Annotated in this window: 49 protein-coding genes and 1 pseudogene (1 of these 50 cut by a window edge); 27 read left to right on the top strand and 23 right to left on the bottom strand. The window is 69.5% G+C overall.

Annotated features, from left to right (window positions below; genetic code table 11):
* The 3 genes from BW41_RS02325 to BW41_RS02315 form a co-directional block, all read left to right on the top strand.
* Window positions 1-2,918 carry the 3' portion of an error-prone DNA polymerase gene (locus BW41_RS02325; protein ID WP_037531033.1) on the top strand. The gene continues 352 nt to the left of window position 1, outside the view, so 2,918 of the gene's 3,270 nt are visible here — the last part of the coding sequence; the start codon falls outside the window, past its left edge; the stop codon is at window positions 2,916-2,918.
* 48 nt (window positions 2,919-2,966) lie between these two features.
* Entirely contained in the window at window positions 2,967-3,383 is a 417-nt protein-coding gene (locus BW41_RS02320; protein WP_037531032.1) for a secondary thiamine-phosphate synthase enzyme YjbQ, read from the top strand.
* A gap of 123 nt (window positions 3,384-3,506) precedes the next feature.
* Window positions 3,507-4,103 carry a CC0125/CC1285 family lipoprotein gene (locus tag BW41_RS02315; protein WP_037531030.1) on the top strand — a complete coding sequence of 199 codons (597 nt, stop codon included), beginning with the start codon at window positions 3,507-3,509 and terminating at the stop codon, window positions 4,101-4,103.
* A 302-nt stretch (window positions 4,104-4,405) separates the two neighbouring features.
* On the opposite strand, the gene secA is transcribed toward BW41_RS02315, so the two are convergent.
* From secA to BW41_RS20775, 3 genes are all read right to left on the bottom strand, one after another.
* Window positions 4,406-7,153 (bottom strand): preprotein translocase subunit SecA, encoded by a 2,748-nt coding sequence (gene secA, locus BW41_RS02310; RefSeq protein ID WP_037531028.1) that lies wholly within the window; start codon window positions 7,151-7,153, stop codon window positions 4,406-4,408.
* A gap of 94 nt (window positions 7,154-7,247) precedes the next feature.
* Window positions 7,248-7,829 (bottom strand): hypothetical protein, encoded by a 582-nt coding sequence (locus tag BW41_RS21700; protein WP_235199466.1) that lies wholly within the window; start codon window positions 7,827-7,829, stop codon window positions 7,248-7,250.
* 83 nt (window positions 7,830-7,912) lie between these two features.
* Window positions 7,913-8,257: a type II toxin-antitoxin system Phd/YefM family antitoxin gene (locus BW41_RS20775; RefSeq protein ID WP_152542067.1), complete on the bottom strand. Its 345-nt coding sequence runs from the start codon at window positions 8,255-8,257 to the stop codon at window positions 7,913-7,915.
* 48 nt (window positions 8,258-8,305) lie between these two features.
* Here BW41_RS20775 and argJ point away from each other — a divergent pair, with 48 nt between their 5' ends.
* Entirely contained in the window at window positions 8,306-9,532 is a 1,227-nt protein-coding gene (gene argJ, locus BW41_RS02295; RefSeq protein ID WP_037531134.1) for a bifunctional glutamate N-acetyltransferase/amino-acid acetyltransferase ArgJ, read from the top strand.
* 1 nt (window position 9,533) lies between these two features.
* On the top strand, window positions 9,534-10,331 hold the full coding sequence (locus tag BW41_RS02290) for an inositol monophosphatase family protein (RefSeq protein ID WP_037531019.1): 798 nt from the start codon (window positions 9,534-9,536) through the stop codon (window positions 10,329-10,331).
* Between the two features lie 38 nt (window positions 10,332-10,369).
* Here the strand turns inward: BW41_RS02290 and trxA are convergent, their stop codons facing one another.
* The 9 genes from trxA to BW41_RS02245 all read right to left on the bottom strand — a co-directional run bounded on the left by trxA (window position 10,370) and on the right by BW41_RS02245 (window position 24,443).
* Window positions 10,370-10,693 carry a thioredoxin TrxA gene (gene trxA, locus BW41_RS02285; RefSeq protein WP_037531017.1) on the bottom strand — a complete coding sequence of 108 codons (324 nt, stop codon included), beginning with the start codon at window positions 10,691-10,693 and terminating at the stop codon, window positions 10,370-10,372.
* 60 nt (window positions 10,694-10,753) lie between these two features.
* Complete coding sequence (gene addA, locus BW41_RS02280) at window positions 10,754-14,176, bottom strand: double-strand break repair helicase AddA (RefSeq protein WP_037531015.1); 3,423 nt, start codon at window positions 14,174-14,176, stop codon at window positions 10,754-10,756.
* A complete protein-coding gene (gene addB, locus BW41_RS02275) occupies window positions 14,163-17,129 on the bottom strand; it encodes a double-strand break repair protein AddB (RefSeq protein ID WP_037531013.1) in 2,967 nt (988 codons plus the stop codon). Before addB ends, addA begins: the two co-directional genes overlap by 14 nt.
* A complete protein-coding gene (locus tag BW41_RS02270) occupies window positions 17,122-17,877 on the bottom strand; it encodes a nucleotidyltransferase family protein (RefSeq protein ID WP_037531010.1) in 756 nt (251 codons plus the stop codon). Before BW41_RS02270 ends, addB begins: the two co-directional genes overlap by 8 nt.
* Window positions 17,874-18,839, bottom strand: a complete 966-nt coding sequence (locus tag BW41_RS02265) for an aminoglycoside phosphotransferase family protein (protein WP_200870326.1) — start codon at window positions 18,837-18,839, stop codon at window positions 17,874-17,876. The genes BW41_RS02270 and BW41_RS02265 overlap by 4 nt, the downstream gene beginning before the upstream one ends.
* Entirely contained in the window at window positions 18,836-19,282 is a 447-nt protein-coding gene (tsaE, locus tag BW41_RS02260) for a tRNA (adenosine(37)-N6)-threonylcarbamoyltransferase complex ATPase subunit type 1 TsaE (RefSeq protein ID WP_037531006.1), read from the bottom strand. The genes BW41_RS02265 and tsaE overlap by 4 nt, the downstream gene beginning before the upstream one ends.
* A gap of 552 nt (window positions 19,283-19,834) precedes the next feature.
* Window positions 19,835-22,186 carry a PAS domain-containing sensor histidine kinase gene (locus BW41_RS02255; protein ID WP_037531004.1) on the bottom strand — a complete coding sequence of 784 codons (2,352 nt, stop codon included), beginning with the start codon at window positions 22,184-22,186 and terminating at the stop codon, window positions 19,835-19,837.
* 162 nt (window positions 22,187-22,348) lie between these two features.
* On the bottom strand, window positions 22,349-23,785 hold the full coding sequence (gene ahcY / locus BW41_RS02250) for an adenosylhomocysteinase (protein ID WP_037531002.1): 1,437 nt from the start codon (window positions 23,783-23,785) through the stop codon (window positions 22,349-22,351).
* A gap of 97 nt (window positions 23,786-23,882) precedes the next feature.
* Complete coding sequence (locus BW41_RS02245) at window positions 23,883-24,443, bottom strand: YqgE/AlgH family protein (protein WP_037531000.1); 561 nt, start codon at window positions 24,441-24,443, stop codon at window positions 23,883-23,885.
* A 122-nt stretch (window positions 24,444-24,565) separates the two neighbouring features.
* Between BW41_RS02245 and BW41_RS02240 the strand changes: the two genes are divergently transcribed.
* The 3 genes from BW41_RS02240 (at window position 24,566) to BW41_RS02230 (ending at window position 27,340) form a co-directional block, all read left to right on the top strand.
* Entirely contained in the window at window positions 24,566-25,045 is a 480-nt protein-coding gene (locus tag BW41_RS02240; protein WP_037530998.1) for a peroxiredoxin, read from the top strand.
* A gap of 247 nt (window positions 25,046-25,292) precedes the next feature.
* Complete coding sequence (locus BW41_RS02235; RefSeq protein ID WP_037530997.1) at window positions 25,293-26,729, top strand: AMP nucleosidase; 1,437 nt, start codon at window positions 25,293-25,295, stop codon at window positions 26,727-26,729.
* A 71-nt stretch (window positions 26,730-26,800) separates the two neighbouring features.
* Window positions 26,801-27,340, top strand: coding sequence for a hypothetical protein (locus tag BW41_RS02230; RefSeq protein WP_037530995.1), 540 nt, complete (start codon window positions 26,801-26,803; stop codon window positions 27,338-27,340).
* Between the two features lie 169 nt (window positions 27,341-27,509).
* Here BW41_RS02230 and BW41_RS02225 read toward each other — a convergent pair whose 3' ends face one another.
* Complete coding sequence (locus BW41_RS02225; RefSeq protein ID WP_037530992.1) at window positions 27,510-28,286, bottom strand: alpha/beta fold hydrolase; 777 nt, start codon at window positions 28,284-28,286, stop codon at window positions 27,510-27,512.
* A gap of 183 nt (window positions 28,287-28,469) precedes the next feature.
* On the opposite strand from BW41_RS02225, the gene BW41_RS02220 reads away from it, so the two are divergent.
* Both BW41_RS02220 and BW41_RS02215 read left to right on the top strand, forming a co-directional pair.
* Window positions 28,470-28,742 carry a hypothetical protein gene (locus BW41_RS02220; RefSeq protein ID WP_235199465.1) on the top strand — a complete coding sequence of 91 codons (273 nt, stop codon included), beginning with the start codon at window positions 28,470-28,472 and terminating at the stop codon, window positions 28,740-28,742.
* Window positions 28,743-28,843: 101 nt separating this feature from the next.
* Window positions 28,844-29,470, top strand: coding sequence for a YitT family protein (locus BW41_RS02215; RefSeq protein ID WP_037530989.1), 627 nt, complete (start codon window positions 28,844-28,846; stop codon window positions 29,468-29,470).
* Between the two features lie 100 nt (window positions 29,471-29,570).
* Here the strand turns inward: BW41_RS02215 and BW41_RS02210 are convergent, their stop codons facing one another.
* The 5 genes from BW41_RS02210 to BW41_RS02190 all read right to left on the bottom strand — a co-directional run bounded on the left by BW41_RS02210 (window position 29,571) and on the right by BW41_RS02190 (window position 34,285).
* The gene (locus BW41_RS02210) at window positions 29,571-29,885 is read right to left on the bottom strand and encodes a type II toxin-antitoxin system VapC family toxin (RefSeq protein WP_051583190.1); all 315 of its coding nucleotides are present in this window, start codon (window positions 29,883-29,885) and stop codon (window positions 29,571-29,573) included.
* A complete protein-coding gene (locus tag BW41_RS20290; protein WP_081792847.1) occupies window positions 29,882-30,133 on the bottom strand; it encodes a FitA-like ribbon-helix-helix domain-containing protein in 252 nt (83 codons plus the stop codon). Before BW41_RS20290 ends, BW41_RS02210 begins: the two co-directional genes overlap by 4 nt.
* Before the next feature lie 31 nt (window positions 30,134-30,164).
* Window positions 30,165-31,193, bottom strand: a complete 1,029-nt coding sequence (locus BW41_RS02200; RefSeq protein WP_037530985.1) for an aspartate-semialdehyde dehydrogenase — start codon at window positions 31,191-31,193, stop codon at window positions 30,165-30,167.
* Window positions 31,194-31,255: 62 nt separating this feature from the next.
* Window positions 31,256-31,972: an MgtC/SapB family protein gene (locus tag BW41_RS02195; RefSeq protein WP_037530982.1), complete on the bottom strand. Its 717-nt coding sequence runs from the start codon at window positions 31,970-31,972 to the stop codon at window positions 31,256-31,258.
* Between the two features lie 57 nt (window positions 31,973-32,029).
* Window positions 32,030-34,285 (bottom strand): S9 family peptidase, encoded by a 2,256-nt coding sequence (locus BW41_RS02190; protein ID WP_081792846.1) that lies wholly within the window; start codon window positions 34,283-34,285, stop codon window positions 32,030-32,032.
* A 181-nt stretch (window positions 34,286-34,466) separates the two neighbouring features.
* Between BW41_RS02190 and BW41_RS02185 the strand changes: the two genes are divergently transcribed.
* The 6 genes from BW41_RS02185 (at window position 34,467) to BW41_RS02160 (ending at window position 38,552) form a co-directional block, all read left to right on the top strand.
* On the top strand, window positions 34,467-35,123 hold the full coding sequence (locus BW41_RS02185) for a DUF6975 family protein (protein WP_037530978.1): 657 nt from the start codon (window positions 34,467-34,469) through the stop codon (window positions 35,121-35,123).
* A gap of 71 nt (window positions 35,124-35,194) precedes the next feature.
* Window positions 35,195-36,040: an AAA family ATPase gene (locus tag BW41_RS02180; RefSeq protein ID WP_037530976.1), complete on the top strand. Its 846-nt coding sequence runs from the start codon at window positions 35,195-35,197 to the stop codon at window positions 36,038-36,040.
* A 102-nt stretch (window positions 36,041-36,142) separates the two neighbouring features.
* Window positions 36,143-36,694, top strand: coding sequence for a CHAP domain-containing protein (locus BW41_RS02175; protein ID WP_037530975.1), 552 nt, complete (start codon window positions 36,143-36,145; stop codon window positions 36,692-36,694).
* A gap of 44 nt (window positions 36,695-36,738) precedes the next feature.
* Window positions 36,739-37,917 (top strand): vWA domain-containing protein, encoded by a 1,179-nt coding sequence (locus BW41_RS02170; protein WP_037530973.1) that lies wholly within the window; start codon window positions 36,739-36,741, stop codon window positions 37,915-37,917.
* A gap of 50 nt (window positions 37,918-37,967) precedes the next feature.
* Window positions 37,968-38,252 (top strand): hypothetical protein, encoded by a 285-nt coding sequence (locus tag BW41_RS02165; protein WP_152542066.1) that lies wholly within the window; start codon window positions 37,968-37,970, stop codon window positions 38,250-38,252.
* Between the two features lie 54 nt (window positions 38,253-38,306).
* Window positions 38,307-38,552, top strand: coding sequence for a hypothetical protein (locus BW41_RS02160; RefSeq protein WP_037530964.1), 246 nt, complete (start codon window positions 38,307-38,309; stop codon window positions 38,550-38,552).
* Between the two features lie 3 nt (window positions 38,553-38,555).
* On the opposite strand, the gene BW41_RS02155 is transcribed toward BW41_RS02160, so the two are convergent.
* Window positions 38,556-39,641, bottom strand: a complete 1,086-nt coding sequence (locus tag BW41_RS02155) for an anhydro-N-acetylmuramic acid kinase (RefSeq protein WP_081792845.1) — start codon at window positions 39,639-39,641, stop codon at window positions 38,556-38,558.
* A 136-nt stretch (window positions 39,642-39,777) separates the two neighbouring features.
* On the opposite strand from BW41_RS02155, the gene rimO reads away from it, so the two are divergent.
* From rimO to BW41_RS02140, 3 genes are all read left to right on the top strand, one after another.
* Window positions 39,778-41,103 carry a 30S ribosomal protein S12 methylthiotransferase RimO gene (rimO, locus tag BW41_RS02150; protein ID WP_037530958.1) on the top strand — a complete coding sequence of 442 codons (1,326 nt, stop codon included), beginning with the start codon at window positions 39,778-39,780 and terminating at the stop codon, window positions 41,101-41,103.
* 367 nt (window positions 41,104-41,470) lie between these two features.
* On the top strand, window positions 41,471-42,862 hold the full coding sequence (locus BW41_RS02145; RefSeq protein WP_200870324.1) for a serine hydrolase domain-containing protein: 1,392 nt from the start codon (window positions 41,471-41,473) through the stop codon (window positions 42,860-42,862).
* A 2-nt stretch (window positions 42,863-42,864) separates the two neighbouring features.
* Entirely contained in the window at window positions 42,865-44,229 is a 1,365-nt protein-coding gene (locus BW41_RS02140) for a leucyl aminopeptidase family protein (RefSeq protein WP_037530956.1), read from the top strand.
* A gap of 251 nt (window positions 44,230-44,480) precedes the next feature.
* Here BW41_RS02140 and BW41_RS02135 read toward each other — a convergent pair whose 3' ends face one another.
* Window positions 44,481-45,224 carry an energy transducer TonB gene (locus tag BW41_RS02135; RefSeq protein ID WP_037530954.1) on the bottom strand — a complete coding sequence of 248 codons (744 nt, stop codon included), beginning with the start codon at window positions 45,222-45,224 and terminating at the stop codon, window positions 44,481-44,483.
* Between the two features lie 65 nt (window positions 45,225-45,289).
* Entirely contained in the window at window positions 45,290-46,036 is a 747-nt protein-coding gene (gene tpiA, locus BW41_RS02130; RefSeq protein WP_037530952.1) for a triose-phosphate isomerase, read from the bottom strand.
* Window positions 46,037-46,145: 109 nt separating this feature from the next.
* Between tpiA and BW41_RS02125 the strand changes: the two genes are divergently transcribed.
* Complete coding sequence (locus BW41_RS02125; RefSeq protein WP_037530950.1) at window positions 46,146-48,116, top strand: peptidylprolyl isomerase; 1,971 nt, start codon at window positions 46,146-46,148, stop codon at window positions 48,114-48,116.
* Window positions 48,091-49,617, top strand: coding sequence for an anthranilate synthase component I (trpE, locus tag BW41_RS02120; protein WP_051583189.1), 1,527 nt, complete (start codon window positions 48,091-48,093; stop codon window positions 49,615-49,617). The genes BW41_RS02125 and trpE overlap by 26 nt, the downstream gene beginning before the upstream one ends.
* A 354-nt stretch (window positions 49,618-49,971) precedes the next feature.
* On the opposite strand, the gene BW41_RS02115 is transcribed toward trpE, so the two are convergent.
* Window positions 49,972-50,394 carry a hypothetical protein gene (locus tag BW41_RS02115; protein WP_037530947.1) on the bottom strand — a complete coding sequence of 141 codons (423 nt, stop codon included), beginning with the start codon at window positions 50,392-50,394 and terminating at the stop codon, window positions 49,972-49,974.
* Window positions 50,395-50,545: 151 nt separating this feature from the next.
* On the opposite strand from BW41_RS02115, the gene BW41_RS02110 reads away from it, so the two are divergent.
* From BW41_RS02110 to lexA, 6 genes are read left to right on the top strand one after another with little or no spacing between them, the layout of a single operon-like run.
* A complete protein-coding gene (locus BW41_RS02110; RefSeq protein WP_037531125.1) occupies window positions 50,546-51,130 on the top strand; it encodes an anthranilate synthase component II in 585 nt (194 codons plus the stop codon).
* Entirely contained in the window at window positions 51,127-52,122 is a 996-nt protein-coding gene (gene trpD / locus BW41_RS02105; protein ID WP_037530945.1) for an anthranilate phosphoribosyltransferase, read from the top strand. The genes BW41_RS02110 and trpD overlap by 4 nt, the downstream gene beginning before the upstream one ends.
* Complete coding sequence (gene trpC / locus BW41_RS02100; RefSeq protein ID WP_037530942.1) at window positions 52,119-52,907, top strand: indole-3-glycerol phosphate synthase TrpC; 789 nt, start codon at window positions 52,119-52,121, stop codon at window positions 52,905-52,907. Before trpD ends, trpC begins: the two co-directional genes overlap by 4 nt.
* Entirely contained in the window at window positions 52,904-53,371 is a 468-nt protein-coding gene (gene moaC, locus BW41_RS02095) for a cyclic pyranopterin monophosphate synthase MoaC (RefSeq protein WP_037530940.1), read from the top strand. Before trpC ends, moaC begins: the two co-directional genes overlap by 4 nt.
* A 4-nt stretch (window positions 53,372-53,375) precedes the next feature.
* On the top strand, window positions 53,376-54,557 hold the full coding sequence (locus BW41_RS02090) for a molybdopterin molybdotransferase MoeA (protein ID WP_037530939.1): 1,182 nt from the start codon (window positions 53,376-53,378) through the stop codon (window positions 54,555-54,557).
* Between the two features lie 58 nt (window positions 54,558-54,615).
* Window positions 54,616-55,302, top strand: coding sequence for a transcriptional repressor LexA (gene lexA, locus BW41_RS20285; protein ID WP_081792843.1), 687 nt, complete (start codon window positions 54,616-54,618; stop codon window positions 55,300-55,302).
* A gap of 529 nt (window positions 55,303-55,831) precedes the next feature.
* Here the strand turns inward: lexA and BW41_RS22025 are convergent.
* A pseudogene (locus tag BW41_RS22025) lies at window positions 55,832-56,869 on the bottom strand (ComEC/Rec2 family competence protein); the annotation flags it as partial.
* Between the last annotated feature and the right edge of the window lie 249 nt (window positions 56,870-57,118).

Below are 57,118 nucleotides of genomic sequence, written 5' to 3'. Positions count from 1 at the left end.
GCGAGGGGCTGGTCGCGATCCTGCTGCCCGATGGGGCCGATGCCATCGCCGCCGCGCATCTCGCCGACCTCGGCGCGGTCTTCGCCGACCGCGGCTATTGCGGCCTCGCCTTCCGCCGCCGCCCCGACGATGCGCTGCGGCTGCACGATCTCGCCGCGCTCGCCGCCGCCGCGCGCGTCGCCCCCGTCGCGCTCGGCGACATCCTCTATCATGCGCCCGAGGCGCGGCTGCTGCAGGACGTGGTCACCGCGATCCGCGAGAAATGCACCGTCGATACATTGGGCTACCGGCGCGAGCGCCACGCCGACCGGCACCTCAAGTCGCCGGCGGAGATGGAACGCCGCTTCGCCGCCTTCCCGCAAGCGATCGCCGCCACCGCCGACATCGCCCGCCGCTGCACCTTCGATCTCGGCGAGCTCAGCTACCAATATCCGCACGAACGCGTCGTCGCCGGGCTGACCGCGCAGGGCGCACTCGAACAGCTGACCGAGGCGGCCGCGGCGCGGATGTTCCCCGACGGCCTGCCGCAGGCCTATCGCGCGCAGATCGACCATGAGCTGCGACTGATCGCCGAGCTCGGCTACGCGCCCTATTTCCTCACCGTCAACAGCATCGTCGCCGAGAGCCGGCGGCGCGGCATCCTGTGCCAGGGGCGCGGATCGGCGGCGAACAGCTGCGTCTGCTTCGTGCTCGGCATCACCAGCATCGACCCGATCCGCCACGAGCTGCTGTTCGAACGTTTCATCTCCGGCGAGCGGCGCGAACCGCCCGATATCGACGTCGATTTCGAGCATGAGCGGCGCGAGGAGATCATCCAGTGGATCTATGAGACCTATGGCCGCAACCATGCGGCACTGACCGCGGTGGTCACCCGCTATCGCGCGCGCGGCGCGATGCGCGAGGTCGGCAAGGCGCTCGGCCTGCCGGAGGACCTGACCAAGGCGCTCGCCGGGCTGATCTGGGGCTGGAGCCAGGAAGGCGTCGGCGAGAAGCAGGTCGCGCAGCTCAACCTCAACATGAACGACCGGCGGCTGCGCCTCGCGCTCGACCTCGCGCGCCAGCTGATCGGCGTGCCGCGCCATCTGTCGCAGCATCCCGGCGGCTTCGTGCTGACCCATGACCGGCTCGACGATCTCGTGCCGATCGAGCCCGCCGCGATGGTCGACCGGCAGGTGATCGAATGGGACAAGGACGATATCGACGCGCTCAAGTTCATGAAGGTCGACGTGCTCGGCCTCGGCATGCTCGGCTGCATGAACCGCGCCTTCCACTTGCTCGCCGAGACGAAGGGCGTGGCGATCGGCATGGCCGACCTGCAGGACGACGATCCCGACGTCTATGCGATGATCCAGAAGGCCGACACGCTCGGCACCTTCCAGATCGAGTCCAGAGCGCAGATGAGCATGCTGCCGCGGATGAAGCCGACGCGCTTCTACGACCTCGTCATCGAAGTGGCGATCGTCCGCCCGGGCCCGATCCAGGGCGACATGGTCCACCCCTATCTGCGCCGCCGCGAAGGGCGCGAGACGCCCGACTATCCCCGCCCGGAGCTGCGCGCGGTGCTGGAGAAGACGCTCGGCGTGCCGCTGTTCCAGGAACAGGCGATGAAGGTCGCGATCGTCGGCGCGGGCTTTACCGCCGCCGAGGCGGACCAGCTGCGCCGCGCCATGGCGACGTTCAAATTCACCGGCGGGGTCAGCCACTTCTACGACAAGCTCGTCGAAGGGATGGTGTCGCGCGGCTATCCCCGCGACTTCGCCGAACGGACGTTCAAGCAGATCGAGGGCTTCGGCTCCTACGGCTTCCCGGAAAGCCACGCCGCCTCCTTCGCCAAGATCGCCTATGCCTCCTGCTGGATGAAGCATCACCACCCGGACGTGTTCTGCGCCGCCCTCCTCAACGCGCAGCCGATGGGCTTCTACGCGCCGGCGCAGGTGGTCCGCGATGCGCGCGACCATGGCGTCGAGGTCCGTCCCGCCTGCATCAACGCCAGCCGCTGGGACTGTACGCTCGAGCCGACGCGCGGCCGGTATCTGGCGGTGCGGCTCGGCCTGCGCCAGGTGCGCGGGCTCGCCAATGCGCATGGCGCCGCGATCGTCGCGGCGCGCGGCGACACGTCCTTCGGCTCGGTCGAGGAGGTGTGGCGCCGCGCCGGAGTGCCGCGCGCGGCGATCGAGCGGCTGGCGGAGGCGGATGCCTTCCACGGCTTCGGCGCGGACCGTCGCCAGGGATTGTGGAAGGTGAAGGGCCTGGGCGACGCGCCGCTGCCGCTGTTCGCCGCCGCCGATGCGCGCGACGCCGCGTTCAGCCCGGAGGGACTCGAACCCGACGTGTCGCTGCGCCCGCTGTCGGACGGGCGCGAGGTGGTGGAGGATTATCGCGCGCTGCAACTCTCGCTCCGCGCGCATCCGCTCGCCTTCCTGCGCGACGAGCTGACCCGCCGCGGCATCACCCGCTGCGCCGATCTCGCCACCATCAAGGACGGCCGCTTCGTCGAGGTCGCCGGGATCATCCTCGTCCGCCAGAAGCCGGGTAGCGCCAAGGGCGTGCTGTTCATCACCATCGAGGACGAGACGGGCATCGCCAACGGCATCCTCTGGCCTGACCGGTTCGAGGCGCAGCGCCGCACCGTCATGTCGGCGGCGATGATCGGCATGAAGGGCCGGGTGCAGAAGGAGGGGCAGGTGATCCACGTCATATGCGACCGGATCGTCGACCATGGCGGCCTGCTCGCGCAGGTCGGCCAGATGGACTTTCCGCACGCCACCGGCCGCGGCGACGGTGCGCGCCATTCCGGTGCCCCCGATCGGGGCGATGCCGGCTGGCGCCCGGGTTCGCGCGACAGCTATTGGCCGCCGCATGCCGACGGCATGGATCCGGAAGCGGTGGTGCGCGTCAAGTCGCGGGACTTCCACTGACCGCCGTTGCAGGCCACAGCCGCGACCAGCCACTTTCGAGGAACACCTATGCGCCAGGCGACCACCCTCCTCCGCATCGACACCCGCCGCCGCGGCCTGCTCGACGTCACGCCCGACGTGCTGCGCTGGGTCGCGGCGCAGGGGATGACGACCGGGCTGCTCACCGTCTTCTGCCGCCATACCTCCGCCTCGCTGGTCATCCAGGAGAATGCCGCCCCCGCGGTACGGCGCGACATGGAGGCCTATTTCGACCGGCTCGCGCCCGAAAGCGGGACGTACGAACATGACGACGAAGGCCCCGACGACATGCCCGCGCACCTGCGCACCGCGCTGACCGGCGTCCAGCTGTCGATCCCGGTGATCGACGGCGCGCCGGCGCTCGGGACCTGGCAGGGCATCTACCTGTTCGAGCATCGCACCAGCCCGCACCGGCGCAGCCTCGCGCTGCACCTGAGCGGCGAATGACGCGGCCCGGGCTTCGCGGTGAAACGTTGCCGTTTGGAGCCAAGTCGTTCATCGCTCGTTCCACTGGGACGATGTATAGGCGACGGGTTCGCCGCATCCGCGAGCGAATGGAGTATTGGAGTCATGATTCATCTGGGCCGCAAGGCCGTGGTCGCGGCGCTGGCCGCCTCCACGCTGATGGTCGCGGGCTGCGCGACCGAGACCACCTATCGCCCCGCCACCGGGCAGGGCTTCAATCGTACCGGCTATAGCGATCGCCGGATCGAACCCGACCGCTATCTGATCACCTTCGCCGGCAACAGCGTCACCTCGCGCGACACGGTCGAACGCTATCTGCTGTTCCGCGCCGCGGAGCTGACGTTGCAGAACGGCTATGACTATTTCGTCATGGCCAATCGCGACACCGACCTGCAGTCGCGCACCTACAGCACGCCCGGCATCGGCGGCGGCTGGGGCTATGGCGGGTTCGGCGGCTATTGGGGGCCGTCGTGGCGCTATTACGGCCGTGGTTTCGGCTGGCGCAGCTGGGACCCGTGGTTCGGCGGCGGCTTCGGCGGCGGCCCGTGGGGCAACGACTTCGACATCCGCACCATCGACCGCTACGAGGCGAGCGCCGAGATCGTCATGCGCCGCGGCCCGATCCCGCGCGACAATCTGCGCGCCTTCAACGCCCGCGCGGTCGCCGACAGCATCGGCCCAACGGTGGTGCTGCCGAAGTAATCGCGGGTTTGCGTCTGGTGAAAAAGCCGGGTCACCGAGGTGGCCCGGCTTTTTTGTGGTCGGCGTCCGTGTGCCTCCACGCGCGAAATTAACACCATCCTAGTATTCCCGCGCAGGCGGGAATCCAGTGCCAAGCAGAACAACGTTTGCGGCAAAACACTGGGCTCCCGCCTCCGCGGGAGCACTGGTGAGTCAAAACTCAAGATTAAATCGTCTGAAGAATCGACGCGACGGATGTTGCGCCCCAAACCCGGTACTCCTGCTTTCGCAGGAGCACCGGGCCGCGAACCGCCAGCCTCACCTCAGACCGTCACCGCGCCGTGGCAATGCTTGTACTTGCGACCCGAGCCGCACGGGCACGGCGCATTGCGGTTGACGCGGCCTTCCCAATGTTCCGGATTGTCGCCGAGCATCGCCTCGGCATCGGGCTGCATCATCTGCATCGGCGGGATCTGCGTCGTGATCCGGCCCAGCGATCCCGCGTCGATATCGTTCGAATTGTCCTCGCCGGTGAACGGATCGAAATGGGTGGTGATGAAGTCGGGCAACTCGGGAAGCGGCGGCGCTTCCTGGATCTGGAACTGCGCGTGCGCGATCGTCTTGGTCACGTCCTCGCGGATCGAATCGAGCATGCGCTGGAAGAGCGAGAAGGCCTCCTGCTTATACTCGTTGATCGGCGTCTTCTGCGCATAGGCGCGCAGGTGGACGACCTGACGCAGCGCGTCGAGCGTCGCGAGATGCTCCTTCCAGTGATGGTCGAGGTTCTGGAGCAGGATCGACTTTTCGACCTGCGTCCACGTCTCGGGATCGAGCTCGCCCGCCTTGGCGGTGATCGCGGCATCGGCGGCCTCGCGCACCCGCTCCTCGACCAGTTCGGGATCGATCGATTCCTCGGCGAGCCAGTCGTCGACGGGTAGGTCGAGGTTGAGGATCTCCTGCAACCCCGTCTTCATGCCGGCGATATCCCATTGCTCGGGATAGCTGTTCGGCGGGCAGGCGCTGCCGACGATGACGTTGACCGTCTCGGCGCGCATGTCGCTGACCACGTCGCCAACCGCATCGGCATCCATGATGTCGGCGCGCTGCTCGTAGATCACCTTGCGCTGATCGTTCATCACGTCGTCATATTCGACGACCTGCTTGCGGATGTCGTAGTTGCGCGCCTCAACCTTCTTCTGCGCGGTCTCGATCGCCTTCGACAGCCACTTGCTGCCGATCGCCTCGCCATCGTCGATATTGTTGCGCATCATCTTGGCGAACAGCGTGTCCGGGCCGAAGATGCGGAGCAGATCGTCATCGAGGCTGAGGTAGAAGCGCGACAGGCCGGGATCGCCCTGGCGGCCGGACCGGCCGCGCAACTGGTTGTCGATGCGGCGGCTCTCGTGCCGCTCGGTGCCGAGCACGAACAGGCCGCCCGCGGCGAGCACCTCCTGCTTCTCGACCTCGATCTCGGCGCGGATGCGCGTCGCCTCCGCCTCATATTCCGGCGTGCCCTCGACCAGATCGGGATGCTCGTCGAGCATGCGGAATTCGAGATTGCCGCCCAATTTGATGTCGGTGCCGCGACCCGCCATGTTGGTGGCGATCGTCACCGCCGCCTTGCGGCCGGCCTGCGCGACGATATGCGCCTCCATCTCATGGTAGCGCGCGTTGAGCACCTTGTGCGCGACGCCCTCCTGGACGAGGAACTCGCTGAGCAGCTCGGACTTCTCGATCGACACGGTGCCGACCAGCACCGGCTGGCCGAGCGCGGCATGTTCGCGGATCTTCTTGGCGATCGCGCGGAACTTGTCGTTGGTGTCCTTGTAGAATTCGTCTTCCTCGTCGATCCGGCGGACGCCGACGTTGGTCGGGATGGTGACGACGTTCATCTTGTAGATGTCGTAGAATTCCGCCGCCTCGGTCGCCGCGGTGCCGGTCATGCCGGCGAGCTTGGGGTACATGCGGAAATAGTTCTGGAAGGTGATCGACGCCATCGTCTGGTTCTCGGGCTCGATCGTCACGCCTTCCTTGGCCTCGACGGCCTGGTGGAGACCGTCCGACCAGCGCCGCCCGTCCATCATCCGGCCGGTAAACTCGTCGATGATGATGACCTTGCCGTCCTTGACGATGTAATCGGTGTCCGCCTTGAACATCTTGTTGGCGCGCAGCGACTGGTTGACGTGATGGACGACCTGCGTGTTCTCGAAGTCGTAGAGGTTGGCGCCCTCGAGCAGCCCGGCCGCCTCGAGCATCCGCTCGATCCGCTCGGTGCCGCTCTCGGTGAGGATGATCGACTTCTGCTTCTCGTCCTTCTCGTAATCGTCGTCGGTCAGCTGCTTCACGATCGCATCGACGCTCATGTACAGTTCCGACTTGTCGTCGGTCGGGCCCGAGATGATCAGCGGCGTCCGCGCCTCGTCGATCAGCACCGAATCGACCTCGTCGACGATCGCCATGCTGAAGGCGCGCTGGACCATGCTGGCGCGCTCGTACTTCATGTTGTCGCGCAGATAGTCGAAGCCGAATTCGTTGTTCGTGCCGTAGGTGATGTCGCTGTTATAGGCGGCGCGGCGCTGTTCGTCGGTGAGATTGGGGATGATCGTGCCGACGGTCAGGCCGAGGAAGCGATAGACCTGCCCCATCCATTCCGCGTCGCGCGCCGCGAGATAGTCGTTGACGGTGATGACGTGGACGCCGTCGCCCGGCAGCGCGTTGAGATAGGTCGCCAGCGTCGCGACCAGCGTCTTGCCCTCGCCGGTGCGCATCTCGGCGATCTCGCCGCGGTGGAGGACGATGCCGCCGATCATCTGCACGTCGAAATGGCGCATGCCGAGCACGCGCACCGCCGCCTCGCGCACCGTCGCGAACGCCTCGGGCAGCAGGTCGTCGAGCTTGGCGCCATTGGCGAGCTGCTCGCGGAACTTCGTCGTCTGCGCGGCGAGCTGGTCGTCGGACAGCGCCTGCAATTGCGGCTCGAAATTGGCGATCTTCTGGATGATCGGGTTGAGCGATTTGACGTAGCGGTCGTTGGACGAGCCGAAGAGCGATTTGGCAAAGCCGCCGAACATAGACTTATTCCTGCAAGGACGCGCGCGGCCGGAGGCGCGCAGCATCGAGTGTCATCAAAGGGGGATCGGCCGAAGCCGCAACGACGGGTCGGCGCTATTCGCGGCGGCGGCTCGCATAGAGCGGGACGATCGCGGCGAGCGCGAACGCCGCAGGTGCCGCCGTCGCGGTGACCTGCCGAACCCGTGGCAAAGCCTGTACCGGACGTGCGGCGATCCGCGCCGGCACCGCCTGCGCCTCGGCGACCGCCGCCGCCACCGCGACGGCATGCGCCGCAGCGGGCGCACGCATCGCCGACGCACCGCCGGTCAGGGCGGACAGCAAAGCGGAAAGGAGCAGCAGCAAATTCATCGCAGTCCTGCCATAGGGACTGCATGCGCAGGCGTCCACCGACGAAGCGTCTGTATTACCACAGGCTCCGTACCGGATATCGCCGCATCGTCGCATCGGCGAAGACCAATATGGCATCCAAATGCCGGCATGGGGGATGAGCATGCGGTCGACCGGATCGCCGTGCAGATACGGCAACAGTCGGGTGGCCTGCCAAAGGGCGGCTGGCAGGGGGACGATATCGAGCGCCAGAGCGTCCAGCGCGGTCGCCAAATCGGCCGCCATCGGCGAGCGGCCACGCCGGTGCAAGTCGGCATACTCCCAAGCGATCACTGCGCTGACCTGCAACTCCGCACCCGGCCTCAACACAGCCGACGAGCCGCTTGAGACAGTCGCTGCTCAGCGCTCAGATCGAGACGATAACGTGGGCATCAAGCAGCAGGCGCAACGATACGAGCCAGCCGAGCATCATAACCGACGCGATCAGCCTTCAGGGCAGCAAGATCGAGATCAAGCCCCTGTGCCTGATCCCGGAACAGGCCGACCGCCGATATGCGTTTGCGGCCGATACGTTCGACCTCGTCAGCTGTCCTCGACACGATTGGGACAAGGCGTACCCGCGGATCACCGGCGTCGTTTAGAATGACCTCCTCGCCGCGCACCGCCGCTGCGACCAACTCCGGCAACCGGCTGTCCGCATCGCCGACGCTGAGATGGATGGGCGAAAGACAGATTCGGGGCTTGGCCTTATCAAGCTGACGACCTTTCGCCGTCATCGCCGCAACCGTCTTTGCCCCGTCTTGGAAGCGGACTATGGCGGCGTCATGTCTTCGACGATCTCCCCCCTCGCCACGCCCTTCCCCGCCCTGCCCGCGATTGCCGGCGTCGTGCCGCATGTGGCCCGAGCGCGCTACAAGACGTGGGATCGCTGCGACCTCACCTTCGTCACGCTCGCCGAGGGCACCAGCGTCGCCGGCGTCGTCACGCAGAGCAAATGCCCCTCGCCCGAAGTCGAATGGTGCCGCAAGGCGCTGACGCTGGGCACGGCGCGGGCCTTGGTGGTCAATGCCGGCAATTCCAACGCCTTCACCGGCCACCGCGGGCGCGCCGCGGTCGAGGCGATCGCCGCGCGCACCGCGCAGCATCTCGGCTGCCAGCCGTCCGACGTCTTCGTCGCCTCGACCGGGGTGATCGGCGTGCCGCTGCCGATCGACAAGGCGGAAGCCGGCCTCGATGCCGCCTACGCCGCCAGCGCGTGCGACTGGCGTGCCGCCGCCGAGACGATCGGCACCACCGACACCTACCCCAAGGGTGCGATGACCACCGCGATCGTCGACGGCCGTACCGTGACCCTGGTCGGCATCATCAAGGGATCGGGGATGATCGCGCCCGACATGGCGACGATGCTCGGCTTCATCTTCACCGACGCGGCGGTGACGCCGGGCTTCCTCCAGGCCGCGCTCAACGCCGCCAATCGCAACACCTTCTCGTGCATCACCGTCGACGGCGACACCTCGACCAGCGACACCGTGCTCGCCTTCGCGACCGGCGCGGCGGGCAATGCGCCGCTCAGCGCCGCCGACAGCGACGGGGCGGACGCCTTCGCCGCCGCGCTGGCCGATCTGTGCGCGCAGCTCGCGCTGCTGGTGGTGCGGGACGGCGAGGGCGCGACCAAGCTGATCGAGGTCAGCGTCACCGGCGCGGAGAGCGACCGCTCGGCGCATCGCATCGCCTTGTCGATCGCCAATTCCCCCTTGGTCAAGACCGCGATCGCCGGTGAGGACGCCAATTGGGGCCGCGTCGTCATGGCGGTCGGCAAGGCCGGCGAACCCGCCGAGCGCGACCAGCTCGCGATCCGCTTCGGCGCAACCCAGGTCGCGCGCGACGGCCTCGCGGTCGAGGGCTATGACGAGGCACCGGTCGCCGCGCACCTCAAGGGGCAGGAAATCGAGATCGGCGTCGACCTCGGCCTCGGCGACGGGATGGCGACGGTTTGGACCTGCGACCTGACGCACGGCTATATCGCGATCAACGCCGACTATCGGAGCTGACATGCACCATCCGCACCATGAGGCGGTCGTCACGCTGATGCGGCGCGTCGCGACGGAGATCGTGCTGCCGCGCTTCCGCAACCTCGGCGCCGACGAGATCGAGGAGAAGGCCGCGGACGATATGGTCACGGTCGCCGACCGGCTGAGCGAAGCCGCGCTGACGGAAGGGCTTGCCGCGCTCGACCCGACGATCCGCGTCATCGGCGAGGAAGCGGTGGCGGCGGATGCGCGGCTGGTCGCCGGCATCGAGCACGGCCGGGCGTGGATCATCGATCCGATCGACGGCACCAACAATTACGCCAGCGGCATCGCCACCTTCGGCATCATGATCGCACTGGTCGAGGACGGCGAGACGGTGGCAGGCTGGATCCTCGATCCGGTCACCGACCGGCTCTGCCACGCGATCCGCGGTGGTGGCGCCCATGTCGACGGCAGGCGCGTGACGGCGCAGCCGAGCGGCGGCGAGCGGCCGTCGGCGGTGCTCGCCACCTATCATCTCGATGCCGCGACCGAGGCGGAGCTCTGCGCGCGCGCCGGCCGCGTCTTCACCGTCGCACCCATGCCGCGCTGCGCCGCCGAACAATATGCGCGGCTGGTGCTCGGCACCAACGACATCGCGTTGTTCCAGAAGACGCTGCCCTGGGATCATGCCGCCGGGTCGCTGCTGCTCCGCGAGGCGGGCGGCGTGGTGCGCTGGCCGGACGGATCGGACTATCACGTCGCCGACCAGCGGCGCGGAATGGTTGCCGCGGCGTCGCCTGCATTGTGGGACGAAGCGGTGGCGGTGCTGTTCGGATAGCAAAAGCCCCTCCCCCGAAGAGGAGGGGCTTCGGTGATTTACGCCAGCGCGTCTTCCAGCCAGGCCTTGAGGCGACCCTTGGGCTCGGCGCCGATCTTGGTCGCGGCCGGCGCGCCGCCCTTGAACAGGATCATCGTCGGGATGCCGCGCACGCCGTAGCGGCCGGGCGCATCGGGATTCTCGTCGATGTTGAGCTTGGTGATCGTCACCTGCTCACCCAGTTCCTCCGACAGTTCCTCGAGGCTCGGCCCGATCATCTTGCACGGGCCGCACCATTCCGCCCAGAAATCGACGAGCACGGGGCCGTCGGCCTTGAGCACGTCGCTGTCGAAGCTGGCGTCGGTAATCGCTTTGGTAGGCATGATGATCTCCTTTGCACCCCCATCTAGGGTGGTGCGGACCGCGTCTCAACCGCCGGCGGCCTAGCTTTGCTCCCGCGGTCGAAAGCGCGGCTTGTGCGCGGCGAGCAGATCGGCGGGCAGGTCGAACAACCGCGGGCCGCCGGTGTAGAGCAATGCCGCCTCGATCGACCGGTTGGGGAAGATGGTGGCGAGCGCCGCGGCATAGGCCGCCATCTGGTCGAGATGATAGGGCGGGATATCGTCGAGCGCCGCCGGCACGCGCCGCCCGGTCTTGAAGTCGACGACGCGGATCCGCTCGGGCGCGATCAGCAGACGGTCGACGGTGCCCGACACGACCAGTCCGTTGCCCAGGGTCGCGGCGATCGGCGCTTCGGTCAGCGCGTCTCCGCCGAACAGATCGGCGAAGCGCGGATCGTCGAGCACCGCCAGCACCCCGGAGACGATGGCGCCACGCTCCGCCGGATCGCCGACGCCGCCCGCGGTGGCGAGCCAGCGCTCGCCGCTCGCCGCGCGCTGCGCCGCGGGCACCGCCGGCAGCCGCTCGAACAAGGCATGGAAGAGCCGGCCGCGCTCGGCGGCGGCGCGCATCGCCGGGCCGGGCGGCGGATCGCTGACCTCGTCCTCGCCCAGCGCGGAGGGGGCGAGCGGACGCGACGGCCGGCTTTCGACCGGCGCCGCGCGTCGCGCCCAGTCGGGCAGCACGACCGGCTCGGACACAGCGGTGGTGGCGGGCGGACGCGCGCGCACCGGCGGCTGCGGCACCCGTCCGGTGAACAGGCGCGGTGCCTCGCCCGCGATCCCCAGCGCGTCGAGCGCGCGCGCCGAGGCGGCATACCAGCTCGCCTCCGGCGGCTCGCCCTTGGCGCGCGGGCCGAGCGCGCCGGCGATGACCAGCCGCTCCTCGGCGCGCGTCGCCGCGACGTAGAACAGCCGCCAATGCTCCTCCAGCTCGCGCCGCTCGACCTCGCCGACCGCCACGTCGAGCGGCCCGCCGCGCTCGGCGCTGCGCGGACGGAAGATCGGGATCGGCTGCGCCCCCGGCTCGGGCGACCAGCGCACCAGCGCGCGCGGCGCGGCATGCGGATCGACCGTCGCGTCGGCGAGGATGACCAGCGGCGCCTGCAAGCCCTTGGCGCCATGCGCGGTCATCACCCGCACCGCGTCGAGCGGCGCGGACGGATCGCGAACGATCTCGACATCGCCGCGATCGAACCAGTCGAGGAAGCGCTGCATCGACGGGGTCGAGCTGGTCTCGAAGGCGAGCGCGGCGTTGAGCAATTCCTCGATCGGATCGCGCGCCTCATTGCCCAGCCGCAGCAGCAGCTTGCGCCGGCCGTCGAGCGGACCCGAAAGCAATTCCTCGAGGAACTGATAGGGCGTGGCGATATCGGCGCGCAGCAGCATCGTCCGCAGCGGGGCGAGCCGATCCTCCGGCTGGGTCAGCGTCAGGTGCCGCCACAGGCTGCCGTGATCGCGCGGCGCGGCGTGCATCAGCGCATCCTGCGTCCAGCCGAGCAGCGGCGAGACCAGCAGCGCGGCAAGCGACAGATCGTCCTCCGGCTGCAGGGCGAAGCGCACCGCAGCGAGCAAATCCTGCACCGCGAGCGGCGCGTTGAGTCGCAACCGGTCGACGCCCGCCACCGGCACGCCCTCGGCATAGAGGCGCGCGACGACCAGCGAGGCAAGATCGCCGCGCCGCTTGACCAGGATCATCACATCCTCCGGCCGCAGCGCCCGCCCCTTGCTGCCGAGCATCAGCCCGCTATCGAGCCAGTCGCGTACCGCGCGCGCGATGCGGATCGCCTGTTCGCGGACCGCGTCGTCGATCCACGCTTCCTCGTCTTCCTCGCTGCCGCCGGCGACGACGGGCGGCCACAGCTCGACCGCGCCCGGACCGACCACCTCGCTGGCATGGTCCTGCAACGCGCCGATTGCGCCCAGCCCCGGCTCGCCCGCCGCCGCGACCGCGGCGTCGACGAATTCGAGCACCGGCCGCGTCGAGCGGAACGAATGGGTCAGCGACAGACGCTGGAAGGGCAGCCCGCGCTCCTCCTCGGGCCAGTCCTCCGTCCCCGCCACATCCTCGGCGCGCCCGGCGAAATGGCCCTCCGCCCAGCGGAAGTTGATCGGGTCGGTGCCCTGGAAGCCGAAGATCGCCTGTTTGAAGTCGCCGACGGTGAACAGCGTGCGCGTCGACGGGGCATGGACGCCGCGGCCGACGAAGAACTCGCCCGCCAGCGCGGTGACGATCCGCCACTGGTTGAGGTTGGTGTCCTGCGCCTCGTCGATCAGCACGTGTTCGGTCGCCGCATCGAGCTTGTAGCGCACCCATTCGCCGATACCGGGCTGTTCGAGCAGCCGCACGGTGACGCCGATCAGATCGTCGAAATCGACCGCCCCCGTCCGCCGCTTCGCCGCGGCATAGGCGCGCGCATAATCGCGCCCCACGTCGAGCGCCTCGGCGAGCAGGTCGGCATAGGCCGCACGGCTGGTCAGCGACAACAGGTCGAGGCAATGATCGCCGAGCGCGCCGGCGAGCTCGACATAATCGGGTTCGGCGTCGGTCAGCTTCTTCGACGCCTTGCGCGGTTCGTTCTTGCCGGTGAGCACGACGCTCGCCAGCTCCTGCATCGTCGCGGCACGGGTGGCGGGCGCAGCGGCGAGCCAGCGGTCGAGCGTCTCGGCATGGCCGAGCCCCGTCGCCGCGCCCCACGCCTTGTTCGCCGTGGCGAGCCGCTCGATCAGCCCGGTATCGATCGCGTCGCAACCGGCGGCGAGCGCCTCGCCGATATCGCCCTGTGGCAGGTCGAGCGCGCGGCGCAGCCACGGCTGAATGCCGCTCGGCAATGCCTCCAGCGCGGCGAGCGAGCGGGCGCAGGCGAGCAGGAAGCTCTCCGCCCCGCCCTCGCCGAGCCGCAGCGACAGCGCGCCGATCGTCTCGATCGGGCGGGTGCGACCCTCACGCTCCGCCTCGACCAGCAGGGTCGCCAGCGTCTCGCGGGCGAGCACCGCTTCCTCGCGTGGTTCGAGCGGGCGGAAGCCGGGGGTGAGCCCCGCCTCGACCGGAAAGGCGGCGAGCAGGCTCTGGCAGAAGCCATGGATCGTCTGGATGCGCAGCCCGCCGCCGGGCGCGTCGAGCACCCGCGCGAACAAAGTGCGCGCGCGCGCCTGTACGTCCGGCGTCGCGCGCTCGCCCAGCGCCTCGAGATCGGCGGCGAGCTGCGGCCCGGGCATCCGCACCCAGGCGGCGAGCCGGTTGCTGATCCGCTGCGCCATCTCCGCCGCGCCCGCCTTGGTGAAGGTGAGGCAGAGGATCGCCGCCGGCTCGGTGCCGCCGAGCAGCAGGCGGAAGACGCGCGCGGCGAGCACCTGCGTCTTGCCGGTGCCCGCCGAGGCGGACAGCCAGACGTGCGCGCGCGGATCGCTCGCCGCCGCCTGCGCGCCCTTCAGCCGCGGCAGGGTGGCGAGTTCAGTCCCGGCCATACCATTCGTCCCGCCGCATCAGTTGGTCATACTCCGCATAAGGCGCATATTCCGGCACCAACTTGGCGGTGAACGGCGCGCTGCCGGTCAGCCAGTGGCCGGCCGCCTCGATGAAGTTGCTCATCGCGATCGTGGTGAAATCGGTGGTGACGATCCTGTCGCGCTTGCCCTCGGCATCGACCGGCGTCTCGACATAGCCGAACTGGTCGCGCTTCTTGCCGAGCGACCAATATTCGAAGCCGCCGGCGCGCCCCGCCACGTCGGCGAAGCCGCCGCGCTCGGCGATCGCACCCAGCAGCCCGAGCTGCAGGCTGTAGCCGGCGCGCACCGCGGCGGCGGAGGGCGGCTTGCCGGTCTTGTAGTCGACGATCGCGAGGCTGCCGTCGGCGAGCCGGTCGACGCGGTCGTAACGGCCGGACAGCCTGACCCCCGCCACTTCGATGAACCCCTGCCCCTCCGCCGAGGCGACGCTGCGCCCCGCGGCGGCCTGTTCGGCGACGGTGCGAGCGATCCAGTCGATCGCCTCGACCAGCCGCGGCCGCCACAGGGCGCGCATCATCGGATGGGTCCGCTCGTCGTCGAACATCGCGGTGGCGCGCGGCAGCAGCGCGTCCGGCGCGCAGCCGTCCTGCTTCCACCATTGTTCGAGGATGTCGTGCACCGCGGTGCCGCGCCACGCCGCGCTCGGATCGGCATCGACCGGATCGAGCGGCATCAGCCCGAGCACGCGGCGCGCGTAAAAGGCGTAAGGGTCGGCCTTGAGCCGGTCGATCTCGGTCACCGATATCGCCTTGGGGCGACGGACGGGATCGGGCAGCGGCGCGGGGCGGTCGGCGGGGCGATGCTCGCCCGGTGCGTCGAGCGCCTGCGCCCAGCGCTCCAGATCGTGCGCGCGGACGAAGCGGTCGCCCGCCATCGCCTGCAAGCGCAGCCACAGGCGCGAGGCGAGCGCCGGCGACGCCGCGTCCCGCCGCGCCCGCGTCACGATCGCCCGCGGCGCGCCCAGCGCCTGCCCGAATTCATGCGCGGCGACACCGACGCTGCGTTCGAGCCCGGGCAGCCCGAGCGTCGCGCGTATCCGCGGCGCGAGCCACGGATCGGGCGCCGGCCGCCCCGGCCACACCCCCTCGTTGAGCCCGCCGAGCACCATCAGGTCGGCGGTCTGCAACCGCGCCTCGATCAGGCCGTAGATGGCGATGCGCGGATGGCCGACGCCCGATCCCGGCCGCACCGCGACCTCGTCGAGCAACCCGCGCAGCAGCGGCGCGAAACCGTCGGGGGCGACGCGCGGCGGTCCGACCGCGGCGTCGGCCTCCAGCGCGTCGAGGAACTCCGCCGCGGCGCGCCCCGCCGGGCCGGACCACAGATCGTCGCCGCACAAGGCCTGCGCCGTCTCGCGCAGCACCGCGAGCAGCGCCGGCAGCGGCTGCATGCCCTGTTCGAACACCAATTCGATCGGCTTGAGCAAGGCGACCGGCTCGGCGAACCAGGCGGCGGCGCGCTCGCGCTTGTTGGCGAGCAGATGGCCGGTGATCCCGTCGAGCCCCGCCGCCGGCCGCGGCCCGCGCAGCCCGCGATCGACGCCGCGCACGCCGTCGAGCCATGCGCCGCGGATGCTGCGATCGGTCGACACGTTGCGCACCAGCGGATGCTTGAGCAGCGCGAGCAACGCCATCGGCGCAAACCGCTGCGCCGCCGCCTCGGCGAGCGCGAGCAGCAGCGTCCCCGGCGGCAGGATCGCCAGGGGCCGCCCCGCCGAATCGTTCGCCTCGATCCCCCAGCGGCGCAGATGCACCACCACCCGCCGCGCCAGCGCACGATCGGGGGTGACCAGGGCCGCGGTCCGCCCCTCGTCCTCCAGCGCGCCGCGCAGCGCGAGCGCGATCGTCTGCGCCTCTTCCGCCGGGGTGGCGAGTTCGGCGGCGACGACTCCGGTCAGCCGCCGGTCCTCCGCCTTGAGCTCGGTCCATTTGCCGGTGAAGGCGGCGGGCGCGAGCGCATTGGCGATCGCGCGGCCGCGCGCCGCGCCCGCATCCGGCCCCGCGGTGCCCGGCCAGGTCGCCACCTCGCCGCGGCCGACGCTCATCCGGTCGAGCATCAGCTTGAGGTGGAATTGCGGATGCGTTTCGAGCGAACGGCGGATGCTGCCGGTGACCGGATCGGGACGATGCGGCCCGAGCGCGTCCCACTCCTCCTGCGGCATCGCAAGGTCGAGCCCGGCAAAGACCGTCATCCCCTGCGGCGCCTCGGCGACGCAGCGCAGCAGCCGCGCCACTGCCGGAGCGGGATCGGTGATGCCCGCGGCACAGACCAGCCCCTCGGGCGGCTGCTGCCGCCAGCGCCGCTCGACCCGGTCGAGCAGCAGCCGACGCCGCGTCGCCGCGTCGATCCGGCCGAGCCGCGTCAGCTCCTCGGGCCAGCGTTCGAGCACGATGGTGAAGGTCGACAGCGCGCGCTGCCAATGTTCGGTGAGTTCGGGCGCGAGGTCGATGTCGCGCAGCCGCTCGGGCGCCACCTCCTCGACCAGCAATTGGTCGAGCGTATGGCAGAGCTCGCCCGCCAGCCGTACCGCCTCCGCCGCGTCGACCGCGGCTCCGGCGCGCGCGCGCTCTTCGTAGACGAGGCGGGCGAGGATCATCCGCCGCTGCATCGGCGCGATCGCCGGCGGCGGCGGCTCCTGCTCGTCGGCGGGATCGAGCGCCGCACCGACCGCCTCGCCGAGATCGGGGCTGCCGAGCGTCACCAGCCGCGGCAACAGCAGGCCGCCGCCGCTCGCCCGCACGAAGGCGTCGGTGACGGCGCGCACCGCGCGATTGTTGGGCAGCAGCACCAGCCCGCGCGCGAGCGCCATCGCATCGCCGCCGGCGCGCCGCATCAGCCCGGCGACGAGCGTATCGGCGAACGCCTTGTGCGACGGGATCGAGAAGAGGTGCGGCCGCCGCGCCTCAGCCATTGGCGATCAGCATTTCGGTCTTCGGCACGGCGGCGGGGGTGCCGACGTCGAACCACAGGCCCTGATGCACCTGCGCATAGGCGCGCCCCGCCTCGATCGCACGGTTCCAGAACAGATTGGTCGAGAACGGCCCCTCCGGCCAGTCGCGGATGATGCGCGGGTGGAGGATCTGGATGCCGGTATAGACGAACGGCGCGACCGTGCCGGCCTTGCGGCGGCCGACGATGCGGCCGTCGGCGGCGAGGCGGAAGTCGCCCTGCCCCTGATGATTGTTGGCGCGGGCATAGGGCACGACGAGCAGCAACGCGTCCATCGCATCCGCATCCCAGCGGTGGCTGAGCAGCTTGAGCGTATCGACCGGACCGTCGAGCCACAGATTGTCGCTGTTGATCACCAGCACGGGCTCGTCGCCGAGCAGGTCGCGCGCCTGGACCAGCCCGCCGCCGGTCTCCATCAGCTGCGCGCGCTCGTCGCTGATCGTCACCCTGATGCCGTCGTCGCGGTTGGTGACATGCGCTTCGAGCAGGTCGGCGAGATAATGGACGTTGACCACCGCCCGCCGCACCCCGGCATTGGCGAGCCGATCGAAGACGTGGTCGATCAGCGGCTTGCCCGCGACCTCGACGAGCGGCTTGGGGCGCGTGGCGGTGAGCGGCCGCATCCGCTTGCCGAGGCCGGCCGCCATCACCATCGCCGTGGCCGGCACGGTGCCGCCGGGATCGGGGCGGATGGTCCGCTGCCGGGTCATGCGCGCAGCACCGCCGGGTCGCCGCGCAGCGCGGGCGGCACGTTGGCGTCGAACCAGCGCGCGACCGGAGCGAGCACCGGCTGCGCCAGATCGCGCTCCAGATAGCGCCAGACGCGCGGACATAAAGCGGCGTAGCGCGGCTTGTCGTCGCGCCGCCACAGGCGCGTGAAGATGCCGATGATCTTGGCGTTCCGTTGCGCGCCGAGCACGTGATAGGCGTGCAGGAAGGCCTCGTCCGCCCCGGTGGCGTCGCGATAGCGTGCCAGCATCGCCGCTTCGAGCGCCGGGTCGACGTCGCGCCGCGCATCCTGCAGCAACGACACGAGGTCATAGGCCGGATGGCCGGCGAGCGCGTCCTGGAAGTCGAGCAGGCCGAGCCGCCGCTCCGCGCCGACCAGCATCAGATTTTCCGCATGATAATCGCGCAGCACGGTGACCGGCACATCGGTCAGCGCATGATCGAACACAGCATCCCAGGCGGCGGCATAGCCCTCCGCATCGACGGTGAGGCCGACCGCGGGGCAATACCAGTCGACGAACAGTGCCGCCTCGCGATGCAGCACGGCGCGATCATAGGGCGGCAGGTCCCCGGCGGGATGCGCGCGCAGCGCCACCAGCAGGTCGATCGCCGCGGCATAATGCGGCGCCGCGTCCGCCTCGCTCGCATCGGCCGTCTCGCGCAGCCGCACGTCGCCGAAATCCTCGAGCAGCACCAGTCCCTGCGCCAGATCGGAAGCATGGATGGCGGGCGCGGCGAAGCCATGGTCGCCGAGCCAGCCGGCGATGCGGATGAACGGGCGCGGATCCTCGTGCGGCGGCGGCGCATCCATCAGGATCGCGCTGCGACCGCCGCTGACGACCCGGAAATAGCGGCGGAACGAGGCATCGCCGGCGACCGGGAGGATGTCCCCCGACCAGCCGTGCGATGCGAGGAACGCCGGGGCGCCGGCGGGCGGGGTCATATCGGCCATCGCGGTGTCCATGACGCCGGCACGTCGGCTGTCAAGATTCGTCCGCCGTCCGGTGCCGGCGACAGGGTGAGCGCCAGCGCCTGCGGCCAGTAACCGGGCGCGCGTTCGGGCCATTCGACCAGCAGCAGCGTATCGGACAGCGCCTCGTCGAGGCCGAGCTCGGCGAGCTCGTCCGGATCGTCGATCCGGTAGAGATCGACGTGCAGCACCGGCAGCCGCACCTCGGGCGGGTCATAGGATTGGACGATCGCGAAACTCGGGCTCGGCGCCTCGCCGGCAAGGCCGAGCGCAGCGAGCAGACCGCGCGCGATGCTCGTCTTGCCGGCACCGAGGTCGCCGCGCAGCGTGACGACGTCGCCCGGCCGTACATGCGCCGCGAGCGCCGCGCCGAAGGCTTCGGTCGCGACGGGGTCGGCGAGGTGAAGGTCAGTCATGCAAGGTCCTGTCGGCCGATCCGATGATCCCGCCCCACGGGATGATGTCCCACATTCCGTGGGCCGGCAACGAAGAGCCATCCGCAAAGATACCCGCACCACCCCGGCGAAGGCCGGGGTCCAGTCGGGGAACAGCCGCAGATCGCCACAGACCGTCGCCCCACTGGACCCCGGCCTTCGCCGCGGTGGTGAATGCGGGAAGAGACTGGCCAACCCCGCAGCGCTCCGGCGAAGGCGGGAGCTTAGCGTTCCTGCCGCAGACGCGCGGTCTGTCTGGCCACTGGAGTCCCGCCTGCGCAAGACCTCTGCAAAAGTCCTGCCCTAGCCCAAAATGCGCCGTCACCCCGGACGTGTTCCGGGGTCCACCGTGTCGCGAAATCCTTGCTTTACGCTCTTGCGGAGCAGTGGATGCCGAAACAAGGCCGGCATGACGAAGGCGGCCTCGCAGAGGTTTCGCCTGCGCGACAATACCAGAGATCGCGGCCTCGCGGCACATCCCGCCCGACGCCCCGCCACCGCCACGCGAAACACCCATCACCCCACGAGCCCCGATCATCGCCGCGGCAGCTCGACGGTCACCAGCGTCCCCTCGCCCGGCTGCGAGACGAGGTCGATGTGGCCGCCATGCGCCTCGACGAACTGGCGCGCCAGCGGCAGGCCGAGGCCGAGCGCCCGCTCGCCGCTCGGCTGCATGCCGGGTTCGCCGAACCGGTCGAAGGCGCGGGCGATGCTCTCCGCATCCATGCCGAAGCCATTGTCCGAGACGACGATGCGCGCGCCCGTCGCGCTGCCGTCGCTGTGCAGCAGGATGCGCCCGCCCTCCGGCGTCGAGGCGACCGCATGGCGCAGCAGATGCTCGACCACCTCCTTCAGCCGCTTGGGATCGCCCGTCACGCGGCCGGTCGAGCGCGCCAGTTCGACCGCGAAGTCGAGCTTGCGCCGCTTCGCCGCGGGCCGGATCGTCTCCGCCGCGGCGCGCGCGGTGGCGGCGAGATCGACGTCGACGCGGGCGATCTCGGCGTCGTCGCCACCCTGCGTCAGGTCGAGCACGTCGTCGATCAGTAGGCCGAGCCGCTCGACCGATTGCAGGATCGCCTCGACATAGCCGTCCGCCTCGGCGGTCAGCTTGCCGGCGAACCCGGCATGCAGCATCTCGGCAAAGCCGCTGATCGAGGTCAGCGGCGTGCGCAATTCATAGCTCATATTGGCGACGAACTGCGTCTTGACCCGGTCCGCCGCTTCCAGCGCATTGGCGCGATCGCGCAGCGCCTGTTCGGCGCGGCGGCTGTCGGTGATGTCGAGCATGGTCAGCAGCGCATTGCCGTCGGGCAGCGGCACCGCCGCGAAGGCGAAATGCCGCCCGTCGGCGAAGGCGACGCGGCCGCCGCGCTGCTGCCGCTCGGTGGTCGCCGAGCGGACCAGTTCGGGGATCAGCGCCGCGCGATTGGGGGTGGCGAGCTTGGATGCCGCCGCCGCCGCAAAGGCATCGACGCGCGGATGGCCGGCGAGGAATTCCTCCTCGAACCCCCAGACCGCGCGCAGCCGGTTGTTCCACAATTGCAGCTTGCCGTCGGCGGCGAACACCGCCAGCGCCTCGAACAGATTGTCGAAGGTCGCCGTCCGCACGCGCAGCAAGGTATCGCGCGCGCTCGCCAGCTGCACCTCCTCGGTGCGATCCTCGAAGATCGTCAGCAGGCCGCCGTCGGGCAGCGGCTGGGCGACGACGCGCAGATGCGTGCCGCCGGGCAGATGCCAATTCTCCTCGCTCGCCGCATCGCTCGGTACGAACCAGCCGCGCCGCTCCGCCTTCCAGCTCGGGAAATCGCGCACCTCGGGCAGCCGGCTCGCCTCGCGCATCCGTTCGAGGACGCGGTCGAACTCGGGCCGGTCGGCGAGCCATTCGGCGCGCATCGCGAACATCCGCCGGAACGGCTGGTTGCAGAAGACGAGGCCGCGATCGGGCCCGAATTGCGCGACGCCCGCCGACAGCCGGTCGAGCAGCGCGCGCTGCGCATCGGCGAAGCGCTTGGCGCCGGCGCGTGACTGTTCGAGATCCTCGATATCGACCGCGAAACTGGCGACGCCGCCGGTCGGCAGCGGCACGTCGTGCACCTCGAGCGAGCGCCGCTCGCCGCCGATCGTCGCGGGCAGCACCTCGCGCTGCGGCGCGCCCGAGGCGCGCGCGGCGTGTGCGCCGGCGCGCGGGCCGCCGCGACCCGATCCCTCGACCAATTCGAGCTGGCGGCCGATCACGTCCGCGGCATCGACGCCGTCAACCGCGCGGACATAGGCGGTGTTGACCATGGCGAGCCGCATGTCGCTGCCGCGATACCACATCGGCAGCGGCGCCGCCTCGATCAGTCCGCTCAGCGCCTCGAACGCGGCGGAGAGCTGCTCGACCTGATCGCGCAGCTGCATGATCTCCGCCTCGCTGTCGGTGGCATCGAGCGTCCAGATCACCACCGCGCCGGTCGCGCCGAGTTCGCCCGGCGCGCGGCTGCCGCGGATGGTGATCGCGCGGCCCGAGCCGATCGGATGGAGCGCACGGACGAAGCCGCGACCGGCACGCTGCGCCGCCTGCACGTCGCCGGCGAGCGCCTCGGCCTCATCGGCGGGCAGGCCGGCACCCTCCGCCGCGAGATCGCCGAGGAAGCGCGGCGCCACCGCGAGACCGAGCCAGTCGACCAGCCGCGGCGGCATCTCGACGCGGCCATCGGCGCGGACCAGCATCGCCATCGCCGGCGAGACGCTGCGCAGCACCTCCGCCTCGCGATTGCGCGCGATCACCGCCGCCGCCTCGCCGCGCAGCCGCCAGCCGACGAACAGCGCGACGCCGCCACCGGCGAGCAGCGCCGCCAGCACCGCCCCGCACAGCAACGCTGCCATCACCGAAAGCTGGATCAACGCTTTGCCCCTCGTCCCACACCCATACGGGTGGACGTGCGGACTGTAGAACGCAAGCTACGCCACCGGCAATGATCGTCATTCCACGCCCGGCCGGGGAGGAAACGAGAAAGGGCGGCGCCTCGCGGCACCGCCCTCCCCGTCACCACGATCGCGATGCGATCAATAGCGGTAATGATCCGGCTTGAACGGCCCTTCGACCGGCACGCCGATATAGCTCGCCTGCTTCTCGCTCAGCTTCGACAGCTGCACGCCGAGCTTCTCAAGGTGGAGCGCCGCCACCTTCTCGTCGAGATGCTTGGGCAGGACGTAGACCTCGTTCTTGTAATTCTCGCCCTTGGTCCACAGCTCGATCTGCGCGAGCGTCTGGTTGGTGAACGACGCCGACATGACGAACGACGGGTGGCCGGTTGCGCAGCCGAGATTGACCAGACGGCCCTTGGCGAGGACGATGATCTGCTTGCCGTCGGGGAATTCGACGAGGTCGGTGCCCGGCTTCACTTCCGACCACTTGTAGTTCGACAGCGCGGCGATCTGGATCTCGCTGTCGAAATGGCCGATGTTGCAGACGATCGACATCGGCTTCATCGCCTTCATGTGATCGGCGGTGATGACGTCGGCATTGCCGGTCGCGGTGACGAAGATGTCGGCGCGCTTCACCGCCTCGTCCATCGTCACGACCTCGAAGCCCTCCATCGCCGCCTGCAGCGCGCAGATCGGATCGATCTCGGTGACCATGACGCGCGCGCCGCCATTACGCAGCGACTGCGCCGAGCCCTTGCCGACGTCACCGAAACCGGCGACGGCCGCGACCTTGCCGGCGAGCATCACGTCGGTGGCGCGACGGATCGCGTCGACCAGCGATTCCTTGCAGCCGTAAAGGTTGTCGAACTTCGACTTGGTGACCGAATCGTTGACGTTGATCGCCGGGAACGGCAGCTCGCCCTTCTTGGCGATCTCGTACAGGCGGTGGACGCCGGTCGTCGTCTCTTCCGACACGCCCTTCAGGTTCTTGACCGTCTCGGTCAGATAGCCCGGCTTCTTGGCGAGGAACGCCTTGAGCGCGCGCTGGAATTCGACTTCCTCCTCATTCTCGGGCTCGGGCAGCGTCGCGCCGGCCTCGATCTTCGCGCCCCACAGCGCGAACATGGTGGCGTCGCCACCGTCGTCGAGGATGATGTTGGCGGTCTGGCCCTCGACGTCGCGGTCCCAGGAGAAGATGTCGCCGACATAATCCCAATAGTCGGCCAGGCTCTCGCCCTTCACCGCGAACACCGGCACGCCGGTCGCGGCGATCGCGGCGGCGGCATGGTCCTGCGTCGAGAAGATGTTGCAGGTCGCCCAGCGGACGTCGGCGCCGAGCGCGGTCAGCGTCTCGATCAGCACCGCGGTCTGGATCGTCATGTGCAGCGAGCCGGTGATGCGCGCGCCCTTGAGCGGCTGCGACGCGCCGAACTCGTCACGCAGCGCCATCAGGCCCGGCATCTCGGTCTCGGCGATCTTGATCTCGGCGCGGCCGAAATCAGCAAGGCTGAGGTCCTTGATGACGTAATCGTTGGTCGAGCCGGTCCCAGCATTGGGCGCGAGCGCAGTAGCCACGTGGCATGCTCCTGAAGAAGTGGATGGCGCGCCTTAGCCGGTTGCGTGCCGTGGATCAAATATAAAGATATCTTTATATCTCGTGCGACCCCGACGGTCAGGCGGTGCCGGCATCCGGGACGAGCAGCCGCGGGTCGATCCCCGCCGCCTCGAACGCCGCGGTCCAGCGCCGGTCGGGCCGCGTGTCGAACAGCAGATCGGTGTCTCCGGCGACGTGGAACCAGCCCGGGCCGGTCAGTTCGCCCTCGAGCTGCCCGTCGCCCCAGCCGGCATAGCCGAGCGCGACGACGAAGCGCGCCGGGCCGCTGCCCTCGGCGATCGCGCGCAGCACGTCGACCGTGCTGGTCATCGACCAGCGACCGGCGACGTCGATCGTATCCTGCCCGCTCCATTCGCCCGAATGGACGACGAAGCCGCGGCGCGGATCGACCGGGCCGCCGAAATGGATCGGCACGTCCGGCGCGGCGCCGTGCGCGATATCGAACTGGTCGAGCAGGTCGTGCAGCCCCAATCCCTCGATCGTCGCGCCGATGCCGATGCCGACCGCGCCCTCCGCATCATGCGCGCAGATCGCGATCACCGCATGATCGAAGCTGGGATCGCGCATGCCGGGCATCGCGAGCAGGAACTGACCGGACAAAAAGCGTCGTTGTTGCATCGCCGTCGAACATAAGCCCCGCGCCCGCTTCTGCCACGCTTGAATTCGCACGCTGCGGGTGCGACCTGCGATTTTCGTGACGCCGTCCGGCGGCCACCTGCACCGAGCTTCGGAGACCCAAGATGACGATCACCGTCGGCGATACGCTTCCTGCCGCCACCCTGACCAAGGTCACCGCGGATGGCCCCGACCAGGTCACCACCAACGCTTTTTTCGATGGCCGCACCGTCGCGCTGTTCGCGGTGCCGGGCGCCTTCACCCCGACCTGCTCGGCCAAGCACCTGCCCGGCTTCGTCGAGAAGCGCGACGCGCTCGCCGCCAAGGGCGTGGACGAGATCGCCTGCATCTCGGTCAACGATCCGTTCGTGATGGCCGCCTGGGCGAAGGCCTCCGGCGCCGAGGGGATCACGATGCTCGCCGACGGCAACGGCGACTTCGCCGAGGCACTCGGGCTGACGATGGACGGCAGCAAGTTCGGCATGGGCAAGCGCAGCCAGCGCTATGCGATGCTGGTCGAGAACGGCGTCGTGAAGCAGCTCCACGTCGAAGCCCCTGGCGAGTTCAAGGTGAGCAGCGCGGAGCATCTGCTCGAGACGATGTGAGGGCGTCGAGGCCCGATCGATCGGGACGCGATCGTCGGCGGGGTCGGATCGCGCCCCGGGCGCTGCAAAAGGTGTGACCGTCCCGGCGAGAGCCGGGGTGGTGCGCCTGCGCAGAGACATGACGGCCATTCCTCAGCTCACGAATAGGTCCGCATCGACAGGTGGCACCGGGGCTGCACCCGCCACGCCGCGGCACCGTCCCCGCCACTGTCTTGCCACCGTCACCACCTTTGCGTAACCATCCGGGATGACACTCGCATCCCGTATCGTTGCCGACCTCGACCAGCTCTACCGCGCCTCCGTCGAGCGGTTGCAGGCAGCGCTCAACGCCTATCTGACCGACGGCACGCCGCCGTCGCCCGAAAGCCGGATCGACGGCTCCTTCGCCTATCCCGTCATCCATCTGCGCTACCGCAGCGTCGGCGACCGGCCGACGCCGCTGCGCTCGTTCGGGCGGCTGGTCTCGCCCGGCGATTATACGATCAGCGTCACCAAGCCGGCGCTGTTCGCCGATTATCTGACCGAACAGCTGACCCTGCTGATCGAGGATTATGACGTCGAGGTCGAGGCGGTGCCGGGGCGGCAGGAAATCCCCTTTCCCTACGTGCTCGATCCCGGCCACGCGCTGAGCCTCGATACCGTGTCGGCGACCGAGCTGTCGCGCCACTTCCCCGCCACCGAGCTCGCGCATATCGGCGACGAGATCGCCGACGGCCTGTGGATCGAGACGGGCGGCACCCGTCCGCTGGCGCTGTTCGACGCGCTGCGCACCGACTTCAGCCTCGCGCGGCTGCGCCATTATATGGGCACGCCGTCGGAGCATACGCAGCGCTTCGTGCTGTTCACCAACTACCATCGCTATGTCGATGAATTCGTCCGCTGGGGTGCGTCGCAGCTCGGGCCGGACAGCCGTTTCACCGCGCTGTCCGGCGCGGGCAATATCGTCATCGACCAGCCGGGCGACGTCGACAAGCTCGTCAACGACAGTGCGTGGCGGCGGCATCAGATGCCGGCCTATCATCTGATGGCGGACGACCGCACCGGCATCACGCTGGTCAACATCGGCGTCGGGCCGTCCAACGCCAAGACGATCTGCGATCACCTCGCGGTGATGCGGCCCGAGGCGTGGCTGATGATCGGCCATTGCGGCGGCCTGCGCCCGTCGCAGCGGATCGGCGACTATGTCCTCGCCCATGCCTATCTGCGCGACGACCATGTCCTCGACGACGTGCTGCCGCCCGAAATTCCGGTGCCGGCGATCGCCGAGGTCCAGCAGGCGCTCGCCCGCGCCTCCGAGATCGTCAGCGGCCAGACCGGCGACGAACTCAAGCGCCGGCTGCGCACCGGCACGATCGTCACCACCGACGATCGCAACTGGGAGTTGCGCTATTCGGCCTCCGCCCTGCGCTTCTCGCTCAGCCGCGCGGTCGGGATCGACATGGAGTCGGCGACGATCGCGGCGCAGGGTTATCGCTTCCGCGTCCCCTATGGGACGTTGCTGTGCGTCTCCGACAAGCCGCTGCACGGCGAGCTCAAGCTGCCGGGGCAGGCGAACCGCTTCTACGAGCGCGCGATCAGCGAACATATGCGGATCGGCATCGAGACGTGCGAGCAGCTCCGGCGCGAGGGCGCCAAGCTGCACAGCCGCAAGCTGCGCGCCTTTGACGAACCGCCGTTCCGCTGATCGTACAGGCCGGGCGGAAACCATCGGGTTCCAATGCGTTTCGCTTCCGAATCAATCAGGGAGGTCCCGCCGTGGCCGATGACACCGACGACTCGCCGAAGACCGACACGCCTGCGGTAACGCCGCGTCGTCGCGCGCCGCGCAAGACCACGACGACCCGCGCCACCGCCGCCAAGGCCCCCGCCAAGCCACGCCGCCCGCGCGCCAAGCCGGAGGCGCCGTCGACGGTCGCCAAGGTCGAAGAGGCGGTCAGCGATGCCGCGGCCGCGACCACGCGCCGCGCCAAGGCGGTCGCCGGCAAGGCGGAGAGCGCGGTCGCCGCCGCGGCCAAGTCGGTCAAGCCGCGCTCGACCCAACGGTCGACGCCGCGGGCCGGCGCGAAGAAGGCGGGCAAGCCGGCCGCCAAGAAGAGCGGCGAGACGAACAAATGGGGCATCGCCGCGATCGGCGCCGGTGTTGCGACGGTCGGCGCGGTCGCCGCCGCAGCCTTGCTCTCGCTGCGCGGCAGCACCCCCAAATCGGCCAAGGCGCATAGCCCCGCCGGCGAGGATGCGTCCGGATCGTTCGAAGCCGGGATCGCCGACGAGAACACTATCCCCGACAAGCTGTGATAGCGAGCGGCCTTCTGCATCGCGGCGCGAACACCGCGGGCAGAAGGTCGGACGGCCCCGCCTAGGGCGATGGTTTCGGAGCGACGGACGCCGCCCATCACCCTCCGCGCCTCCGCGCGAACCTCATCGACGCTCCAACCCTCGCCAGAGCGATGAGCGGGCGGCCGCCTTACTGCGGGGCGTGATCGCCGGCGAAGAAGGCGGCGATCGCATCGCCCAGTTCCGGCTTGGCGACGGCGCTCATATGACCGCCGGGGATTTCCTGGAAAACGGCCTGCGGGATCGCCGCCGCCAGCGCCGCCCCCGATCCATTGTCGTCATCCTCCGCGCCGGTGATGACCGCGGTCGGCACCGCCACCGCCTCGACCGCCTCGATCGGCGTGTCGACGAACGTCTCCAGCACGTGGAGCAGCGCGACCGGATCGCCCTTGGTCGTCTTGAGAAACGCCTCGGTCATCCACTCGTTGCTGCCGCGTTCGAAGTTGCCGAGGTTGGTCAGCACCTTGCGGAAATAATCGCCGCGCCCGGCGGTGGTGAGGATGCCGGTCAGCCCCATGCCGGCGAGCACCGCGCGCCGCGGCGTCGCGCCGTTGACCAGCATCCGCATCGTCGTCCGCCCGCCGAGCGAATAGCCGCCGAGATCGTAATCGGTCAGCGCGAGATGCGCGACCAGCGCCATGCCGTCGCGCATCAGCGCATCCGGCGGGTAAGCGGCTACGTCATGCGGCCGGTCGCTGAGGCCATGGCCGCGCAGATCGGGCATGATCACCCGAAAGCCGCGCGCGGCGAGCTTGGCGGCATGGCCATATTTGATCCAATTGACCTCGGCGGTCGAGAAATAGCCGTGAATCAGTATCACCGGCTGCCCCGTGCCGAGCTCCCGCCAGGCGATACGCGTGCCGTCGAAGCTCGCGAAATACTGCGGTTCGGTGGGGACTGCGGCCACGACGTCGATCCTGATGCTGCGATGGGGAGCGCTCCGTCCGCCATCACGGCGGCCATGTCCAGCCTCGTCTGTCCGTACGCCCGGCCGACGAGCCCGGAAGCGACGGGACGGACCGTCGAAAATGAGCCTTTGCAAGTCTGCGAAAGAGGCATACTCTTTCTTCAAAGCATAAGGAGAGCGATCATGGACAATATGCCGGTCGGCGGCGTGCATCCCGCGGGCGACGAGAGCCTGGTGATCCTGCAGAGCCTGCTGTGCCTGTTGCGCGAGAAAAACCTGCTCAGCCGCGCCGATATCGAGGAGCTGACCGATCGCGTCGCGATGCGGGCGGCGCAAGCCGAGCGCGATCCCCTGCCCTGCTGCACCGAGGCGACGCGTGGCGCGGCGCGCGAGATGGCGCGGATCGGCGAATATGTCGGCCATCGGTATGGCGGCAAGCATCGCCGCCTCGGCTGAGCACGGCTTTCGCCGGACGATCCTTGCTGTATAGACCGCGATGCCGCCACGACGAGCGGCATCGCCCGGGAGAGGCGCCTGACCCGTCCTGATGAGGTCCGATGCCGTCTTCCGCCCGTCCCGCCGATCCGCCCGGCCGCCCGCATAGTCTTGCCGAGGACGGCTATGCGCTGCTGATCGGCTGCATCCTCATCGTCGTCGGCCTGATCTTCCTCAAGGCGGCGGGGCTCGTCACCGGCGGCGTCGCCGGCATCGCGCTGTTGCTCTCCTATTCGATCCCGCTGCCCGCGGGCGTGCTGTTCACGCTGATCAACATCCCCTTCTTCGCCTTCGCGCATCGGGTGATGGGCGCGCGGTTCGCGGTCAAGTCGGCGATCGTCAACGGCGGCATCGCCGCCTTGTCGACGCTCGCGCGGGTGTCGGTGCATATCCTCGACATCCATCCCGCCTTCGCCGCGCTCGTCGGCGGCACGGTGATCGGCATGGGCATCCTGTCGCTCGCCCGCCATCAGGCCGGCGTCGGCGGTACCGGTGTCATCACCTTATGGCTGCAGCGCAAACACGGCTGGAATGCCGGCCGTTCGCAGATCGCGATCGACGTGGTGATCCTCGCCGTCTCCGCGCCGATGCTGACGTTGACGCAACTCGGCTGGTCGGCGGTCAGCGCCGCCGCGATGAGCCTGATCCTGATCGCCTGGCACCGGCCGGGGCGGTATATCGGTCATTGAGGCAGACGGGCGGCGTCTTCCAGGGAGATCAGCAGGCCGGCGAAGTCGGTGTGCCCACACGCGAGGATCAGCTTGTAATCCACCGTCAGGATCATCAAATCTAATGACTCGGCGAGTGCGAGATAGAGGCAATCCTATACGGGCTGCCCGATCTGCAGCGCGATATCGAAGGCCCGCACGGCAAGATGACCGGTGGGAAGAACCGGAGGGCGTCGATGATGGCGCCATATCCCAATTGCGCCTGTTGCTTGCCAATCTCGTCTCGCCGTACCTTTTTCCACAAGGCATTGGCAAGTTCCTGGCGTAGCAGGTCAGGCGCAACGACGTCACCGGAAAGGAATGGTGCCGCAAGGTCGGCGCCGTCTTCGGCAACCACCCATTTGACGGCGACGCTGGTTTCGACGATCCAGGTCACGCGCTGCGAAAGCCCTCTCGATCCTCGCGTACCAGCACCTCCGCCGGAGTTTGGGCGACATTGGGGGTCATCGCTCGAATAGCGGCAAGTCGAGCCTGGAGATCGCGACGGTCGTGATCGTTCACCGGCCTCAACCGGCGCAACGCATCCCGCAACTCGGCTTCGAGAGAACGGCCATTACCGTCGGCCGCCTCCTGATAATCCTGCAGCAGAGCATCGTCGAGATCACGGATGAGCACCTGTCCCATATGGACATGACACCACCACGCCCGTTCGCCCTCAACCCGCCTTCTTGAGATGCCGCCGGCCGAGCAGCTCGGCGATCTGCACCGCGTTGAGCGCCGCGCCCTTGCGCAGATTGTCGCTGACGCACCACAGATTGAGGCCGTTCTCGATCGTCGGGTCCTCGCGGACGCGGCTGACATAGGTGGCGTCGTCGCCGGCGGCCTCGATCGGGGTGATATAGCCGCCGTCCTCATGCTTATCGATCAGCATCACACCCGGCGCCTCGCGCAGGATGCGCTTGGCGTCCTCGGCCGACAATTCCCGCTCGAAGGCGATGTTGATCGATTCCGAATGGCCGACGAACACCGGCACGCGCACGCAGGTCGCGGTCACCTTGATCTTGGCGTCGAGGATCTTCTTGGTTTCGACCACCATCTTCCACTCTTCCTTGGTCGAACCGTCGTCGAGGAAGCTGTCGATGTGCGGAATGACGTTGAAGGCGATCTGCTTGGTGAACTTCTTCGCCTCGGCACTGTCGCCGACGAAGATGTTGCGGCTCTGTTCGAAAAGTTCGTCCATGCCGATCTTGCCGGCGCCCGACACCGACTGATAGGTCGAGACGACGACGCGGGTGATCTTGGCGGCATCGTGGAGCGGCTTGAGCGCCACCACCATCTGCGCGGTCGAGCAATTGGGGTTGGCGATGATGTTCTTGGCGCGATAGCCGTCGATCGCCGCGGCATTCACCTCCGGCACGATCAGCGGCACGTCGGGGTCCATCCGGTAGAGCGACGAATTGTCGATCACCGTGCAGCCCGCGGCGGCGAATTTGGGGGCATAGACCTTGGTCGCGTCGCTGCCGATCGCGAACAGCGCCATGTCCCAGCCGGCCGGATCGAAATGCTCGATGTTCTGCACCTTGAGCATCTTGCCGGTGTCGCCATATTCGATCTGCTCGCCCTGGCTGCGGCTCGACGCCAGCACCGCGATCTCGTCGAGGGGAAATTCGCGTTCGGCGAGGATGTTGACCATCTCGCGCCCGACATTGCCCGTCGCGCCCGCGACCACCACCCGATAACCCATAAACCCTCCGCTGCGTTGCCGCGTCGCCTAATACGCTTGCGTCGCCGCGTCCATCGGCTTTGCTAATCGTGCGTGCTCAGCTGCCAGGTGGCATGGGCGATACCGTGGACGCGGGCGAGATGATCGGCGAGCGCGTCGAGTTCGGTATCGGGAACGTTGGTGCTGACCAGTGTCGCCGTCACCGCGACGCGATCGTCGCCGAGCGGCTCGGTCGCCAGTTCGGCGACCGGCAGCGACGCCGCCTCGAGATGCGCGACGAGCATGTCGCCGAGTGGCCCCGCCTGCGCCGGATCGACGGTGATCGTCACCGTATAGGTCGCCTCGACCGCATGGCCGGCGAGCGGCACGCGGTTGATCGCGTCGACCAGCGGCCGCAGCAGGGTGTTGGCGGCGAGCACGACGACGGTGAGCAGCACCGCCTCCGCCACCATGTCGGACCCGGCGATCGCGCCAACCGCGGCCGAACACCAGAGCGTCGCCGCGGTGTTGAGGCCGCGGACGTTCATCCCCTCCTTCATGATCACCCCGGCGCCGAGGAAGCCGATCCCCGACACGACATAGGCGATCACCCGGATCGACTCGACGTCGCCGCCGAGCCGCTGCCCGAGATCGACGAATGCCGCCGACCCGATCGCGACCAGCGCATTGGTGCGCAGCCCGGCGGTGCGCTGGCGATATTGCCGCTCCGCCCCGATCGCCGTGCCGAGCACGAAGGCGGTGAGCAGGCTGACGACCGTGTCGAGGAACGGCCAGAGGTGGAACAGGGTCAGGAAGCGCATCGCCGCCGCATAAGGCGGCGATGTGACGAAATCAGCGTCCCGATCCTGTCCTGTCGGCTATTTCCTGTTCTTCACATTGCGGTCGAGGAATTCGAGGATCGTTCCCCAGAGATGCTGGCTCACCCCCGGTCCGGCGACGCGATGGGTATAACCGGGGTAGAACATCATCTCGAACGGGGTCGCGGTGGCCTGCATGCGCGCGGCGACCTTGGTCGAATTGTCGAGGAAGACGTTGTCGTCGGCCATGCCGTGGATCAGCAGCAGCGGATCGCGGATCGTCGATGCCGCTTCGACCGCCGCCGATCCGGCATAGCTCTGCGGGTCCTTGGCGGGATCGCCGAGATAACGTTCGGTATAATGGGTGTCGTAGAGCTGCCAGTCGGTGACTGGCGCGCCGCTCACCGCCGCGGCATAGACGCCGGGGGTTTTCTCCAGCATCTTGAGCGACATATAGCCGCCATACGACCAGCCATAAGTGGCGATCCGCCGCCCGTCGACGAACGGCAGCGACTTCAGATAGTTCGCGCCGGCGAGCTGATCCTCGACCTCGACCGTCCCCATCGCGTGATAGATCTGGTCCTCGAACGCCTTGCCGCGATTGTACGAGCCGCGATTGTCGATCTTGAAATAGACCCAGCCCTGGCTGACCAGATATTGCGGCAGCGCGCCCTGCCAGCCGCGCGTCACCTGCTGGCCGGTGCCCGGGCCGCCGTAATGTTCGAAGAACACGGGATAGGTCTTGCCGGCGACGAGCGGCGGCGTGATCATTTCCCAATAGAGCGTCGAGCCGTCGGCCGCCTTGATCGTACCGAATTTGGTCGGCTGATGCTGCGCCAGGAACGGGAAATAGGGGTGACCGGCGACCAGCGCATTCTCGTTGATCCACGCCAGCCGCTGCCCCGCGGTGTCGGCGAGATAGACCTGCGTCGGCTGCTTCGGGTTGGAGCGCGACACGATCAGCCGGCTTGCCGCCTTGTCCATCGTCGCAGTGTTGGTCCAGCCGCGCTCGGTCAGCCGGGTGAGGACGTTGGGCTTGGCGATATCGACCGCATAGACATGCTGTTCGAGCACGTCGTCCTTGAGCCCGGTGAAATAGATCCGTCCCTTGGCCTCGTCGATGCCGACCAGCCCCGTCACCACCCACGGCCCCTTGGTCAGCTGCGTCCACTGCCCCGACGGCGCGCGCCGGTAGAGGTGGCCATAGCCGTCGCGCTCGGACCGCCAGATCAGACTGCCGTCCTTCATCGGCTGATAATCGTCGCTGAGGTTGAGCCAGCTCTTCGCGCCCGCCTTTTCGGTGAACAGCACGCTCGCCTTGCCCGTCTCGGGATCGACGCGGAGCATGTCGAGCGTCTTCTGGTCGCGGCTCTCGCGCTGCACCAGCAGCGTCTTGCCGTCGGGCGTCCAGTCGACGCGGGCGAGGTAGATGTCGGGATCGCTGCCGAGGTCGACCTTGACCTGCCCCGATCCGTCGGGCCGCATCACGTAGAGCTCGACTAGGACGTTGGGCGTGCCCGCGGCGGGATAGCGCTGTTCATAGGTCTTGGTCCCCGCCGCGCCGATCGACGCGCGGGTGAAGACGTGGACCGGCGCCTCGTCGAACTTCTCGACCGCGATGAAGCGTTCGTCGGGCGACCACCAATAGCCGGTGGTGCGATGCATTTCCTCCTGCGCGACGAACTCCGCCTCGCCGAAATGGATCGTGCCGCCGCCGCCCTTCGTCACCGCATGCGCGTCACCGCCGGCGAGCGGCTGCGCGAAGAGGTTCTGGTCGCGGACGAAGCTGACGTAATGGCCCTTGGGCGAGACGATCGGATTGAGCTCACCACCGGGCGTCTGCGTTAGCCGCCGCACCGCGCCGTCGAGCGTCGCAAGGTAGAGATCGCCGTCGAGCGGCACCAGGATCGAGCGGCCGTCGGGCGCGAAGTCATAGGCGACGATGCCCTTGCTGCCGCCGATCCGCGCCCGCTCGCGCTGCATCTTCTCGGCCTCGCTGAGCTCGGCGCCGCTGCCGACCGTCTTGCTGTCGACCAGCATCCGTTCCGCGCCGGTGCGCGTGTCGCGCGCCCACAGGTCGGTGCGCTCCTTCTCGTCGGCGCGCGGGCGCAGGAAGGTGAGCAGGCTGCCGTCGGGCGACAGCCGCACGCCGCGCGGCTGCGATCCCGACAGGTCGGGGCTGCCGAACACGCGCGCCAGCGTCAATGATTCGCCCTGCGCCGGCGCCTGATTCGCCGCCGTCTGCGCCCCGGCCTCAGCCGACAAGGCGAAAGTCCCCGCCGAAGCGAGCGCCAGGGCCAAAATCCATCCGCGCATCCACCTTCTCCAAAATCAACACATTGGCGTTCTTACGGCACGGCCGGCCGGCGTAAAGATCGATTACGACAGGGTTACCGCCCCATAAACCCTGTCTTTACGTGCTTCTGTATAGTTAGTGGGTAGACAAGGACCAGGTCGGACCGGATCGGCGGGACGGCGCGTAACGCGGGATATCGGATTGGATACGGCGCAACAGCATTGGCCTGCGGGTGCATGGGATCTGGTCACGCGGATCGGCGCGACGGACGGCAGCGTCGCGCATCCGCACCTGTCGATGCTCCTTTCTCCCGCGGCGGCGTCGCGCGACCTGTCGGATGCGGTGCATGCGCTGTGCGCGGTTCATGGCGATCCCCCCGGCCTCGCGGTCGAGGCGCGCACCCATTGCGTCCAGCCCGATGCCTGCGACTGGCTGTCGGCGGTCGCCGACGGCTTCGTGCTCGAACGCGCCTATATCGCCCGGCTCGCCGCCGCTGCCGGCCCGACCCCGTCGACCCCCGGCCAGTCGGACACCGAAGCGGCGCTGATCGCCAGCCGCCATGCGCTCGAGACGCTCGCCCGCTCCGAACGGCGCGGCTGCGCCACCGGCGCGGTGGCGGCGCTGGTGCAGGACTGGACCGCGATCCGGCTGATGCTCGATCACGCCGCCGACCGGTTCGGCGTCGACCCCGTGCCGGCGGCCTTTCCGAGCCTGTCCGAAACCGCGGCGAGCGTGACGCGGCTCGGCGGCACCCCGGCGACCGAGCGCGCGGTGCGCTTCGGTGCGGAACAGTTGCTCGCCCAGCATCGCGCCTTGTGGGATCTGCTCGAAGCACGCGCCAGCGCCCGCCAGGGGTGATCCCCGCGCGACTTGCCTGATCGCGCGGGTTGCGCCTACCACCGTTGCCTCCACCAGCTGCGGGAACCGGCATGAAGCGCTTCGAAGGCACGCAAAGCTATGTCGCGACCGAGGATCTCAAGGTCGCGGTCAACGCCGCGGTGACGCTGCGCCGGCCGTTGCTGGTCAAGGGCGAGCCAGGCACCGGCAAGACCGTGCTCGCGCAGGAGATCGCGCGCGCCGCGGGGGCCGAGCTGATCGAGTGGAACGTCAAGTCGACCACCAAGGCGCAGCAGGGCCTGTACGAATATGATGCGGTGGCGCGGCTGCGCGACGGTCAGCTCGGCGACCCGCGCGTCCACGACATCGCCAATTACATCCGCCGCGGCAAATTGTGGGAAGCCTTCACCCGCCCGACCCCGCCGGTGCTGCTGATCGACGAGATCGACAAGGCCGATATCGAGTTTCCCAACGACCTGTTGCAGGAACTCGACCGGATGGAGTTCCACGTCTACGAGACCAAGGAGACGATCCGCGCCGTCGAGCGCCCGATCGTCGTGATCACCAGCAACAATGAAAAGGAGCTGCCCGACGCCTTCCTGCGCCGCTGCTTCTTTCATTACATCCGCTTCCCCGATCGTGAGACGATGCAGCGGATCATCGACGTGCATTTCCCCGGCATCCAGGCGATGCTCGTCCGCCGCGCGATGGACATCTTCTACGAGGTGCGCGACGTCCCCGGCCTCAAGAAGAAGCCGAGCACCAGCGAATTGCTCGATTGGCTCAAACTGCTGCTGCACGAGGACATGCCGCTCGACGTGCTGCAAAACCGCGATCCGACCAAGGCGATCCCGCCGCTGCACGGCGCGCTGCTCAAGAACGAACAGGACATCATGCTGTTCGAACGGCTCGCCTTCATGGCGAAGCGGCAGCGCTGATCGTTTCAGCCTCGCAACGACCGGCAAGTTTTTGCCGGGTGGCCCGGCAATTAACCATAGCTGCCAATCTCGCAGTCATCCGCACCGCCCTAAGCCAGCGGAATGCGAGGCCTTCTTGCCAGATTCGTGATCACGTGCCTTGCCGGTCAGGCGGCAAGTTTTACCGCGCCGCTCGCCGCCTCGGGGCTGCTCGACTATGTCGGCCAATGCGTGCCCTTCGCCCGCGCCGCCTCGGGCATCGAGATCTACGGCGATGCCTGGACGTGGTGGGAGCAGGCCGGGGGACGCTATGACCGGGGCCATCGCCCGCGCGAGGGGTCGGTGATCGTCTTCGCCAAGACCGGCCGGCTGCCGCTCGGCCATGTCGCGGTGGTCAGCCGCGTCGTCGAACAGCGCGTGCTGATGCTCACCCACGCCAATTGGTCGCGCCAGAACGGCGAGCGCGGCCATGCCGAACAGGACGTCACGCTCTACGACGTCTCGCCGCACAATGACTGGAGTCAGGTCAAGGTCTGGTATCGCGACAATGACGGGCTCGGCGGCGGCATCTATCCGGTCAAGGGTTTCATCTACGGCGGCCATCCGTCGAAACAGCTCACCGCCCGCAACCCCGATTATGTCGGCGCGCTGATCGACGCCTACGCGCCGCGCTGAGCCGGGGGCTGTCGTGCCCGCGCGAAGCGGCGTAGCGTGCCCCGATGTTCCTGCTCTTCCTCGACGAACTCCGCGCCGCCGGCATTGCCGCAAGCCTCAAGGAGCATCTCGTGCTGCTCGAGGCGCTCGATGCCGCGGTGATCGAGTCGACGCCCGAGGCCTTCTATTACCTCGCCCGCGCGACCTATGTGAAGGACGAGGCGCTGCTCGACCGGTTCGATCGGGTGTTCGGCAAGGTCTTCCACGGCGTCGTCAGCGACGCGGGCGTCGCGCCGCAGGATCTGCCTGCCGAATGGCTCGAAGCGGTGGCGGCACGCTATCTCGACGCGGAGGAGATGGCGCGGATCCAAGCGCTCGGCTCCTGGGACGAGATCATGGCGGCGCTGCGCGAGCGGCTCGCCGAGCAGCACGGCCGCCACCAGGGCGGCAGCAAATGGATCGGCACCGGCGGCACCAGCCCGTTCGGCAATGCCGGCTATAATCCCGAAGGCGTCCGCATCGGCGGCGAGAGCCGCCACGGCCGCGCGATCAAGGTGTGGGAGCAGCGCGACTTCCGCAATCTCGACGCCGACGTCGAGCTCGGCACGCGCAACATCAAGGTCGCGCTGCGCCGGCTGCGGCGGTTCGCGCGCGAGGGCGCCGCCGACGAGCTCGACATCCAGGGGACGATCGACGGCACCGCACGGCAGGGCTGGCTCGACGTGCGGATGCGGCCCGAGCGGCGCAACGCAGTCAAGCTGCTGCTCTTCCTCGACGTCGGCGGCTCGATGGACCCCTGGGTGCGCATCTGCGAGGAGCTGTTCAGCGCCGCGACCGCCGAGTTCAAGACGCTCGACTTCTTCTACTTCCACAATTGTCCTTACGAGGGCCTGTGGAAGGACAACCGCCGCCGCTTCACCGAGCGCACGCCGACCGTCGAGGTGCTGCACCGCTTCGGCCCGGACTATAAGATCGTCTTCGTCGGCGATGCGGCGATGAGTCCCTATGAGATCACCCATGCCGGCGGCTCGGTCGAGCATAACAATGACGAGGCGGGCGCGGTGTGGATGGAGCGGCTGACCGGCACCTATCCGTCGGCGATCTGGCTCAATCCCCTGCCCGAACCGCAATGGGGCTATACGCCGTCGATCCGGCTGATGCGCGAGCTGGTCGGCGGGCGGATGTTCCCGCTGACGCTCGCCGGGCTCGATGCCGGGATGCGCGAATTGACGCGCAAGCGGTGACCTTTCCCGCGCCGCTCTTGCTATAAAGAAGCAACAGCGGGAGAATGGTCATGCGTGATCCGTCCTATGGCGTTGCTGCGATCTCCGGCCCGACCAAGGCGAGCGGCGCCTCGCATCGGGCGCGGTCGGCTTATGGTCTGGCGCACATTCGGGAACAGCACGGGCTGCGACCGCTCACCGCCCCCAAAAGGCTCGGGCTGCATGCCCTCGGCCATCATGGCTCGATCCTGCTGCCGCACGCGGTGTCGACCTATCGGGCGCTGGGCCATGCCCATGGCTACCCCCGGCCCTTCAACCCCTATCGCCACGACCATGGGACCGCGCCGCTCGCCTGACGCTGGCGGGGCCAAGACGTCTGCGATAAAGAGGGTCCAGAGGGGAGACCGATCATGTCCGTGATGATGTTGCTCATCGCTCTCGTACCGGCTGTCACGCTGGGGCAGCCGTCGCCGAAGCCCAAGCCGCCGGCGTCGCGATGCGAGCAGCCGCAGGTGCGCCGGATCGCGGGAGCGACCACGCCCGGTCTCCACAAGCTCGGCGACCTGCCTCCCGCCAAACCCATCTATACCGTGCTGCGCCAGGTCGACGGGTGCCCGCGCCCGGTCAGCGTACAACCGCGCCTGACGCACGAATGAGGGTCACGGCCGGCTGATCACGCCACCCGCCAGCGGTGCGGCGGCACCGGTCGTGCCGGGGAAGCTGATCGGCAATCCGCGCAGCGTCCGCACCGCCATATAGGCAAAGCCTTCCGCCTCCATCGCATCGCCGTTCCAGCCGAGCGCATCGCTCGGCTCCGGCCGAAGCCCGCAGCGGTCGCCGATCATCCGCAGCAGCACCGGATTGTGCCGCCCGCCGCCCGCGACGATCAGCCGCTTCGGCCGCGCCGGCAGCCGGTCGATCGCCTCGGTGACGCTCGCCGCGGTAAAGGCGGTCAGCGTCGCCGCCCCGTCCGCCGCCGCCAGGCCGCGCGCCGGCTGGATGGTGAAGTCGTTGCGGTCGAGGCTCTTGGGCGGGGCGAGATCGAAGAAGGGGTGATCGAGCATGCCGGTCAGCACCGCTTCGTCGCCCCGCCCCGCCGCAGCGAGCGCGCCGTCGGCGTCGAAGCGCGCGCCCGTCTCCGCCTCGACCCAGCTGTCGATCAGGCCGTTCGCCGGACCGGTGTCGAAGGCGACCAGCGCGCCGTCCGCGCCGACATAGGTGATATTGCCGACCCCGCCGAGATTGAGCACCGCCACCGGCCGCTCCAGCGCCGCGACCAGGGCGGCGTGATAGACCGGCAGCAGCGGCGCGCCCTGCCCGCCCGCCGCGACGTCGGCGCTGCGGAAGTCGCTGACCACGGTGATCCCGGTCGCGCGGGCGAGCACCGCGCCGTCGCCGACCTGCCACGTCCAGCCGCGATCGGGGCGGTGTGCGACCGTCTGGCCGTGATAGCCGATTACCTCGACCGCCGCCGCCTCGACCCCCGCCTCGCGCAGCAGCTTGTGCACCGCGAAGGCGTGGGTACGGTCGATCAGCTCGCCCGCCGCGACCAGATCGGGGCTGGCGCGCGGCCGGTCGAAGGTCAGCGCCAGCGTCGTCGCCGCGGCGAGCTGCGCGCGCGCCGCATCCGAATAAGCTTCGCCGCGGAAGGCGATCGGACGCACCATCCCCTCGCCGTCCGTTTCGATCAACGCAGCGTCGATCCCGTCGAGCGACGTTCCCGACATCAAGCCTATCGCCAGCATATGGCCCTCCCGTCACGCCGCTGTGCCGCCTGCCCCCGCCGCTGTCGAGCGACGCGGACCCGCCGATGCGACGAACCGCACGTCCCAAGGCACCGTCTGGAAAATTCGCGACGGAAGCGCTATAGACGGGTCTCTCATGGCAACTCGTCTCCCCTCTCCGCCGCGCGTCGGCATGGTGTCGCTCGGCTGTCCCAAGAATTTGGTCGACAGCGAACGTATCCTCACCCAGCTGCGCGCCGACGGCTATCAGATGTCCGCCGACTATGCCGGCGCCGACGTCGTGCTGGTCAACACCTGCGGCTTTCTCGATTCGGCGAAGGAGGAAAGCCTTGAGGCGATCGGCGAGGCGATCGCCGAGAACGGCCGCGTCATCGTCACCGGCTGCATGGGCAAGGAGGCGGAGGTCATCCGCGCGCGCTTCCCGCAGGTGCTCGCGGTCACTGGCGCGCATCAATATGAGCAGGTGGTCGAGGCGGTGCATGATGCCGCCCCCGCCAACCTGTCGCCCTATATCGATCTGATCCCCGATGCCGGGCTCAAGCTGACGCCGCGCCACTATAGCTATCTGAAGATTTCGGAAGGCTGCAACCACCGTTGCTCCTTCTGCATCATCCCCAGCCTGCGCGGCGATCTCGTCAGCCGCCGCCCCGACGCGATCCTGCGCGAGGCGGAAAAGCTGGTCGCGGCGGGGACGCGCGAACTGCTGGTGATCAGCCAGGATACCAGCGCCTATGGCATCGACATCCGCAAGGAGCCGCGGCTGTGGAAGGGGCAGGAGGTCGTGCCGCACATGACCGACCTCGCGCGCGAACTCGGCAAGATCGCGCCCTGGGTGCGGCTGCATTACGTCTATCCCTATCCGCACGTCGATCAGGTCATCCCGCTGATGGCCGACGGGCTGGTGCTCCCCTATCTCGACATCCCGTTCCAGCATGCCGCGCCGTCGGTCCTGAAAGCGATGAAGCGCCCGGGCAACGACGCCAAGGTGCTCAGCCGCATCCACCAGTGGCGCGCGATCTGCCCCGACATCGCGATCCGCTCGACCTTCGTCGTCGGCTTCCCCGGCGAGACCGAGGCGGATTTCCAGTATCTGCTCGACTGGCTCGACGAGGCGCAGCTCGACCGGGTCGGCGCGTTCCGCTTCGAACCCGTCGAGGGCGCCGCCGCCAACCTGCTGCCCGATCCGGTGCCCGAGGCGGTCAAGGAGGAGCGCTATCAGCGGATCATGGCGAAGACCGCCGCGATCAGCGCCGCCAAGCTCGCCGCCAAGATCGGCCGCACGCTGCCCGTCATCATCGACGAGGTCGGCGACGAGGGCGCGACCGGCCGCAGCCAAACCGACGCGCCCGAGATCGACGGCCAGGTCTTCCTGCGCGATGCCGCGCACCTTTCGGTCGGCGACATCGTGCCCGTCGCGATCGAGGATGCCGACGAACATGATCTGTACGGCGTGCCGGCGTAGCGGCTGGCGGAAGTTCGCGCGTTCCAAGATGCCCGCGTGACGCGAAGAGGTGGGTTCACGCGGCGGCGCGGCGATATTTTGGTGGCGAGCTCCCGATCATCGTCAGGCAAGAGGAAGATCTGCTGGCGCTGACGCATCTTCTGCGCGCCTCCGCACCTCCGCATGACCATATTGCCGTCGCGGCCTTGGGCCTTCGCGTGAGCCGGACGCGGTCGGTACGCGGACGAGCCTTCGAGAGAAAGTCCGCGACGCCGGCCGCGGACTTCGCCAGAGGCTAGCAAGTCGATCGAACAAACACATGGTGGAGTCCTGTCGCTGACACCGATTTCACTTTCGTGACCGCCGACCGATATGGCAGCTAGTCACGATGCTGTTCCGAACCGTCGCCGCCACGCTGGCGCTCACCGCCGCGCCTGCCGCTCTCGCCCAGTCGCTCACTCCCGCCGAGGCGACCGCGGTCGACAAGGTCGTCGCCGACGGGCTCGCCGCGACCGGCACGCCCTCGGCGCAGGTCGCGATCGTGCGTGGCGGGCGGATCGTGCTGGTCAAGGCCTATGGCACGCAGGCCGGCTCGACCCCGGCGCGCACCGATGCGCCCTATCAGATCGCCTCCATCTCCAAGCAATTCACCGCCGCCGCGCTGCTGCTGCTCGAGGACGACGGCAAGCTGTCGATGAACGACACCGTCGCCAAATGGCTGCCCGGGATCAGCGGTGGCGACCGGATCACCATCCGCCAGTTGCTCAGCCACACCGCCGGGCTGCAGGATTACTGGCCGCAGGACTATAGCTTCCCGGCGATGGAGACGCCGACCACGCCGCAGGCGATCGTCGATCGCTGGGCGAAGAAGCCGCTCGACTTCGCGCCGGGCACGCAATGGCAATATTCCAACACCGGCTATGTCGTCGCCGGGCTGATCGCGGAGAAGGCGGCGGGCGAGCCGCTGATGACCTTCCTCCAGCGCCGCATCTTCAAGCCGCTCGAAATCACCGCGATCGATCAGGACAAGGCGATCGGCGGCCGCTTCCCGATCGGCTATCACCGCAACGCCTTGGGGCCGGTGCGCGCCGCGCCGCCGCCCGCGGCGGGCTGGCTGTTCGCCGCCGGCGAACTGTCGATGAGCGCGGGCGATCTCGCCAAATGGGACGTCGCGCGGATCAACCGCAGCCTGCTGCCCGCGGACGACTGGGTAGCGCAGGAGACGCCGGTGCTGCTCAGCGACGGCAGCACGACCAATTACGGCTTCGGCGTCACGCTCGCCAAACACGACGGCCAGCCGGTCGTCGAACATAGCGGCGAAGCGGTCGGCTTCCTGTCCGAGAACATCGTCTATCCGGAGCAAAAGGCGGCGATCGTCGTGCTGACCAATGCCGATTTCGGCGATGCCTTCGTCGCGATCGCTCAGGGGATCGCCAAGGTCGTCCTGCCCGCCGGCGCCGACGCAGCCGAGGCGGCGAAGACCCGCGCCGCCCGCGCGATGTTCGATTCGCTGCGCAACGGCACACTCGACCGGAGGCTGCTCACCGCCGATGCCGCTTATTATTTCACCCCGCAGGTGATCGCCGACTATCGCACCAGCCTGTCGGCGCTGGGCGAGCCGACCGGCTTCGCGCTCGCCGGACCGAAGCGGCTGCGCGGCGGCTTTGTCCAGCGCCGCTACACCGTCACCTACCCCGACCGGAAGCTGTCGATCGGCACCTTCGCCGAACCCGACGGCGCGGAACGCTACGAGCAATTCCTCGTCAGCCCGGTGAATTGACCATGGCCGATGCCCTGCTCCAGCCCGATCGCGGCCAGCCCGCCCGCACCATCACCCTGCTCGCGCCGGACGCGTTCGAGCCGTGGCTCGCGCGCCAGCCGCAGCGCGTGCGCACCGCGCTGGTCGCACAGCGCTTCACCGGTGCGGCGGGCGGCCACGCCATCTATGCCGAGGACGATGTCCAGGCGGTCGTCGTCGCTTCCAGAACGGACAGCTGGACCCTCGCCCGACTCGCCGAGGCGCTGCCGACCGGCACCTATCGCGTCGACGGCGCGATCGGCCCCGCCGCGCTCGGCTGGCTGCTCGGCCAATATCGCTTCGACCGCTATCGCACCAGCGAAACGGCGGGGCCGCGCATCCTGCTGACCCATGACGTCGCCGCGATCGACGAGACGGTGCGGCTCGCCGCGGCGACCGGCTGGGTGCGCGACCTCGTCAATACCGGCGCGGGCGATCTCGGCCCCGCCGAGCTGGAGGATGCCGCCGAACGGCTCGCGCGCGATCACGGCGCGACGGTGACGGTGACGCGCGGCGATGCACTCGCCAGCGGCTTTCCGCTGATCCATGCGGTGGGCCAGGCGGCGGTCAAGGAGCGCGCGCCGCGGCTGATCGAACTCGTCTCGGGCGATCCCGCGCACCCGCGCGTCGCGCTGGTCGGCAAGGGCGTGGTGTTCGACACCGGCGGGCTCGACATCAAGCCCTCGGCCGGCATGCGGCTGATGAAGAAGGATATGGGCGGCGCGGCGCATGCGCTGGCCCTCGCCCGGCTGGTGATGGCGGCGCGACTGCCGGTGCGGCTGCACCTGCTGATCCCCGCGGTCGAGAATGCGATCGCCGGCAACGCCTTCCGCCCCGGCGACGTGCTGCGCAGCCGGCTCGGGCCGACGGTGGAGAACACCAATACCGATGCCGAGGGACGGCTGATCCTCGCCGACGCGCTCGCCCGGGCCGGCGAGGACTCGCCCGAGCTGATCCTCGACTTCGCGACGCTGACCGGCGCGGCGCGCGTCGCGCTCGGCCCCGACCTGCCGCCGCTGTTCACCGACGATGCCGTGCTCGCCGCCGACCTGCTCGCCGCGGGCGTGGCGCAGGACGATCCGCTGTGGCAGCTGCCCTTGTGGGACGGCTATGACGAGATGCTGAGCTCGGACATCGCCGACATGGTCAACGCGCCGGACGGCGGCTTCGCCGGCGCGATCACCGCCGCGCTGTTCCTGCGGCGCTTCGTCCCCAAGGGCATCGCCTGGGCGCATATGGACGTCTTCGCCTGGCGTCCCTCCGCCAAGCCGGGCCGGCCGAAGGGTGGCGACGCCTATGCCTTGCGCGCCTGCTACGCGGTGCTGAAGCAGCGGTACGGGACGCGCTGAGGCGGGTCCTTTGCGGGTTTGCGCTCCCGGCGTGGCATTGCGGGCAAGCCGGGCTTCGACAGGCTCAGCCTGAACGGATAATGGGGTGGCGGATCGCGCCTAGCGTCCGTCTGCCCTGCGCCGGCGCGCGGGGTGGCCACGTACCTCGTCCGACTTGCGGCTGGAGTGCCCCCCATTCGCCCTGAGCCTGTCGAAGGGCAGGTCCCCCCAGGCGCCGAGCCTCGGAGCTGCGCCCCATCGAGCCGGCAGACTTACCGATCCTCAGCCGGCGGATCGATATCCCATTGCTGGTCGCGCAGCACCGTCGAGCGGACCGGACGCCCCGCCGCATCGCGCCACGGATCGTAGCGGAAGCGTTTCTCGATCGCCGCGCAGGTCACCTGATCCATCAGCGCGTTGCCGCTCGACCGGGCGATCGTGCAGCCGGTGACGCGGCCGTTGGTTTCGACCCGGAAGCGGACGCTGACGACGCCGCGGAAGCCCGAATCGAGGATCGCTTCGGGAATGTCCGATCCCTTGATCCGGCCGCTGACCAGCCGCGGCACCCGCTCCCAGCCGCTGCCGTCGCCATCGCCGTCACCGCCCGCGCCATTGCCGTCGCCGACGCCGCCCGCGCCGGTGCCCGGTCCGGCGCGATCCGAGGCGCCCGAATGGGTGTCGGCGCCGATATTGGCGAGCGGCGCGACGATGATCGGCGGCGGCGGCGCGAGCGCGATCACCGGGATCGGCGCGACCACCTCCGTCGCCTTGGCGCGAAGGTTGGGCGGCGAGGCCCGCCCGCTCGCGCGGTGCACCGGCCTGGGCGGCGGCACGGTCCGCTCGGGCGGTGGCGGCGGCGGCGCGACGGTGAAGGTGGCGAGCGAGTCCGCCACCGCGCCGCCGCCGCCGCGAAAGGCGAGGCCGGCCAGCAGCGCATAGCCGAGCGCCGCGACGATCACTGCGGTCAGGGCCGCGGCGCCGAGGCGGTCTTTCAAGGGGGCCGGAGCGATCACCATCGAGAGATGATGGCGCCCCCAACATTTCGCAACGCTGACCGGGATTTAGTGCCCGCCCCAGCCCCTCAGAGTGCGGCGGCGGCGGTGATGATCGGCACGAACTTGGCCGCGGTCAGGCTCGCGCCGCCGACCAGCGCGCCGTCGACATTGTCGCAGGCGAGAATGGTCGCGGCATTGTCGCCGGTCACCGAACCGCCGTAGAGGATGCGCACGCCATCGGCGGCATCGCCGATCAGCGTGCGCAGCTTGGCGCGTGCGATCGCGTGGATCGCCGCGATCTGTTCGAGCGTCGGCGTGCGGCCGGTGCCGATCGCCCAGCGCGGTTCATAGGCGAGCGTGAACCAGCTGCCGTCGGCATTGTCGGGCACCGATTTCTCGATCTGCGCCTGGACGACGCGCTCGGCGCGGTCGGCGTCGCGCTCCGCCTCGGTCTCGCCGCAGCAGGAGATGACGTGCAGCCCCTGACGCCGGGCCGCCGCCGCCTTGGCCCAGGCGTCGTGGCTGGTCTCGCCCTGGTCCATCCGCCGCTCGCTGTGGCCGACGAGGGTGAAGCGCGCCCCCGCCTCCTTGACCATCGCCGCCGAGACGCAGCCGGTATGCGCGCCGCTGTCTGCCTCGTGCACGTCCTCCGCCCCGATCGACAGCGTCGGCGCGCGGTCCGCCGCGGGAGCGATCAGCGTGAAGGGCACCGCGACCATCACGTCGACATTGGGCGCGGCCGCCGCCGCCGCGGCAATGCCGTCCAGCTCCGCGAGCGCGGCGCGCGACCCGTTCATCTTCCAATTGCCCGCCACCAGCTTGCGCCGCGTCATCCGACCTCCTGTTATACGTGTTCAACAAACCCTGCCCGCCCCCGCGCTTGATGGCAAGCCACTGCCCCCCTAAAGACGCAGGCAATTCCAAAGGGACGATCGGCCTTCCATGCTCAGCTTCTTCCGTCGCATCACCAATTCCAAGGCCGGCGTCGTCATCACCTTCATCGTTCTCGGCGTCATCGCGCTGGCGTTCGCGGCAGGTGACATCACCGGTCTGGCGGGCAACGGCGGCAGCCTGTCGGGCAATGCCGTCGCCACCGCCGGCGGCACCAAGATCACCGCGGCCGATCTGCGCAACCGCGTCCAGACCGAGCTGCAGGCGGCGACGCAGGAGGCGGCGCGGCAGGGCCAGCAGCCGCCGACGATGCAGCAATTGCTCGATCAGGGCGGGTTGCAGTCGACGCTCGACCGCACGATCAACAGCCTTGCGCTCGAAGCCTTCGGCCACGACCAGAAGATGGTGGTGAGCAAGCGCTCGATCGACGGCGTCATCGCCAGCATCCCCGGCCTGCGCGGTCCCAACGGCCAGTTCGATCCCGCCAATTACCAGCGACTGCTCGCCGACCAGCGGCTCACCGATGCGCAGGTCCGCACCGACATCGCGCGCGACATCATCGCGCAGCAGCTGATGCTGCCGACGCAGGGCGCGACGCAGGTGCCCGAGAAGCTCGCCATCCCCTATGCCTCGCTGATGCTGGAGAAGCGTTCGGGTCAGGTCGCCTTCGTCCCCGCCAAGGCGGTCGACACCGGCGCCGCGCCGACCGATGCCGAGCAGCAGGCCTATTATCGCCGTAACGTCGCGCGCTACACCGTCCCCGAACGGCGCATCGTCCGCTATGCGCTCGTCACCCCGGAGATGGTCAAGGCGCGCGCCGTGCCGACCGATGCCGAGATCGCCACCGCCTATAACCAGCAGCGCAGCCGCTTCGCCGCGGCGGAGAAGCGCACGATCAGCCAGGTCGTCGTCGCCGATCAGGCCGGCGCCAATGCACTCGCCGCCAAGGTCAAGGGCGGTGTCAGCCTCGCCGACGCGGCCCGTGCCGCCGGCCTCGAACCGGCGGTGCAGACCGGCGTCACCAAATCGGCCTATGCCGGAGCCGGCAATGCCGCCATGGCCGACGCCGTCTTCGCCGCGCCGCAAGGCGGCGTCGTCGGGCCGGTGCGCGGTCCGCTCGGCTGGGTCGTCGCGCGGATCGACAAGGTCGAGCAGGTCGCCGGCAAGACGCTCGAACAGGCGCGTCCCGAGTTGCTGGCCGAAGTGTCGAAGCGCAAGCTGCAACAGGCATTGTCTAGCACCCGCGACTCGCTAGACAGCGCGCTCGGCAACAGCGCGACCTTCGACGAGGCGGTCGCCGATCAGAAGCTGGCCACGCAGACGACGCCGCCGCTGCTCGCTAACGGCCAAAACCCCGACGCGCCCGCGGCGCAGTCTGACCCGACGATCGCGCCGATCGTCTCGGCCGCCTTCCAGATGTCGGAGGGCGACGCACCGCAGCTCGTGCCGGTCGGTCAGGACGGCGCCTTCGCGCTGGTCGCGCTCGGCCGCGTCGTCGCCGCCGCGCCGCGCCCGCTGACGCAGGTCAAGGCGCAGGTCGTCGCCGACCTCACCGCCGACCGCGCTCGCGCCGCCGCGCGCAAGCTCGCCGCCGATATCCTCGCCAAAGTCAACAAGGGCACGCCGCTCGCCCAGGCGATGGCGACCGCCGGTCGGCCGCTGCCCCCGGTGCAGACCGCCGGCGCCAGCCGCGCGCAGCTCGCCGCGGCGCAGGGCAACGTCCAGCCGCCGCTCGCGCTGCTCTTCTCGATGGCCAAGGGCAATGCCAAGCTGCTCGAGGCGCCGAACAATGCCGGCTGGCTGATCGTCAAGCTCGACACGATCGTGCCGGGCGACGCGCGCGGCACGCCCGCCGCGATCAGCGGTGCGCGCGGCAGCATCGCCCGCCTCGTCGGTCGCGAATATGCCGAGCAATTCGCCCGCGCGGTGCGCAATGCGGTCGGCGTCAAGACCGACGCGGCGGCGCTCGCCCGCCTGCGCGCCGACCTCGCCGGCAATGGCGCCGGCGCCGCCGGCAACTGAGATGAGCACGCCCGACGCCGTCGCCGCGCTCGCCGCCGGTCGTCCGGCGTTCGTCTGGCGACGGCAGGTCGCGGATACCGAAACGCCGGTCGCCGCCGCGCTCAAGCTGATCGAGCCGGGGCGCGGCGACTATCTGCTCGAATCGGTCGAGGGCGGCGCGACGCGCGGTCGCCACAGCATGATCGGCCTTGCGCCCGACCTCGTCTTCCGCGCGCGCGGCGATCGGGCCGAGATCAACCGCCAGTGGGCGACCGATCGCACCGCCTTCCAGCCGACCGGCACGCCGACGCTCGCCGCCCTGCGCGCGCTCGTCGCCGAATGCCGCGGTGAGGTGCCGGCGGAGCTGCCCAAGGCGCTCGCCTGCCTCGTCGGCTATTTCGGCTATGAGACGGTCGGGCTGGTCGAGACGCTGGCGCAGCCCGAGGCCGATCCGCTCGGCCTGCCCGACATGCTGTTCGTCCGCCCGACGGTGATCTGCGTCTTCGACCGGCTCGCCGACGCGCTCTATCTGGTCGCGCCGGTCTGGCCCGATCCGGCGCACGATCCGGCGCAGCTCGTCGCCGCGGCGGAGGAGCGGCTCGACGCGGTCGCCGCCCGGCTCGCCAACACGCCGCTCCCTGCGCCGGTCCGCGCGTGGCCCGATACACCGGTCTATACGCCCGCGATCGCCCCCGAAGACTATGGCCGCATGGTCCGCCGGGCACAGGACTATATCGCCGCGGGCGACATCTTCCAGGTCGTGCTGGCGCAGCGCTTCGCCGCGCCGTTCACGCTGCCGCCGTTCGAACTCTATCGCAGCCTGCGTCGCATCAATCCCTCGCCCTTCCTCTACCACCTGGACCTGCCGGGCTTCGCGCTGATCGGCTCGAGCCCGGAGATCCTGGTGCGGGTGCGCGACGGCGCGGTGACGATCCGGCCGATCGCCGGCACCCGCCCGCGCGGGCGGACCGCCGCGGAGGATGAGGCGAACCGCGCGAGCCTGCTCGCCGATCCCAAGGAGCGCGCCGAGCATCTGATGCTGCTCGACCTCGGCCGCAACGACGTCGGCCGCTCCGCCGCGCCCGGATCGGTGCAGGTCACGGCCAGCTACGGGATCGAATTCTACAGCCACGTCATGCACATCGTGTCGAACGTCACCGGCCGGCTGGCGGATGGGGCGGATGCGATCGACGCGCTGTTCGCCGGCTTCCCCGCCGGCACGGTCAGCGGCGCGCCCAAGGTGCGTGCCTGCCAGATCATCGCCGAGCTCGAACCGGAGCGGCGCGGCGCCTATGCCGGCGGCGTCGGCTATTTCTCCCCCGACGGATCGATGGACAGCTGCATCGTGCTGCGGACCGCGGTGGTCAAGGACGGCATGATCCATGCCCAAGCCGGCGCCGGCATCGTCGCCGACAGCGACCCCGCCTCCGAGCAGCGCGAATGCGAAGCCAAGGCGGGTGCGATCCTCGCCGCCGCCCTCGATGCGGTGATACGGGCGGGCGATGCGGGGTTTGCGCAATAGCGCCGGGGAATGAGCGTTCGGCTGAGCCGAGACCATTGTTCGTCGCCTCGATCCCAGTAGCAAATAACCACCACCGCCCGCATCTCGTCACCCCGGACTTGTTCCGGGGTCTACTTCGCCGACAAACACACCAAGCTTAGGCTTGGCGGAACCGCGGATGCCGGAACGGGTCCGGCATGACATGTCCAGTGACTTGAAGGTTTCGCGATCCGCGCCCGCTCGACGCTCGCCGTTCCTGCAACCTCGGGCTCCTGCTTCCGCAGACGTGCGGCATTAGGGCGTGAGGGGAGATGACCGCCGGACCGATCGTCACCCCTTCATCCGCGCCATCGGCCGTCACCGATGGCTCCGTCCTCACGGCACCGACGCATTCGCATCCTGCTGCGCGCGTCGCTCCGCCGCCCAGGCGCGGTTGGTCGCGAGCGCGCAGCCGCTCTGGCCGCCGCTGCCGACCGGCGAGCAGGTGTCGGGCAGCCCGCCGGCGACGCGACCGACCTGGTCCATCGTCGCGGCGCGATTGCCCCAGGCCTGGTTCTTGGCGGGGATCGGGCCGCTGTCGCGGAACTGCTTGGGAATGCGATAGGGCTGTTCGAGCGTCGAGCAGACGACGATTTCATTGCCGGTGCTCTGCGGGCATTTCTCGCCGGCATTCAGCGTCACCGCACGGACGCGCTGCGGCGGCGAGCCCGATTCCGCGGCATCCGCCACCGGCGCGCTTTGCGCGACGGCGACCGCGGGCAGCGCCAGCATGGTGGCGATCAACAACGGGCGGAACATAGTAGCGTCTCCTTTGCGGCTTCAACGTGCAGGCGACGCAGTTTCTCCCGGCGCATGCCACGCTGACGGCTATAGCGTCGCCTAGATTGCTGCAGGATTGCCAGCGCGCAACAGGCGTTGCACCGGCGGCGGCATCGGCTATGGCGTCGCGATGATCTTGGTCGTCGACAATTACGACAGCTTTACCTGGAACCTCGTCCACTATCTGCTGGAATTGGGGAGCGAGGTGGAGGTGGTGCGCAACGATGCCATCTCCGCCGGGCAGGCGCTGTCCTCGGGCGCCGAGGCGTTCCTGATCTCGCCCGGCCCGTGCACGCCGACCGAGGCGGGGGTCAGCCTCGACCTGGTCGCCGCCGCTGCCGATGCCGGCCGGCCGCTGCTCGGCGTCTGCCTCGGCCATCAGGCGATCGGCCAGCATTTCGGCGGAACGGTGGAGCGCGGCGGGCTGATGCACGGCAAGACCTCGCCGGTCAGCCACGACGGCACCGGCCTGTTCGAGGGCCTGCCCTCGCCGTTCACCGCGACGCGCTATCACAGCTTGATCGTCCGCGACGTGCCCGCGCCGCTGCTCGTCAACGCGCGCGCCGACGACGGCCACGTCATGGGCTTCCGCCACGCCACCCTCCCCATTCACGGCGTGCAATTTCACCCCGAGAGCATCGCCACCGAACATGGCCATGCGATGCTCGCCAATTTCCTGCGCATCGCCGGCATCGCGGTGAAGGCGGCGGCGTGACGACGCTCGCCCTGCTGCCCGATCCGGCGACGCCGCTGGCGCGCGAAAGCGCCGCGCAGGCCTTCGCCGACATCCTCGACGCCCGCGTCTCGGAAGAGGCGATCGCCGCCTTCCTGATCGCACTGGCGGAGCGCGGCGAGACGAGCGTCGAGATCGCCGAAGCGGCGCGGGCATTGCGCGCCCGGCTCGTGCCCGTCGCCGCCCCGGCGGGGGCGATCGACGTCTGCGGCACCGGCGGCGACGGTCATCACACGCTCAACGTCTCGACCGCGGTGGCGCTGGTCGTCGCCGCCTGCGGCGTACCCGTCGCCAAGCATGGCAATCGCGCCGCCTCGTCCAAGGCGGGCGCGGCCGATACGCTGGAGGCGATCGGGCTCGACATGGCGGTGGCGGGCGCGACCGCGGAAGGCAGCCTCGCCGATCTCGGCATCGCCTTCCTGTTCGCCGCCAACCATCATCCCGCGATGGCGCGGATTACCCCGATCCGCCGCCGCATCGGCCGGCGGACGATCTTCAACCTGATGGGACCGCTCGCCAATCCGGCGCACGTCACGCATCAGCTGATCGGCATCGCCCGGCCCGATTATGCGGGTCTCTACGCCGAGGCGCTGGCGCAGCTCGGGACCGGCGGCGCGGCGGTGATCAGCGGCGAGGAGGGGCTCGACGAATTGTCGACCGCCGGGCCCAGCATCGCGGTCAGCATCGGCAGCACGACGCTGCCGCCCCGCATCACCCCCGAGGATGCCGACCTGCCCCGCCACCCGCTCGCCGCGATCCGCGGCGGCGACCCCGCCTATAACGCCGCCGCCTTGCGCCGCCTGCTCGACGGCGAGGCCGGTGCCTATCGCGACGCGGTGCTGCTCAACGCCGCCGCCGCGCTCGTCGTCGCCGGCCATAGCCCTCACCTCACCGCCGGCGCGACGGCCGCCGCCGCCGCGATCGACGACGGCCGCGCCGCCGCGCTGCTCGATCGCTGGATCGCCTACCGATGACCAATATCCTCTCCCGCATCATCGAGACCAAGCGCGCCGAAGTCGCCGCGCGCAAGGCGACGACCAGCCTCGCCGATCTCGACGCGCGGATCGCCGCCGTCACGCGTCCGCGCGGCTTTCGCGCCGCGCTCGACGCCCGCTCGGGTCCCGCGCTGATCGCCGAGATCAAGAAGGCCAGCCCGTCCAAGGGCGTGATCCGCGCCGACTTCGATCCGCCCGCCCATGCCCGCGCCTATCAGGCGGGCGGCGCCGCCTGTCTGTCGGTACTGACCGACGAACAATGGTTCCAGGGCTCGGACGACTATCTGATCGCCGCACGCGCCGCCTGCGATCTGCCGGTGATCCGCAAGGACTTCATGGTCGATCCGTGGCAGGCGACCGAAAGCCGCTCGATCGGCGCCGACGCGATCCTGATCATCGTCGCCGCGCTCGACGACAATCAGATGGCGGAGATCGAGGCGTCGGCACGCGAATGCGGCATGGACGTGCTGGTCGAGGTCCACGACGTGCACGAGCTCGACCGCGCGCTGCGGCTGCAATCGCGGCTGATCGGCGTCAACAACCGCGACCTGCGCGATTTCACCGTCGACTTCGCCCGCACCTATGATCTCGTCGCCAAGGCGCCGGCGGGCTGCACCTTCGTCGCCGAGAGCGGGCTGGAGCGGCGCGAGGACCTCGATGCAATGGCGGCGCACGGCGTCCATTGCTTCCTGATCGGCGAGGCGCTGATGCGCGCCGACGACGTCGAGGCGGCGACGCGCGCGATGATCGGCGCCGAGGCGTGACCCGCCTCACCCATATCGACGCCGAGGGCGCCGCGCATATGGTCGATGTCGGCGGCAAGGCGGTGACCAGCCGCCGCGCGGTCGCCACCGGTCATATCGCGGTCGCTGCCGAGGCGCTCGCCGCGATCCGCGACGGCGCGGCCAAGAAGGGCGACGTGCTCGCGGTCGCGCGGATCGCCGGGATCATGGCCGCCAAGCGCACCGCCGAGTTGATCCCGCTCTGCCATCCGCTGCCGCTGACCCGCGTCACGCTCGACCTGACGATCGACGCGGGCGGCATCACCGCCACCGCGCTGACCGCGACCGACGGCAAGACCGGGGTGGAGATGGAAGCGCTCACCGCCGTCTCGGTGGCGCTGCTCACCGTCTATGACATGGCCAAGGCGATCGACCGGGCGATGGTGATCTCCGGCATCCGTCTGCTCGAAAAGGCCGGCGGCGCGTCCGGCGACTGGCGCGCCTGAGGCGATGACGCTGCTGCCGATCGCCGAGGCGCAGGCGCGTCTGTTCACCGCCGCGCCGCGCGTCGCCGAGGAGACGGTGCCGCTCGCGCAGGCCGCGGGGCGCTGGCTCGCCGCCGACGTCGTCGCGCAGCGCACGCAGCCCGCGCACGACCTCTCCGCGATGGACGGCTATGCGATCCGCTTCGCCGACCTGCCCGGCCCGTGGACGCTGATCGGCGAGAGCGCGGCCGGGCGGCCGTTCGACGGCACGATCCAGCCCGGCGAGACCGTCCGCATCTTCACCGGCGCGGTGATGCCCGCCGGCGCCGATACGGTGATGATCCAGGAAGAGGTGGACGCGCAGGGCGCCGCGATCCGACTCACCGGCGAAGGGCCGGCGCATCCGGGCCGCAACACCCGCCGCCGCGGCCTCGACTTCACCGCCGGCGACACGCTGGTGCGCAGCGGCGAGCGACTGACCCCGGCGCGGATCGCCGTCGCCGCGACCGGCGGCGTCGGTGCGCTGTGCGTCCACCGCCGCGTCCGTGTCGCGATCTGCGCGACCGGGGACGAACTGGTCGATCCCGGCCAGCCCGCCTCGCCCGATGCCTTACCCGAATCGAACCGCGCGATGCTCGCCGCGATGCTTGCCGATCTGCCGGTCGAGCTGATCGACCTCGGCATCCTGCCCGACGATCTGGCGACGCTGCGGGACGCCTTCGCGCGGGTCGACGCCGATCTGCTGGTCACCACCGGCGGCGCATCGGTCGGCGATCACGATCTCGTCCGGCCGGCGCTCGAGGCCGCGGGCGGCCAGATCGATTTCTGGCGGATCGCGCTGCGGCCCGGCAAGCCGATGATGGCGGGGCGACGCGGCGCGATGCAGGTGCTCGGACTGCCGGGCAATCCGGTGTCCGCCTTCGTCACCGCGATCCTGTTCGTCAAACCGGTGATCGCGCATCTCGCCGGCGCCGCCGACCCGCTGCCGCGCGCGACGCTGGTGCTGCTCGGCGAGGACCTGCCCGCCAATGGCGCGCGCACCGACTATCTGCGTGCCGAAATACGCGACGGCCGCGCTTATGCCTCGACGATCCAGGACAGTTCGATGCTGCTGACGCTGGCCCGGTCGCAGGCGCTGATCATCCGCCCGGCCGGCGCCGCGGCGGCACGGGCGGGCGACTCGGCAGATATCCTCGTCATCGCTTGACGGACGCCATCCTGTTCCCTAGAAGTTCCGCGTCTGTTCTGACGGGGAAGGATCGCCCATGCTCACGCGCAAGCAGCACGAGCTCGTATGCTTCATCAACGATCGGCTGGAGGAAACCGGCATCTCGCCCTCGTTCGAGGAGATGAAGGAGGCACTCGACCTCAAGTCCAAGTCGGGCGTGCACCGCCTGATTAGCGCGCTCGAGGAACGGCATTTCATCCGCCGCCTGCCCAACCGGGCGCGCGCGCTCGAAGTGCTGCGCATGCCGGAACGGTCGGAGCGCAAGCCCGCCGCGTCGACGGCGCCGGCCGCACCGCCGCCCGCCAAGACCAACGTCCGCGCCGCACCGGCGCCCGCCAATGACGTGATCGAGATCCCGCTGCACGGCCGCATCGCCGCCGGCCTGCCGATCGAGGCGTTCGAGGGCAGCTCGACGCTCGCCGTCCCCGCCGCCCTGCTCGGCAGCGGCGAACATTATGCGCTCGAAGTGTCGGGCGATTCGATGGTCGAAGCCGGCATCCTCGATGGCGATTATGCGCTGATCCGTCGTACCGAGGTCGCCCGCGACGGGGAGATCGTCGTCGCGCTGATCGACGACAGCGAAGCGACGCTCAAATATTTCCGTCGCGAGGGCGCGATGGTTCGGCTCGATCCCGCCAACCGCGCCTATGAACCGCAGCGCTACGTGCCCTCGCACGTCCGCGTGCAGGGCAAATTGTCGGGCATCCTGCGCCGCTACGACTGAGCCGGGCGATCCGCCAGGGATGGCGGTCGCCGGGCTGTAGCACCGTGCGCACCCGTCGGCTTTCCAGGTCGATCGCGATGCCGCCGGTGCGGCGCAGGAGCGGTGCATCGAGCCGCAGCCAGCGCGGGCGGCAGGATCGCGGCAGCCGCCGTTCGCTGACGACGATGTCCGCCGCATGGCAGGCGCCGATCAGCGCGGCACGATCGACCGGATAGGCGCTGCGCGTCGCGACGATCCGCCATGCGCGCTCTGTGCTCCTCAGCGTGACGATACAGGCGTCCGCCGAGCAGCGCGCCGCCGCCTGCTCGCTGAGCGGCAACGGCTCGCCGTCGATGCCGCCATTTTCGGCGAGCATCGCCCGCGTGTAATCGCCGGCGCGCTCGCGGAGCAAGGCGAGCCGTCCGTCGACCCGTACCGCCATATGGCGGCCATCCCCCGTCACCAGCAGATCGGGGGCAGGCGCCTGCATCATCCACCAGCCGCCGAGCAGGATCGGCAGCAGCCCCCAATGCCGCACCCGCGTCCGCCACAGCATCAGCCACAGTCCGCCGCCGACGATCAGCGCGAATGCCGCGGCCGACATCGTCGGCAACGCAATGCCCGATCCCGGCAGCGCGGCGACGCGGTGGGCGATCACCAGCAACAGCCGCAACGCGAGATCGGTCAGCCACCAGACCGGTGGGCCGAGGCCGACCGTATCGGCGAGCAACGCCGCCGCTTCGAGCGGCATGACGACGAAGGTGGTGAGCGGGATCGCGACGATATTCGCCGCCGCGCCGTACAGCCCCGCCTTGTGGAAGTGGAAGACCGCGATCGGCATCAGCGCCGCCTCGACCACGACGCCGGTGAGCAGCAACGCAGCGCCTTCGCGCAGGATACGGCGACGCCAGGACTCGTCGCGCTGCCGGAACCAGCCGGCGACGCGCGGATGGTCGTGGAGCGTGACGATCGCCGCGATGGCGGTGAAGGACAATTGGAAGCTCGGCCCGGTCACCGCCTCGGGCCAGACCAGCATCACCGCGATGGCACCGCCGGCGACCAGCCGCAACGTCATTGCCTCCCGTCCCAGCACCAAGGCGGCGAGCACCAGCAGCGCGGCGACGCACGAGCGGATCGTCGGCACCTGACTGCCGGTCAGCCAGGTATAGCCGATCGCCGCCAGCGCCCCCGCCGCGGCGGCGACCAGCGGCAGGCGCCAGCGGATCGCCAGCCATGGCGACAGCGCGAGCAGCCGCATGACGAGCAGCATCGTCGCTCCCACCGCGGCGGTGATGTGCAAGCCGCTCACCGAGAGCAGATGCGCCAGCCCGGCGCGCCGCATCGCATCGGCATCGGCCAGGGTGATCGCGCCCTCGTCGCCGGTGGCGAGCGCTGCGGCGATACCGCCGCGACTGCCCGGCAAGCGCGACAGGATATGGCTGGTCAGCCCCGCGCGCAGCCCCTCGCCCGCCGCGCGCCGGATCACCCGCACCGGCGCGAAACCGCGCCCGGTCGCGCCGATCCCCGCGAACCAGGCGCCGCGCGCGAAGTCATAGCCGCCCGGCACCGCCGCATCGGCCGGCGGCATCAGCCGCGCGCGCAGGCCGATCACCGCCCCCTCGCCCAGCCCATCGGGCGCATCGCCGATCGGCAGGTTGATCCGCACCCGGGGCGGCACGCCCGCACCGTCGCTGCGCAGCGTCAGGCGGATCAGGTCGCGCGCCGGCAGCGGCTCAACCCGCTCGACCTTTCCCTGCACCGCGACGACGGCGGGGCGGGTGGTGGCGATCGGCGGCTTGGCCGCGGCGGCGGGGCTGGCATCGATTTGGTGGCGGGC

Source organism: Sphingomonas sp. RIT328 (assembly GCF_000632225.1).
Classification (GTDB): Bacteria; Pseudomonadota; Alphaproteobacteria; order Sphingomonadales; family Sphingomonadaceae; genus Sphingomonas; species Sphingomonas kyungheensis.
This window is presented reverse-complemented; position numbering and strand designations above follow the sequence as displayed.

What these genes read in the sequence shown, in the direction of transcription:
- BW41_RS02115 (WP_037530947.1), bottom strand. Translation starts at nt 50,394, where the DNA reads ATGTTCCGCCCGTTGTTGATCGCCACCATGCTGGCGCTGCCCGCGGTC.
- BW41_RS20775 (WP_152542067.1), bottom strand. Translation starts at nt 8,257, where the DNA reads ATGACGGCGAAAGGTCGTCAGCTTGATAAGGCCAAGCCCCGAATCTGT.
- BW41_RS02175 (WP_037530975.1), top strand. Translation starts at nt 36,143, where the DNA reads ATGCGAGGCCTTCTTGCCAGATTCGTGATCACGTGCCTTGCCGGTCAG.
- BW41_RS02245 (WP_037531000.1), bottom strand. Translation starts at nt 24,443, where the DNA reads ATGCAACAACGACGCTTTTTGTCCGGTCAGTTCCTGCTCGCGATGCCC.
- argJ (WP_037531134.1), top strand. Translation starts at nt 8,306, where the DNA reads ATGTCTTCGACGATCTCCCCCCTCGCCACGCCCTTCCCCGCCCTGCCC.
- BW41_RS02135 (WP_037530954.1), bottom strand. Translation starts at nt 45,224, where the DNA reads ATGGTGATCGCTCCGGCCCCCTTGAAAGACCGCCTCGGCGCCGCGGCC.
- BW41_RS02145 (WP_200870324.1), top strand. Translation starts at nt 41,471, where the DNA reads ATGCTGTTCCGAACCGTCGCCGCCACGCTGGCGCTCACCGCCGCGCCT.
- BW41_RS02190 (WP_081792846.1), bottom strand. Translation starts at nt 34,285, where the DNA reads ATGCGCGGATGGATTTTGGCCCTGGCGCTCGCTTCGGCGGGGACTTTC.
- BW41_RS02200 (WP_037530985.1), bottom strand. Translation starts at nt 31,193, where the DNA reads ATGGGTTATCGGGTGGTGGTCGCGGGCGCGACGGGCAATGTCGGGCGC.
- BW41_RS02265 (WP_200870326.1), bottom strand. Translation starts at nt 18,839, where the DNA reads ATGACCCCGCCCGCCGGCGCCCCGGCGTTCCTCGCATCGCACGGCTGG.
- BW41_RS02170 (WP_037530973.1), top strand. Translation starts at nt 36,739, where the DNA reads ATGTTCCTGCTCTTCCTCGACGAACTCCGCGCCGCCGGCATTGCCGCA.
- secA (WP_037531028.1), bottom strand. Translation starts at nt 7,153, where the DNA reads ATGTTCGGCGGCTTTGCCAAATCGCTCTTCGGCTCGTCCAACGACCGC.
- BW41_RS02235 (WP_037530997.1), top strand. Translation starts at nt 25,293, where the DNA reads ATGACACTCGCATCCCGTATCGTTGCCGACCTCGACCAGCTCTACCGC.
- BW41_RS02090 (WP_037530939.1), top strand. Translation starts at nt 53,376, where the DNA reads ATGACGCTGCTGCCGATCGCCGAGGCGCAGGCGCGTCTGTTCACCGCC.
- tpiA (WP_037530952.1), bottom strand. Translation starts at nt 46,036, where the DNA reads ATGACGCGGCGCAAGCTGGTGGCGGGCAATTGGAAGATGAACGGGTCG.
- BW41_RS02215 (WP_037530989.1), top strand. Translation starts at nt 28,844, where the DNA reads ATGCCGTCTTCCGCCCGTCCCGCCGATCCGCCCGGCCGCCCGCATAGT.
- BW41_RS02315 (WP_037531030.1), top strand. Translation starts at nt 3,507, where the DNA reads ATGATTCATCTGGGCCGCAAGGCCGTGGTCGCGGCGCTGGCCGCCTCC.
- trpE (WP_051583189.1), top strand. Translation starts at nt 48,091, where the DNA reads ATGGCGCCGGCGCCGCCGGCAACTGAGATGAGCACGCCCGACGCCGTC.
- trpC (WP_037530942.1), top strand. Translation starts at nt 52,119, where the DNA reads ATGACCAATATCCTCTCCCGCATCATCGAGACCAAGCGCGCCGAAGTC.
- BW41_RS02195 (WP_037530982.1), bottom strand. Translation starts at nt 31,972, where the DNA reads ATGCGCTTCCTGACCCTGTTCCACCTCTGGCCGTTCCTCGACACGGTC.
- BW41_RS02140 (WP_037530956.1), top strand. Translation starts at nt 42,865, where the DNA reads ATGGCCGATGCCCTGCTCCAGCCCGATCGCGGCCAGCCCGCCCGCACC.
- BW41_RS02125 (WP_037530950.1), top strand. Translation starts at nt 46,146, where the DNA reads ATGCTCAGCTTCTTCCGTCGCATCACCAATTCCAAGGCCGGCGTCGTC.
- addA (WP_037531015.1), bottom strand. Translation starts at nt 14,176, where the DNA reads ATGGCCGGGACTGAACTCGCCACCCTGCCGCGGCTGAAGGGCGCGCAG.
- trxA (WP_037531017.1), bottom strand. Translation starts at nt 10,693, where the DNA reads ATGCCTACCAAAGCGATTACCGACGCCAGCTTCGACAGCGACGTGCTC.
- BW41_RS02240 (WP_037530998.1), top strand. Translation starts at nt 24,566, where the DNA reads ATGACGATCACCGTCGGCGATACGCTTCCTGCCGCCACCCTGACCAAG.
- lexA (WP_081792843.1), top strand. Translation starts at nt 54,616, where the DNA reads ATGCTCACGCGCAAGCAGCACGAGCTCGTATGCTTCATCAACGATCGG.
- BW41_RS02160 (WP_037530964.1), top strand. Translation starts at nt 38,307, where the DNA reads ATGTCCGTGATGATGTTGCTCATCGCTCTCGTACCGGCTGTCACGCTG.
- BW41_RS02110 (WP_037531125.1), top strand. Translation starts at nt 50,546, where the DNA reads ATGATCTTGGTCGTCGACAATTACGACAGCTTTACCTGGAACCTCGTC.
- addB (WP_037531013.1), bottom strand. Translation starts at nt 17,129, where the DNA reads ATGGCTGAGGCGCGGCGGCCGCACCTCTTCTCGATCCCGTCGCACAAG.
- BW41_RS02165 (WP_152542066.1), top strand. Translation starts at nt 37,968, where the DNA reads ATGCGTGATCCGTCCTATGGCGTTGCTGCGATCTCCGGCCCGACCAAG.
- BW41_RS02155 (WP_081792845.1), bottom strand. Translation starts at nt 39,641, where the DNA reads ATGCTGGCGATAGGCTTGATGTCGGGAACGTCGCTCGACGGGATCGAC.
- BW41_RS20290 (WP_081792847.1), bottom strand. Translation starts at nt 30,133, where the DNA reads ATGGGACAGGTGCTCATCCGTGATCTCGACGATGCTCTGCTGCAGGAT.
- BW41_RS02220 (WP_235199465.1), top strand. Translation starts at nt 28,470, where the DNA reads ATGGACAATATGCCGGTCGGCGGCGTGCATCCCGCGGGCGACGAGAGC.
- tsaE (WP_037531006.1), bottom strand. Translation starts at nt 19,282, where the DNA reads ATGACTGACCTTCACCTCGCCGACCCCGTCGCGACCGAAGCCTTCGGC.
- BW41_RS02320 (WP_037531032.1), top strand. Translation starts at nt 2,967, where the DNA reads ATGCGCCAGGCGACCACCCTCCTCCGCATCGACACCCGCCGCCGCGGC.
- rimO (WP_037530958.1), top strand. Translation starts at nt 39,778, where the DNA reads ATGGCAACTCGTCTCCCCTCTCCGCCGCGCGTCGGCATGGTGTCGCTC.
- BW41_RS02290 (WP_037531019.1), top strand. Translation starts at nt 9,534, where the DNA reads ATGCACCATCCGCACCATGAGGCGGTCGTCACGCTGATGCGGCGCGTC.
- BW41_RS02270 (WP_037531010.1), bottom strand. Translation starts at nt 17,877, where the DNA reads ATGACCCGGCAGCGGACCATCCGCCCCGATCCCGGCGGCACCGTGCCG.
- BW41_RS02180 (WP_037530976.1), top strand. Translation starts at nt 35,195, where the DNA reads ATGAAGCGCTTCGAAGGCACGCAAAGCTATGTCGCGACCGAGGATCTC.